We start from the raw sequence: 57,496 nt of genomic DNA on the forward strand, positions 1-57,496 counted from the left end.
CGCTGCGCCGGAGTATTCAGCAGGCCCGCCAGGCGCTTATTCATCTTCATCGGCAGCCGCCTCGGCAGTGCCACTGTCTGCCGCGCCAGCGGCCGGCGCTGGCGGCGCTTCCATGGCGCGCACCTGCCAGCCCTTGTCGGAGGCATCGGCCTGCAACCCGTGCTTGCCCAACTCGCCCTGCCAGGCAGCGGCATCGCCGCCTGGCGGTCCCGGCAGCAGCTCCAGGTCCAGTTCGCCGGCGTGGTAGTCCAGTCGTTGCAGGCGCCCGGCGAGGAACGGCATCGCCTCGCCGGCGCCATGCAGCAGCGCGGCCAGTCCCGGTGCGGCATCGCCATCGGCCTTGCCGGCCAGATAGGCGTCGCGTCGCTCGCGAGCCTGGCGCAGCGGATCGAGCACCACCGGCAGTTCCGGGAAGGCCTGCTGCACGCGTTGACTGCTCTGCCGTTGCAAGGACTGGCCCTGCTCGGCCAGTTGCCCGGCGTACAGGTTCAGACCGGCGACCCACACCAGCAAGGCCAGGGCAGCGCAGAACAGGGGCATCTTCCAGGTGCCGTTGCCGGCGCTCGTCGCCGGCGCTTTCAGCGCCAATCCCCACGGACTGGCGGGCCCGCTCCAGCGCAGCGCTTCGTCCAGCGCCTCGGCCCGCTCCAGGGCTGCGGAGCGCCACGCCGGTCGCTCGCCCAGCCAGAACAGCCGCAACTCCTGCGGGACCTCAGCGAGGCCCTGCTCCGGCAAGGGATGGACCACAGCGTCGCTCAGCGAGCGGCGCAACAGCAGATGGCCGTCCCACTCGCCGGCCACCCAAGCGTCATCGCGCAACGGCAGGAGGAACGGCGCGGCCTGCACCTCCCGCACGTCGAGCCGCAGCCGCTGTACGGCCTGCTCCAGCGAGGCCAGCGCCGACGCCTCCAGCCACCCCAAGGTCAGGCGCCCGTCGGCGCCGCGCGGGCCGTGGGCCAGGCGTAGCTGCGCCGGATCGCCGAGGACCAGCGCCTCGGCCGCACAGTTCACCGCGGCGGCAAGCTTCGCCGCAGGCAGCGCCGGCAGTTCGAGACTGACCAGGCGGCAATCGCGCGGATGCAGGAACAGCGCCACCGGCAACCCCTGGCGCCGCCGCGCCAGTTCCGCGAGCGAGACCTCGATTCGTTCCTGCACCGCGCCGCGCGCATCCAGGCGCAAACAATGCAGCGGCGCCGCCTCGGCGAACTCGCTCAGCGGCGGCAGCAGGCAACGCCAGGCGGCCTTCATGAGCCCACCCTCATCCAGTTGACCGCCGTGCTTTCACCGGCCTTGCGCTGCACCAGGGCTTGCAGGCGCACCTCTTGCCGGTCGCGCCGAGCATAGGCGGTGAGCAGGAACCAGTCGCTGGTGATCCCGACCTTCACCGACTGCGCCTGCAATTGCGGCATGTTCAGGCGGTTGACGAAGTCGCCGCGATTGAGGAACCAGCGGCCCCGGTCGCGCTCGCCGAGCACCCGCCGCGCCTGGTCCAGCCCGAGGCCGGGGACACAGGCGGCGAGCACTTCGGCGCGCGCGGTGTTGCCGTTGATCCAGGTGGTTTCGGGCAGGATGGTGACGTAGGGTCGCAGGCGTTCCAGGGTCGCCGGCGGAATGCCCAGCCGCGCCAGGTCGTCGAGACGCCTGAGCGCCGGCATGCGCGCCGGAAGCGCACGCAACACGGCGCCCGGCGAAGTCTCGCGGCCGCTGTCGAAGCCTGCGGGTTGCGTCTCGGCCGGCGGCGCTTCGGCGGGCAGCCGTGCATAGGAGGCGAGTACCCGCTCGACGATCAGCCGCGCCTCCTTCGGGCGCACGTCGAGCAGACCGGCGAGGCGTTCGAAGTTCGCTCGCTCCTGGAGATCGGGGCGCTGGTCGACCAACAGGTTGCGCAGGTTGAACTTGCCCTGCTCGTCTTCCAGTTGGCCGTTGAACGGCAATTCGGCGCTGCTCAGACGCAAGCCACGCATCGGTTGCGCCCAGCGCTGGTCAAGGCGGGTCAGCGGGTCGCGGCGGCTGTCCTCGAGCAGCAATTGGCGGCTCCATTCCAGGCCGCCGCGCAGCATCCAGCCGGCCTGGATGCGTAGCTGCTCGCTTTCCAGGGCGCGGATGAATGCGCTCTGGCGGGCGATCAGGCCGGCGGCTATGACCGCGACCACGGTGACGATCAGCAGCGCGCTGATGATCGCCATGCCGCGCTGGCGATGACCGTTCATGGCGCGCTCAGAGCTGCCAGGAGCCGATGTCGGCGTTGATGCCCTCGCCGCCCGGCTGCCCGTCGGCGCCGAGGGAGAACACGTCGATCTCGCCGTTCACGCCGGGATTCAGGTACTGGTAGGGCTTGCCCCAGGGGTCGTTGGGCAGGCGCTCCAGGTACGAGCGCCAGTTGCTTGCCGAGGCATCGGCAGGGCGCTCCGCGAGCACCTTCAAGCCCTGCGCCTGGCTCGGATAGCGGCCCTGGTCGAGGCGGTAGAGCTTGAGCGCCTGCATCAGCCCGGAGATGTCCTGGCGCGCCGCGGTAGCGCGGGCCTGGTCGGGACGGTCGAGCACCTTGGGCACCACCATCGCGGCGAGGATGCCGAGGATCACCACCACCACCATGATCTCGATCAGGGTGAAGCCCCGCTGTCCCCGATGTCCTTTCGGGCTGGAGCTGAACTGCACGACATCCATCTCGACACTCCTCGGCATGGTTCGATTCGCCGCGGATTGTTTCAGGAAGATATGTCAACGATATTGAAAATCCTCGGGTGCGCCGCTCTTCCGGAGGCGCCCGCAAGGCCCTGGAGCCGGGCTTTCCGGCAGGCGCCGGGGATGGCTCGCGGGAGCGCCCTCCCGAGCTTTTGTCAGGGATCGGTCAGATTTCCCGGCTAGCCTGGAAGTCCCCTTTCGCCGACCTTTCCGCGATGTCCACGCGCCTGTCTTCCCGCGGTTTCACCCTGATCGAAGTGCTGGTCGCGCTGGCCATCGTCGCCATCGCCCTGGCCGCGGCGATCCGCGCGGTGGGCCTGATGACCGACGGCAATGGTCTGTTGCGCGACAAGTCGCTGGCCCTGCTGGCAGCGGAGAGCCGGCTCGCCGAGCTACGCCTGGGCGTCGGCACGGCTCCGGGAAACAGTGATTTCGAATGCTCCCAGGGCCGCCTGCGGTTGTACTGCGAACAACGCGTCGAGGCCACCGACGACCCCGCGCTACTGTGGGTGGAAATCCGTGTGCGCACGCAGCGCGAACAGGCGGTGCCGCTGGCGCGCCTGAACACCCTGCTGAGCCGCTCCCGGTGATCTCAACCGCGCTTGAGGGTAGCCAGCGGCGGCGGTTCGGCGAGCCGCTGCATGGCCACCCGGCGAACCTCGCCGTTCTGCTCGATGAGCACCGCGTCGGCCTCGATCCGCCGCACCTTCGCCGCACGTGCCAGGACCTCGCCCTCGCGATAGGCCTGGGCCGGCGCGCCGTTCACCGAGAGGATGGCGATCGCCGCGGGACCACCGCTGATCAATCCCGCCAGTTGCACCTCGACCTCACTGGAAGGCGTCGCGAACCAGCGTTGAGCGGCGCCCTCGCCGCTGGGCGGCGGAACGTCGGCGACCTCGGCCTGGACCACGCCGGGAATCGGCGCCAGCAACAGATAGCCCCAGAACAGCAGGCCGGCGAGGATCGCCAGCACGGCGGCGAACTGGACCAGGCGGGGCGGATCGATACGGGGCATGGCCGGCATGGCGGGCTCTCCTGGCGTCTGGGCGACGGGCGCCACGAACGGCGCCCCGGCACCAGCCTAGCGCGGAATTCTCTCCGTTATGTTTCACACGCCGATCATCTTCGTCGGGCACTCTGGAAACCTCTCTCTTCGCGGAGCGGCATCCGGTGAGGCGACCCCGGCAAGGCGGTTTCACCCTGATCGAACTGATGGTGGTGCTGGTAATCGTCGGCATCGCCACGGCGGCCATCAGCCTGAGCGCCCGCCCCGACCCGACGGGCCTGCTGCGCCAGGATGCCGCGCGCCTGGCGCGGTTGCTGGAAATAGCCCAGGGCGAAGCGCGGGTACGCGGTACGCCGATCCTCTGGCAGCCCAGCGCCAAGGGCTATCGCTTCAGCCCGCAGGCCTATCGCGGCAAGACCGACGCCTTCGCCGCCGACACCGAATTGCGCGCGCGCGACTGGCAGGCCGCGCCGCTGCGGGTCAGCGTGCGCCCGCCGCGACCGGTGTTGCTGGACGCCGAATGGATCGGCGCGCCGTTGCGGATAACGCTCTCCGACGGCCAACACAGCGTCACCGTGCTGCGCGAGGCGAACGGCCATGTCCGGGTACGCTGAACGCGCGACGACGCGGCGCCGGCAAGCCGGCTTCACCCTGATCGAGGTGATGGTCGCGATCATGCTCATGGCCATCGTCAGCCTGATGGCCTGGCGCGGCCTGGACAGCATCGCCCGGGCCAGCGCGCACCTGGAGGACAGCACCGAGCAGGGCGCCGCGCTACTGCGCGCGCTGAACCAACTGGAGCGCGACATCGCCCTGCACAGCGCCATCCGGGAGGAGACCGGCCTGCCCAGCGGCGACGAGCCGATCCGGGCCGGCGACAGCCTGCCGCCCGGACTCGCACTGAAGCGCCTGAGCGAGATCCCATTGCGCCTGGACATCGTCCGCGCCAGTACCGAGCCAGGCGCGCCGCTGCAGCGCGTGCGCTGGTGGCGACAGGGCAAGGTCCTCTACCGCGCCGCCTCGCCCAGCGGCGACCGCCTGCCGTTGCCGCCGCTGGCGGAGCGGGTGGCTGTGCTGGACGACGTGAGTCGGTTCGAGATCCGTGCCTGGGTGCCGGGAAAGGGCTGGACGCGCCTGCCGGCACGCAGCAAAGTCCGCGCCAGCGGACTGGAGATCAGCCTGGCACGGGTCACCCGCAACGGCGTGGAGCGCTATCGACGGGTGGTGGCCCTGCAATGAAGCGGTGGCTCAGCCGAGCAGCACCACCCCGCCCGGCAGGCGGGTGACCTCGATGCCATAGGCATCGCGGATCAGGGTCGCCACGTCGGCCAGTTGATCGAGGCTGAAACGGGCCTGGACCCGGCGTCGGCCAAGGGCCTTGTCCAGCAGCAGGAGCATGCCGGGACGGTAGCGGTTGATTTCGTCGATCACCGTGGCCAACGGTACGTCGTTGAACACCAGCATGCGCTCGCGCCAGGCCATCACCTCGGCAACGTCGAAAGGCACCGGCGGACCGTTGCGTCGCTCGTCGAAGGTCAGCTGCTGGCCGGCCTGGAGGTCCAGGCGCTGGCCGAGGTGTTCGAGCCGCACGCTGCCCTCCAGGCAGGTCACCACGCAGACGTCACCGCTGCTGCGCACGTTGAAGCGGGCCCGGCTGGCGCTCAGCCAGGCGCTCCCGGCCATCACCCGCAGGCTGCTCTGCGGCGGGTGGCTGGCGATGATCTCGGCCTCGCCGCCGAGCAGTTCGATGGTTTCCTGCTGCTCTTGATTGCGCCGCACGTTCAGGCGGGTGCGGGTGTTCATCTCGATCCGCGTCTCGCCGCTCACCTGCACCTGGCGTTGCTCGCCGACCGCCGTGACGTAGTCGGCGCCGCCCAGGCCATGGTCGAGCAGCGACGGGCGCAAGACGAACAACGCCACCGAGGCGGCCAGCGCACCGCCGACGAACCAGCGACGACCGAAACGCCTCGGCGCGATCTGCGCCACGGCCGGCGGCTCCAGCGGCAGAGCGGCGGCACTGCCGAGTGCCTGCCAGAGATCGCGCGCCTCGACGAACGCTCGCAGGTGTTGCGGGCTGCGCGCACACCACTGGCGGAAGGCCCGCGCGTCGCCCTGGGTGACGCGTCCGGAGGTCAGGCTGATCACCCAGGCGTGCGCTTCGTGGCGAAGGTCGCCGGTTTCATCGGCGGCGGAGTCTGAGGCTGTCATGACTGTGCTGTACGGACACCGGAATGGCTCATGGGAGGGATATGGCGGCGGTTTTCCACCTGCTTATGCTTATGACGGTTTTCCGGCCCCGGGACCGAACCTCTGGATGACTTTTCTTTCCAGGCGCTCCGCGCAGAACCACAGGGCGGCCTTGAGTTCCTTCTCCACGGTGCGGGTGGAAATGCCGAAGCGACGGGAGATTTCCGCATGCGGCGTCTCTTCCAGGCGCGAGGCGATGAGAATCTGCCGACGCCGCGCCGGCAGTTCGCAGAGCGCCTCCAGCAGGCGACGGATCTCGGCGTGACCGCCGACGATGCGCTCCGGGTCGAGGCCTTCGTCGGCCACCTGCAACAGCTCCGCCACCTCCTCCCCGGTGAGCAGGCGGGCGTCGCCCTCGCGGCGGTCGGCGGCAATGTTCAGGGCAATACGGAACAGGTAGGCCTGGGGCTTCTTGACCTCCAGGGCATCATCCAGCCGGTCGACTCTCAGGTAGGTTTCGTGCAGCACGTCGCACGCCAGGTCCTCGGAGCCCAGGCGCCGTTTCAGGCGCGCCTTGAAGTCGTCGTAGGAGGCGAGGAACAGCTTCACCATCGCGCTTTGCCGCGAATCGCTCATGACCCTCCCACTCCCTCCGTCAGCTTGCATTCCATGGCCTTGCCCGTCGTCTTCGGCAGCAACAGGATGGTCAGCGGCTGGGCCAGCGTAGCGGGCGTCGCCTGCATCACCCGCACGCCGCGCAGGCTTTCCACCAGGGCGCTGTCCCGCTGCGGGTCGCCGGTCGAACCGAGCAGGCGACTGTGGCGAACCTCGCCGAAGCGACCGATCCAGAGTTGCAGCACCGCGCGATAGGTACCCGGACGAGTGCGCGGCGAGCGGCACAACTGTTCTTCCAGCGCCGCCTGGACCGCTCCCGCGTAGCGCCGATCCAGCGGCTGCTCGACCTTCGGCATCTCTGCCGGCAGCGGCGCAGCGTTCCTGACGGCCTGCGCCGGCAGCAGGGTGAACGCTTCCTGGCTGGTGTAGCGCGCCATCAGGCCGGTTCCGCCGAGCAGTCGGGTCAGGGCGTCGCTGGCGGTGAAGCGCCCCTGCAAGCGGGCCGAGCGCCGTCCACGGGCCAGCTCGCCATCCACCAGAACCGCCATTCCCGTCACCCCGCTGTAGGTCACCAGCGCCGATGCCAGGCTCTGCGGAGGAATATCGAACGCGTGCACCGCCAGGCGCAACGGCGGCCTGCCGCCATCGCCCGGCACGGCGCCGGACGCCGGCAGCAGCATGCCGAGACCGAGCAACGACACTGCGCACGACCTTGCCACCCCGAGGATCGACATCAACGGATTCCAGTCCGAACTACCCGGTTCAGGCCAGATGGCCATCACCCAGGAGGGACATCCTGATGGCACTGTGTGACTGTGGTGTGACGGTACCTGCGGTGACATGTTTTCACCGATTGCCGTATAAGCGGGAAACCACCATCCCAGCGCGGGAGAATCGCCATGCACCGTTCATCGCAGGTTCTGCCGGCCCTGATCCTGGGCCTGGCCATGAACGCCACCCTGGCCGACGAGCCGACGCCGCCGGCGAACTGCATCAACACCGAGGTCAACGGCTACCAGGCTTTGTCCTATGAATGCCTGAGCCAGCAGATGACCGATCCTGACAGCGCGGCCAGGACCCGCCGCGAACAGGAGCTGGATTCCGCCGCCATCGTCCGGCGTCCGCCAAACCAGCTCGGCCTGTACAACCAATCGGCGACGCGCATTCGCCTGGGCACCTCGTTCGGCAACTCAGTGGAAGCGCAGCGGCCGCCTCGCTAAGGGTCTCCGCAGGTCCGCGCTCCTGGCCGGCGGCGCAAGACAGAAAACCCCGGCAACCAGGCCGGGGCAATCGTCGTCGGCGAGGTTGGCCGCCGATCAAAGGACAAGGAACGCCCCTCAGGCGAAGGTACGCTCCAGCAGGTCGCCGAAACGATTGAAGGCATCGCTGGCGCCCTTGGCGGCCAGGCGCTCTTCTTCCTCGTTCAGCTCGATGCCGTCGAGGATCGCCACGAAGCTCTTCCAGCCTTGCGCGCGGCCGCCTTCCGGTTCGGCCAGATGGCGGGCGCCGAAGTTCTCGTCGAGTTCGAGCGCGGCGGCTTTCTTGAACAGGAACGCAGCGCCCAGCTTCGAACCTTCGGAAACGAACAGCCAGCCCAGTGCCTCGGCCAGGCTCAGGTCGGCCTCGCGCACGCTCTGGTCGCCCTCCGGCACCGGATGGCCGAGGTCCGCCAGGTCTGCACGAGCGGCGTCGTCGCGGGCGCGGGAAGCCAGGCCGGGGAACAGGCGGGCCAGCGCTTCGTTGCGATAAAGCGGCTCCAGGTCATGCTGGAAGAGGTACTGGGCGGCGACGAAGCGGGCGAAATTGTCCCGGCTGGCGAAGGGTTCCTTGCTTTTCACCAGGCTCTCCAGGCGCTGGTGCGGCTCGTTGGTCAGCAGGTTGAGGCGTTGCGAACGCAGGTTTTGCCGAGTGGATTCAGGGGCCAGGGTATCCATAGGGGAATTCCTTTCGAGGGACGGAACGCACTGGGCCGACATAGCGCGCCCAGGATCAATAACGATTCTCAATTATATTCGTTATTGAATCTCAGTGTCACATGAAAGGATGCCGACCGACTGCCATTGACCAGAAAAGGACTACAGCAAATACTGTATTTACATACAGCATTCGAGTTATTTCCTTGGCCTCCCTTTCATCCGTAGCCGACATCACCCCACCCGCAGCCGTCGCCGGACGAGGCAATGGCATAGCGCTGAGTGCGCTGCTCGACGCGCGTAGGATCTGGAAAGGCCAGTCCGCCGTACCGGCCGGCGCTTCCCTGCCCACCGGGCATGCGCGCCTGGACGCACTGCTGCCCGGCGGCGGTTGGCCGGAGCATGCCCTGAGCGAAATCCTCCATGCCCGCGACGGTGTCGGCGAACTGCAACTACTGATGCCGACCCTCGCTCGCCTGACCCAGGCGCAACGTCGTGTCGTCCTGGTCGGCGCCCCCTACGTACCTTATCCGCAGGCCTGGCTGGCCGCCGCGGTCGACCTGCGCCACCTGGTCCTGCTGCAGGCCAGCGGACGCGACGCCTTGTGGGCTGCCGAACAGTGCCTGCGCTCGGGCAGTTGCGCCGCAGTGCTGTGCTGGCCGCAGCAGGCCGACGACCGCGCCCTGCGCCGCCTCCAGGTCGCCGCCGAAAGCGGTCAGGCCCTGGGTTTCGCCTATCGCCCCCTGCGCGAAGCGGTCAATCCTTCGCCGGCAGCGCTACGCCTGTGCATCGAAACCCGCCCCCCACGCCTGCGCATCCTCAAGTGCCGGGGCGGCCTCGCGCCGGCGACCGCCCTGCCGGCCAGCGCCTGGCAATGAGGCGGCCATGCTCTGGGCTTGCATTCTCCTGCCGCAACTGGCCATGGACAGCGCGCTGCGTCAACGGAGCAATCCCGACGCACCGCTGGCGCTGCTCGGCGGCCCAGCGCAGCGCCGGCAGTTGCAGGCGGTCAACCCTGCGGCACGCGCGCTCGGCCTGAAGCCCGGTCAATCGCTGATCGCCGCCCAGGCCCTGAGCCGGGACTTCGCCACGGCGGAATACGACCTCGCCGCCGTGGAGCGCTGGCAGGCCTTCCTCGCCGCCTGGGCCTACGGTTTCAGCTCGCAGGTCAGCCTGCACTATCCGCGTGCGCTGCTGCTGGAAGTGCAGTCCAGCCTTGCCCTGTTCGGCCCCTGGCCACGCTTCGAGGCCCGCTTGCGCAAGGAACTCACGGCGCTGGGCTTCCGCCATCGCCTGTGCCTGGCGCCGAACCCGGTGGCGGCGAGGGTCCTGGCGAACAGCCACGACGGCCTGGCCATCGAGGACGAGACAGCGCTGCAACGCCAGTTGTCCGCCCTTCCGCTGGACCGCCTGGGACTCTCGCGGGAGCTGGCCGTCGCCCTCGGACGCATGGGACTGCGCCATCTGCGCCAGGTCCTCGAGTTGCCGCGCGCCGCCCTGGCCCGTCGCTTCCCGGCCGAACTGCTGTTGCACATCGACCGCCTCTGCGGCCGCAGCCCGCTGGCGCTGGAGCACTACCGGCCGCCGGACACCTTCGACCTGCGCATCGAACTCAATTTCGACGTGGAGTCGCACCAGGCCCTGCTCTTCCCCCTGCGACGGCTGAGCGCCGATCTCGCCGCCTTTCTCGCCGGACGCGACAGCGGCGTGCAGCGCTTCACCCTGCATCTGGAGCATCACGGGCGCGCCGACAGCCAGGTCACGGTCGGCCTGCTCAGCGCCGAACGCGAGGCGGCCATGCTCTTCGAACTGACCCGCGGCCGTCTCGAACAGCTGCAACTGCCCGCCCCCGTGCATGCCGTGCGCCTGGAGGCCCGCGAGCTGCCTCCTTTCACGCCGCAGCACCGCGAACTGTTCGACGAGCGCCCACAGCAGTATCTCGGCTGGGAACAGTTGCGGGAACGCCTGCGCGCGCGGCTGGGCGACGAGGCGGTACAGGGCCTGAGCGCCGTCGCCGAACACCGTCCGGAGCGAAGCTGGCGGCCGCACAGCTGCGACAGGGCGCAATCGCCGGCAGCCTGCGGCCTCCGCCCCGGCTGGCTGCTGGCGGAGCCACGCCCCCTCGGCGAGGCCTTGCCCACCGTGCTGGCCGGCCCGGAGCGGATCGAGTCGGGCTGGTGGGATGGCGAAGACATCCGCCGCGACTATTACCTGGTGGAAACCCGCAGCGGACAACGTGCCTGGGTCTATCGCGAGGTCGGCAGCGAAGGGCCGCTGTGGCTGCATGGCTGGTTCGCATGAGCGCCTACGCCGAACTGCATTGCCTGTCCAACTTCAGTTTCCAGCGCGGCGCCTCCAGCGCCGCGGAACTCTTCGCCCGTGCAGCACGCCTGGGCTATCGGGCCCTGGCGATCACCGACGAATGCAGCCTGGCCGGTATCGTGCGGGCCTGGCAGGCGGCGCGGGAGCATCAGGTACAACTGATCATCGGCAGCGAAATCCGCCTCGAACAGGGGCCCAAGCTGGTCCTCCTGGCGGAGGACCTGAAGGGCTACCAGAACCTCTGTCGCCTCATCACCCGCGGCCGGCGACAAGCCGACAAGGGCCACTACCGGCTGCTGCGCGAAGATCTGCAACAGCCGCTCGCCGGCCTGTTGGCGATCTGGTTGCCGAACGACCATGGGGACGAGCAGGCTGCCTGGCTCCGCGAACGCTTCCCCCAGCGCCTTTGGCTGGGCGTCGAGTTGCATCGCGGCGCCGATGACGATGCCCGCCTGGACAAACTGCTCGCGCTCGCCTCGCATCTCCGGCTACCGCCCGTGGCCTGCGGCGACGTCCACATGCACGCCCGCGGCAGGCGAGCCCTGCAGGACTGCATGACAGCGATCCGCAACCATCTGCCGGTCAGCGAGGCCGGCGCCTATCTCTTCCCCAACGGGGAACGCCACCTGCGTACCCTGGAGGCCCTGCAGGGGATCTACCCGCAAGCCCTGCTGGCGGAAACCCTGAAGATCGCCGAACGCTGCCGGTTCGATCTGGAACAGCTGAAATACCAGTACCCACGCGAATTGGTACCGGCCGGACACGACCCGGCGTCATGGCTCCGCCATCTCACCGAACAGGGCATCGCCAGGCGCTGGCCGAACGGCGCGAGCGCCAAGGTCCGCAAGCAGATCGAGAGAGAACTCGAGCTGATCGCCGAACTGGGCTATGAAAGCTATTTCCTCACCGTGCAGGACATCGTCGCCTTCGCCCGGGGCCGGAAAATCCTTTGCCAGGGCCGCGGCTCGGCGGCCAACTCGGCAGTGTGCTTCGCCCTCGGCATCACCGAGTTGGACCCGGACCGGACCAACCTGCTGTTCGAGCGCTTCCTTTCCCGCGAGCGCAACGAACCACCGGACATCGACGTGGATTTCGAACACGAGCGCCGCGAGGAGGTCATCCAGTACGTTTTCACACGCTACGGACGCCAGCGCGCGGCGCTGACCGCGGTGGTCAGCACCTACCACGGCGCCGGCGCGGTGCGCGACGTAGCCAAGGCCCTGGGTCTGCCGCCCGAGCAGGTCGACGTCCTGGCCAACTGCTGCGGCCGCTGGAGCGACCAGGCCCCCAGCGCCGAACGCCTGGAAGAGGCCGGCTTCGATCCGCAGAGTCCGATCCTGCGCCGGGTGCTGGCCCTGACCGACGAGTTGATCGGTTTTCCGCGCCACCTCTCGCAGCACCCCGGCGGCTTCGTCATCTCCGAACAGCCATTGGACACCCTGGTCCCGGTGGAGAATGCCAGCATGGCCGAACGCACGGTGATCCAGTGGGACAAGGACGATCTCGACGCGGTCGGCCTGCTCAAGGTCGACGTCCTCGCCCTGGGCATGCTCAGCGCCCTGCGCCGCAGCTTCGACCTGATCCACGCGCTGCGCGGCGGCAAGCGGTTGAGCATCGCCAGTATCCCGAGCGAAGACCCGGCCACCTACGAAATGATCAGCCGCGCCGATACCATCGGTGTGTTCCAGATCGAATCGCGCGCCCAGATGGCCATGCTGCCACGCCTGCGCCCGCAGAAGTTCTACGATCTGGTGATCCAGGTCGCCATCGTCCGGCCGGGGCCGATCCAGGGCGACATGGTGCATCCTTACCTGCGCCGGCGAAACGGTGAAGAGCCGGTGGCCTATCCATCGGCCGAACTGGAGAAGGTCTTCGAACGTACCCTGGGCGTCCCGTTGTTCCAGGAACAGGTCATGGAACTGGCGATCGTCGCCGCCGACTACACGCCGGGCGAGGCGGACGAACTGCGTCGTTCGATGGCCGCCTGGAAGCGTCATGGCGGCCTGGAACACCACCGCGAGCGGCTGACCCGGGGCATGCTCGCCAACGGCTACGAGGCCGACTTCGCAGCGCGCATCTTCGAGCAGATCAAAGGCTTCGGCAGCTACGGTTTCCCTGAATCCCACGCCGCCAGCTTCGCCCTGCTCACCTACGCCAGCAGTTGGCTGAAACGTCACGAGCCGGCGGCCTTCGCCTGCGCCTTGATCAACAGTTGGCCGATGGGCTTCTACAGCCCCGACCAGTTGCTCCAGGACGCCCGCCGCCACACCCTGCAGACACGCCCGGTGGATGTCCGCCACAGCGGTTGGGATTGCAGCCTGGAGCCGTTCGGCCAGGCGCAACCGGCCATACGCCTCGGCCTGCGGATGATCCGAGGCTTTCGCGAGGAGGATGCCAGGCGTATCGAGCAGGTCCGGGAGGCCCAGCCGTTCCTCGACGTGCACGATCTTGGCCGACGCGCCAGGCTCGACGCCCGGGCCCTGGAGTTGCTGGCCGATGCCGGCGCCCTGCGCGGTCTCGCCGGACACCGGCACAAGGCGCGCTGGGCCGTCGCCAGCGTCGAGCCGCAATTGCCGCTGTTCGCCGAAGGGACCGTCATCGAAGAGAGCACGGTCAGCCTGCCACTGCCTTCGCGCGGCGAGGAACTGCTGAGCGATTACGCTCTCCTCGGCACCACCCTCGGCCCGCATCCGCTGAAACTCTTGCGTGGACAGCTCAAGGCCCGCCGCTGCCGCGACTCCCGCGAACTGGCGAAACTGGGACATGGGCGACCGATACGGGTCGCCGGCCTGGTGGTCGGCCGGCAGCGCCCACAGACCGCCAGCGGCATCACCTTCATCACCCTGGAAGACGAGTTCGGCATGGTCAACGTGGTGGTCCGACACGACCTTGCCGAACGGCAGAGGCGGCCATTCCTCGAGTCCCGGCTGCTACAGGTGGAAGGCATCCTGGAGTCCTCCGGCGAGGTGCGCCACGTCATCGCCGGGCGCCTGCATGACCTGACCCCTCTACTCACCGGCCTGGACGTCCGCAGCCGGGATTTCCATTGAGACAAAGAAAAAGGCAGCTCGAGAGACGAGCTGCCTTGGGATGGCCAACAGGGATGGCCACGAAGGGGGGAGCGCTCAAGATACTGTTTATTCATACAGTAAATCAAGCGATTCCCTTCACCGGAAGCCATCTTTTGTCTTTCTCCTCGAAGCGAGGCTCTAACTCGCGGATCGGGATCGGTACGGCGAACGCAAGAGCGCCAGCGTCATGCGGATCCGCCCGGACTCTCGCTACGCTAGACGCGAAAGAGGACATGCCAGGAGGGGTTCGGCAAGGTGAACAGGAAGCACGCCTTTTTCCGCGCGCAAAAGCAAAACCCCCGGTCATCGCTGACCAGGGGTTTTGGGATAGGAGCTTGACGATGACCTACTCTCACATGGGGAGACCCCACACTACCATCGGCGATGCGTCGTTTCACTTCTGAGTTCGGGAAGGGATCAGGTGGTTCCAACGCTCTATGATCGTCAAGCAATTCGGTTGGATATCCGTTCGCTTGGGCTTACGTCTATCCGGATTCAGGTATGTGATTTCAAGGTGTTTTGCGGTTCATGCGAACTTTCGGTTCGTCGACTTCACCTTACAACACACAATCATCAGATTGTTTGGGTGTTATATGGTCAAGCCTCACGGGCAATTAGTACTGGTTAGCTCAACGCCTCACAACGCTTACACACCCAGCCTATCAACGTCGTAGTCTTCGACGGCCCTTCAGGGGAATCAAGTTCCCAGTGAGATCTCATCTTGAGGCAAGTTTCCCGCTTAGATGCTTTCAGCGGTTATCTTTTCCGAACATAGCTACCCGGCAATGCCACTGGCGTGACAACCGGAACACCAGAGGTTCGTCCACTCCGGTCCTCTCGTACTAGGAGCAGCCCCTCTCAAATCTCAAACGTCCACGGCAGATAGGGACCGAACTGTCTCACGACGTTCTAAACCCAGCTCGCGTACCACTTTAAATGGCGAACAGCCATACCCTTGGGACCGGCTTCAGCCCCAGGATGTGATGAGCCGACATCGAGGTGCCAAACACCGCCGTCGATATGAACTCTTGGGCGGTATCAGCCTGTTATCCCCGGAGTACCTTTTATCCGTTGAGCGATGGCCCTTCCATACAGAACCACCGGATCACTAAGACCTACTTTCGTACCTGCTCGACGTGTCTGTCTCGCAGTCAAGCGCGCTTTTGCCTTTATACTCTGCGACCGATTTCCGACCGGTCTGAGCGCACCTTCGTACTCCTCCGTTACTCTTTAGGAGGAGACCGCCCCAGTCAAACTGCCCACCATACACTGTCCTCGATCCGGATCACGGACCAGAGTTAGAACCTCAAGCATGCCAGGGTGGTATTTCAAGGATGGCTCCACGCGAACTGGCGTCCACGCTTCAAAGCCTCCCACCTATCCTACACAAGCAGGCTCAAAGTCCAGTGCAAAGCTACAGTAAAGGTTCACGGGGTCTTTCCGTCTAGCCGCGGATACACTGCATCTTCACAGCGATTTCAATTTCACTGAGTCTCGGGTGGAGACAGCGCCGCCATCGTTACGCCATTCGTGCAGGTCGGAACTTACCCGACAAGGAATTTCGCTACCTTAGGACCGTTATAGTTACGGCCGCCGTTTACCGGGGCTTCGATCAAGAGCTTCGCTTGCGCTAACCCCATCAATTAACCTTCCGGCACCGGGCAGGCGTCACACCCTATACGTCCACTTTCGTGTTTGCAGAGTGCTGTGTTTTTAATAAACAGTCGCAGCGGCCTGGTATCTTCGACCAGCCAGGGCTTACGGAGTAAATCCTTCACCCTAGCCGGCGCACCTTCTCCCGAAGTTACGGTGCCATTTTGCCTAGTTCCTTCACCCGAGTTCTCTCAAGCGCCTTGGTATTCTCTACCCGACCACCTGTGTCGGTTTGGGGTACGGTTCCTGGTTACCTGAAGCTTAGAAGCTTTTCTTGGAAGCATGGCATCAACCACTTCGTCATCTAAAAGACGACTCGTCATCAGCTCTCGGCCTTGAAACCCCGGATTTACCTAAGATTTCAGCCTACCACCTTAAACTTGGACAACCAACGCCAAGCTGGCCTAGCCTTCTCCGTCCCTCCATCGCAGTAACCAGAAGTACAGGAATATTAACCTGTTTCCCATCGACTACGCTTTTCAGCCTCGCCTTAGGAACCGACTAACCCTGCGTCGATTAACGTTGCGCAGGAACCCTTGGTCTTTCGGCGTGGGTGTTTTTCACACCCATTGTCGTTACTCATGTCAGCATTCGCACTTCTGATACCTCCAGCAAGCTTCTCAACTCACCTTCACAGGCTTACAGAACGCTCCTCTACCGCGTCACTTACGTGACACCCGCAGCTTCGGTGTGTGGTTTGAGCCCCGTTACATCTTCCGCGCAGGCCGACTCGACTAGTGAGCTATTACGCTTTCTTTAAAGGATGGCTGCTTCTAAGCCAACCTCCTAGCTGTCTAAGCCTTCCCACATCGTTTACCACTTAACCACAACTTTGGGACCTTAGCTGGCGGTCTGGGTTGTTTCCCTTTTCACGACGGACGTTAGCACCCGCCGTGTGTCTCCCATGCTCGGCACTTCTGGGTATTCGGAGTTTGCATCGGTTTGGTAAGTCGGGATGACCCCCTAGCCGAAACAGTGCTCTACCCCCCAGAGTGATACATGAGGCGCTACCTAAATAGCTTTCGAGGAGAACCAGCTATCTCCGAGCTTGATTAGCCTTTCACTCCGATCCACAAGTCATCCCCTACCTTTTCAACGGGAGTGGGTTCGGTCCTCCAGTCAGTGTTACCTAACCTTCAACCTGCTCATGGATAGATCGCCCGGTTTCGGGTCTATACCCAGCGACTAAACGCCCTATTAAGACTCGCTTTCGCTACGCCTACCCTATACGGTTAAGCTTGCCACTGAATATAAGTCGCTGACCCATTATACAAAAGGTACGCAGTCACCTAACAAGTAGGCTCCCACTGCTTGTACGCATACGGTTTCAGGTTCTATTTCACTCCCCTCTCCGGGGTTCTTTTCGCCTTTCCCTCACGGTACTGGTTCACTATCGGTCAGTCAGTAGTATTTAGCCTTGGAGGATGGTCCCCCCATGTTCAGACAAAGTTTCTCGTGCTCCGTCCTACTCGATTTCACTTCAAAGATCCTTTCGCGTACGGGGCTATCACCCACTATGGCCGCACTTTCCAGAGCGTTCCGCTAAAATCAATGAAGCTTAAGGGCTAATCCCCGTTCGCTCGCCACTACTAAGGGAATCTCGGTTGATTTCTTTTCCTCAGGGTACTTAGATGTTTCAGTTCCCCTGGTTCGCCTCTTGCACCTATGGATTCAGTACAAGATACCTAGGTTATCCTAGGTGGGTTCCCCCATTCAGAGATCTCCGGATCAAAGTCTGTTTGCCGACTCCCCGAAGCTTTTCGCAGGCTACCACGTCTTTCATCGCCTCTGACTGCCAAGGCATCCACCGTATGCGCTTCTTCACTTGACCATATAACCCCAAGCAATCTGGTTATACTGTGAAGACGACATTCGCCGAAAATTCGCGCTTGAACTCGCAAATTTTACCTTGACTTGAATGATCACCAGTGAAAGAGATCATTCAGTCTTACTTCTATCACATACCCGAATTTTTAAAGAACAGTTCTGGTGCAAAGACCAGAAATCAATGTTCATCCACGAACATTCATTTCTGAGCTTTCGACGATTGTTTGGATGGTGGAGCCAAGGAGGATCGAACTCCTGACCTCCTGCGTGCAAAGCAGGCGCTCTCCCAGCTGAGCTATGGCCCCGTATCGGATCACGCAGCACACCAACAATTGGTGGGTCTGGGCAGATTCGAACTGCCGACCTCACCCTTATCAGGGGTGCGCTCTAACCAACTGAGCTACAGACCCAATCGTCTAACCAGTGAATCAAGCAATTCGTGTGGGAGCTTATGAAGAAGCTGAGATCTTCGATTAAGGAGGTGATCCAGCCGCAGGTTCCCCTACGGCTACCTTGTTACGACTTCACCCCAGTCATGAATCACTCCGTGGTAACCGTCCCCCTTGCGGTTAGACTAGCTACTTCTGGAGCAACCCACTCCCATGGTGTGACGGGCGGTGTGTACAAGGCCCGGGAACGTATTCACCGTGACATTCTGATTCACGATTACTAGCGATTCCGACTTCACGCAGTCGAGTTGCAGACTGCGATCCGGACTACGATCGGTTTTATGGGATTAGCTCCACCTCGCGGCTTGGCAACCCTTTGTACCGACCATTGTAGCACGTGTGTAGCCCTGGCCGTAAGGGCCATGATGACTTGACGTCATCCCCACCTTCCTCCGGTTTGTCACCGGCAGTCTCCTTAGAGTGCCCACCCGAGGTGCTGGTAACTAAGGACAAGGGTTGCGCTCGTTACGGGACTTAACCCAACATCTCACGACACGAGCTGACGACAGCCATGCAGCACCTGTGTCTGAGTTCCCGAAGGCACCAATCCATCTCTGGAAAGTTCTCAGCATGTCAAGGCCAGGTAAGGTTCTTCGCGTTGCTTCGAATTAAACCACATGCTCCACCGCTTGTGCGGGCCCCCGTCAATTCATTTGAGTTTTAACCTTGCGGCCGTACTCCCCAGGCGGTCGACTTATCGCGTTAGCTGCGCCACTAAGATCTCAAGGATCCCAACGGCTAGTCGACATCGTTTACGGCGTGGACTACCAGGGTATCTAATCCTGTTTGCTCCCCACGCTTTCGCACCTCAGTGTCAGTATCAGTCCAGGTGGTCGCCTTCGCCACTGGTGTTCCTTCCTATATCTACGCATTTCACCGCTACACAGGAAATTCCACCACCCTCTACCGTACTCTAGCTCAGTAGTTTTGGATGCAGTTCCCAGGTTGAGCCCGGGGATTTCACATCCAACTTGCTGAACCACCTACGCGCGCTTTACGCCCAGTAATTCCGATTAACGCTTGCACCCTTCGTATTACCGCGGCTGCTGGCACGAAGTTAGCCGGTGCTTATTCTGTTGGTAACGTCAAAACAGCAAGGTATTAACTTACTGCCCTTCCTCCCAACTTAAAGTGCTTTACAATCCGAAGACCTTCTTCACACACGCGGCATGGCTGGATCAGGCTTTCGCCCATTGTCCAATATTCCCCACTGCTGCCTCCCGTAGGAGTCTGGACCGTGTCTCAGTTCCAGTGTGACTGATCATCCTCTCAGACCAGTTACGGATCGTCGCCTTGGTAGGCCTTTACCCCACCAACTAGCTAATCCGACCTAGGCTCATCTGATAGCGTGAGGTCCGAAGATCCCCCACTTTCTCCCTCAGGACGTATGCGGTATTAGCGCCCGTTTCCGGACGTTATCCCCCACTACCAGGCAGATTCCTAGGCATTACTCACCCGTCCGCCGCTGAATCCAGGAGCAAGCTCCCTTCATCCGCTCGACTTGCATGTGTTAGGCCTGCCGCCAGCGTTCAATCTGAGCCATGATCAAACTCTTCAGTTCAATACTGCTTGGGTTTTGAGAAAACCCTAAACTTGGCTCAGCAATCGCATTCTCTTAAAAAGAGATAAAACTCTCGAATTCACGAGTGTTACTTGCGTTGCTGATAATCTTGCGATCACCAGTCTTACATCACAAGCACCCACACGAATTGCTTGATTCGACTTGTTAAAGAGCAGTTGGTCAAGGCTTTCGTCTCAACCGAGGCCGCGCATTCTACAGCAACCTCTCGTTCCGTCAAGCGTTATTTTCGAAAATTTTCTTTTCTACTCAACCGCTTGCGCCGACCTTCAAACTATCTTCCGATCAGCGGGAGGCGCATTCTACAGCGTTCAAATTCGCTGTCAAGCACCTCGATGAAGCTTCGTTTCGAGCCCCTTTCGGGACCGAACCGCTGCGGCGAACAACCTGCCGGAGCGCTTCACCACCCCTGGGAGAGAATCCGTAAATCCTTGATTTTCAAGCATTTACTCTTCGTCGTCGCCGGGAGTGGTGCGCATTATAGGGAGATAGAAACTGGCGTCAACACTTATTTGAAACTTTTTAACCCAAAGGTCAGGAAGCCCAGAGGACGCCCCATTCCTCCTTTATAGGCTGGCTTGCCCCGCCCTCTCCTTCTGTTGCCTCATATAAGGAATGCGAGCCACGGCTCCGCCGCTTTCGACGAGTGTTCCATGCGCCTCATACATACCTCCGACTGGCACCTGGGCCAGACCCTGCACGGCCAGGACCGCGATCATGAGCATGCGCGCTTCCTCGACTGGCTGCTGCGCCAGCTGGAAGAGCAGCGCGCCGATGTCCTGCTGATCGCGGGCGATATCTTCGACACGATCAATCCACCGCTCAAAGCCCAGGAGCGCCTCTACGACTTCATCGTCAGCGCCCATCGACGGCTGCCGCGGCTGGAGATCGTGATGATCGCAGGCAACCACGACTCCGGCGCGCGCATCGAACTGCCCGCTCCGCTGATGAAACGACTGAACGCCCATGCCATCGGCCGAATCGGCTGGATAGACGAAAGCCTCGATAGCGATCGCCTGCTGCTGCCCCTGCACGACGCGGATGGCCAGGTCGCCGCCTGGTGCCTGGCCCTGCCCTTCCTGCGTCCCGCCGAAGTCACCGGAGGCGGGCTCGGCGACGATTACCTGGCCGGTATCCGCCAGGTGCACGAACGCCTGGTTGCCGCCGCGCACGCCCGTCGCACGCCGGGACAGGCACTGGTCGCCGTCAGCCACGCACACATGGCCGGCGGCTCGGTTTCCGAAGACTCCGAGCGAAACCTGATCATCGGCAACGTCGAAGCGCTGCCCGCCAGCCTGTTTCCGGAGCAGATCGCCTACGTAGCCCTCGGTCATCTGCACAAGCCACAGAAAGTCGCCGGACAGGAGCGCATTCGCTATAGCGGCTCGCCGCTGCCGCTGTCCTTCGCCGAAGTGAACTATCGCCACCAGGTCCTCCTCGTCACCCTGGAAGGTGAGCGCCTGAAGGATGTACAGAGTCTTCCGGTGCCACGCGCGGTGGAACTGTTGCGCATCGGCCCCGCGCCTCTTGGCGAGGTGCTCGATCGAATCGGCGAACTGGCCGAGGCCGACCTGCTGAACGAACAGCGGCCCTGGCTGGAAGTCCGCGTCATGCTGGATCAGCCGCAACCGGACCTGCGCCAGCAGGTCGAGAGCGCCCTGCTGGGCAAGGCTTGCCGTCTGGTGCGCATCGCCAGCGAGTACCAGCGCCGCGACGAAGAGCAGGCGCCGCTGCTCGGGCTCGACCAACTCAACCCCCAGGAACTGTTCAGCCGCGCCTGGGAAAGCGCCTATGGCTCCGGCCCGGATGCGCAGGCGCTGGATGACTTCGCCAGCCTGCTGCAAAGCGTCGAACTGGCCACCGAAGAGCCCCCGGGGAAATAAGCCGTTCCATGAAGATTCTCGCCATCCGCCTGAAGAACCTCGCCTCCCTCGCTGGCGAGCAGGAAATCGACTTCACCCGCGAACCGCTGTCCAGCGCCGGCCTGTTCGCCATCACCGGTCCGACCGGCGCCGGCAAGAGCACCGTGCTGGACGCCCTGTGCCTGGCCCTGTTCGGCAGCACGCCGCGGCTGGAAAGCACTTCGGCCAGCAGCAAGGTTCCCGATGGCCGGAACGAGCTGTCCAGCAACGACGAACGCAACCTGCTGCGCCGCGGTTGCGCCAGCGGCTACGCCGAAGTGGATTTCGTCGGCATCGACGGCCACCGCTATCGCGCCCGCTGGGAAACCCGGCGCTCCCGGGACAAGGCGGACGGCGCCTTGCAAAAGAGCCAGCAGAGCCTCCAGGACCTGGAGACCCAGCAAATGCTGGCAGCGAACAAGAAAAGCGAGTTCCGCGAACAGCTGGAGCAGAAGCTCGGCCTCAATTTCGCCCAGTTCACTCGCGCCGTGCTGCTGGCCCAGAGCGAATTCAGCGCCTTCCTCAAGGCCAGCGACAACGACCGCGGCGCATTGCTGGAGAAACTCACCGACACCGGCCTGTACAGCCAATTGAGCAAAGCCGCCTATCAGCGCGCCAGCCAGGCCGACGAGCAGCGCAAGCAACTCGAGCAACGCCTGGAAGGCAGCCTGCCCCTGGCCGAGCAGGCCCGGGCCGGGCTCGAGGCGGCGCTGGAATCCCACGCCCAGGCGCGTCTCCAGGAACAACAGGCACTGCAACGTCTGGAAGGCCAGCAACAATGGTTCACCGAGGAGCAGCGGCTGCTGCAATCCTGCGAGCACGCACAAGGCCAACTGGCCGAGGCCAGGCAGGCCTGGGACGCCCTGGCGACGGAGCGGGAAACCCTGCAATGGCTGGAGCGCCTGGCTCCGGTTCGCGGACTGATCGAACGCCTGAAGCAACTCGAGCAGGAACTCCGGCACTCCGAGCAGCAGCAGCGGCAGCGCACCGAGCAGCAAGCCGCGGGCGCCGAGCGCTTGCAAGGATTGCGGGCCCGCTTGCAGGAGGCGCGCGAGCGCCAGGCCCAGGCCGACAACCATCTGCGTCAGGCCCAGGCGCCGTTGCGCGAGGCTTTCCAGCTGGAGAGCGAGGCCAGGCGCCTGGAGCGAACGCTGGCCGAGCGACAGGAACTCCATCGGCAATCGAACCAGCGCCACGCCCAGCAAAGCGATGCCGCTCGGCAACTGGATATGGAGCAGCAGCGCCATGTCGCGGAACAGGCGCAACTGCAGGCGGCATTGCGCGACAGCCAGGCTCTCGCCGCGCTCGGCGACGCCTGGGCGACCCACCAGGGCCAGCTCGCCGCCTTCGTGCAACGTCGCCAGCGCGCGCTCGAAAGCCAGGCGCAGCTCCCCGAGCTGGAAAAATCCCTGGCCCACGCCGGGGAACCGCTCGAACGCTTGCAGGCGCAATGGACCGCCCTCCATGGCAGCGAGCCGGACGACCTGGCGGCACGCCTGGACGAATTGCGCCGGCAGACCGATAGCCTGGAACGACAACAAGCGCTCCACAAGGAATGGCAACAGGTCCTCGACCAACGCGCCGGTCTGGCTCGACGCCTGGGCGAACTCGACCAGCGTATGGTCGAGCAGGAGCAGGCATTGCTCGACCTGAAACGACAAGGCAGCCAATGCGCCGAGGAGGTGAAGGCGGCGGAGCAGGCCCTGCAGGTCACCCGCGAGTTGCTCCAGCGCCAACGTCTGGCCCGCAGCGCCAGCGTCGAGCAACTGCGCGCCGGCCTGGTGGACGGCGAGGCCTGCCCGGTCTGCGGCAGCCAGGAGCATCCCTATCACCATTCCGAGCAACTGCTCGCCGCCCTCGGTGAACACGACGACCAGGAGCAGGTCCGCGCCGAGCAGTCCCTCGAGCGGCTGCGACAGACCCTGGTCGGTCTGCGCGAGGGCTATTCCAGCCAGCGGGAAAGACTCAACCAGAGTCGCCAGGAGCAGCAGGAACTGACTGGCCAACTGGCCGCGCTCGATCGGCAACTGGACCAATGGACGCTGCCGGAAGAACTGCGACTCCTGCAGCCGTCCGCGCAGTTGGAGTGGCTGGCACAACGCCTGGACGACCTGGCAGGGCAGCGCCAGCAGTGCCAACGAGACTTCGACCGGCTGATCGCCCGCCAGCGCCAGACCCAGCAATTGCAGCAGGAACTGCGGGCCGCCGAGACGATCCTGCAACAGCGCCAGCAGGCGCTGACGGAACAACGGCAGCGCTACGAACATTTGCAGCAGCAGGTCGAGGAGGACAGCCAGCAATTGCGTCCATTGCTCTCCGACGAGCACTGGCAGCACTGGCAGACAGATCCGCTGCGGACTTTCCAGGCCCTCGGCGAGTCCATCGAGCAACGCCGGCAGCAACAGGCGCGGCTTCAGCAGATCGAACAGCATCTGCAGGAGCTCAAGCAGCGCTGCGATGAAACGAGCTGGCAACTGAAGCAAAGCGACGAGCAACGCAACGAAGCCCGCCAGGCAGAGGAAAGGGCCCAGGCGGAACTCGCCGAGCTGAACGGACGCCTCGGCGCTCACCTGGGCCAACACGCCTGCGCCCAGGATTGGCAACTATCGCTGGAACACGCCGCGCAAGCGGCGCAGAGCGCCGTCGAGACGCTCCAGGCGCCCCTGGATTCGCTGCGCGAGGAACAACTGCGACTCGCCGAAGCCCTGGAACACCTGCAGCAGCAACGGCAGCGCCAACAGGATGAGTTCCAGCGCCTTCAGGCCGACTGGCAGGCCTGGCGCGAACGCCAGGACAACCTCGACGACAGCCGCCTCGACGCCCTGCTCGGCCTTTCCGAGGAACAGGCGACGCAATGGCGGGAGCAATTGCAGCGACTGCAAGAGGAGATCACCCGCCAGCAGACACTGGAAGCAGAGCGCCAGGCGCAACTGCTCCAGCATCGCCGGCAGCGGCCGGAAACCGACCGCGAGGTGCTGGAAGACAACCTGCGGCAACAGCGCGAACGCCTGGCCGCCAGCGAACAGGCCTACCTGGATACCTACAGCCAGTTGCAGGCCGACAACCAGCGCCGCGAGCAGAGCCAGGCGCTGCTTGCCGAACTGGAGCGAGCCCGCGCCGAGTTCCGCAGATGGGGCCGCCTGAACGAACTGATCGGTTCGTCCAGCGGCGACAAGTTCCGCCGCATCGCCCAGGGCTACAACCTCGACCTGCTGGTGCAGCACAGCAACGTGCAGTTGCGCCAGTTGGCGCGGCGCTACCGCCTGCAGCGCGGCGGCAGCGAACTGGGCCTGCTGGTGGTGGACACCGAGATGGGCGACGAACTGCGCTCGGTGTATTCGCTCTCCGGCGGCGAGACCTTCCTGATTTCCCTGGCCCTGGCGCTCGGCCTGGCCTCTATGGCATCGAGCAAGCTGCGCATCGAGTCGCTGTTCATCGACGAAGGCTTCGGCAGCCTCGACCCGGAATCCCTGCAACTGGCGATGGATGCCCTGGACAACCTGCAGGCCCAGGGGCGCAAGGTGGCGGTGATTTCCCACGTCCAGGAAATGCACGAACGGATCCCGGTCCAGGTGCGGGTCCAGCGCGAGGGCAACGGCATGAGCAGCCTGAAGGTGGTCGGCTGAGCCGACCGCCCAGGCGGTACGTCAGAACGGCAGCTCGGTCTGTTCACCCGGAGCATGCGGCGGCTGCTCTTCCCTTTCCGGCCGCAGATGCAGCATCAGCCCGCTGAGCCGGCGCACCTTGCGCCGCACTGCTTCCTCGAACACCCCGGGCAGGCTTTCCACCAGGCTGAACCAGTCGCGGGCGCGGGTGATACCGGTGTACACCAGCTCCTTGGTCAGCACCGGGTTCAGCGCGTCCGGCAGGACCAGCGCGGTATGGGCGAACTCCGAACCCTGCGACTTGTGCACGGTCATGGCGAACACGGTGTCCACCTCGACCAGGCGGCTCGGCAGGACGAAGCGCACGCCGCCGCTACCGTCGTTGCGCGGGAAGGCCACGCGCAGCGCGAAGCGCAGGCTGCCGTCGTCGTTGCGCTCGGGCAGGCGCAGGGCGATGCCGATATCGCCGTTCATCAGCCCCAGGCTGTAGTCGTTGCGCGTCACCAGTACCGGCCGCCCCTCGTACCAGCCGTGATCGGCCTCGATCAGGCCAAGGCGCAGCAGTTCTGCCGCTACCCGCTGGTTCAGTCCTTCCACGCCCCATGGGCCGCGGCGCAGCGCGCAGAGCAGGCGGAAGGCGTCGAAAGCCGTCAGTACCGACTGCGCCCAGCGCTCCCAGGCGCCATCCTCCAGCGCCAGTCCGGCGGCCGGGCGGCCCTCGGCCAGGCGTTGCAGGTAGTGCCGGTAGCCGTACGGCGCGCCCGGCGCCTGCGGATGACCGTCGACGAACAGCCGGGCGAAGGCTGCATCGCGCTCCCCGCGCAGGCGCAGGTCGAAGAGGTCGGCGGGCGGACTGTCCAGCAGCGCGCGCGCGTCGCCGGCCTGTTGCCGGTTGACCAACCGCGCCAGGCGCCCGATCCCGCTGCTCGCGCCGAAGCGCCGGGAATGCCGCAGCATGACGGTCTGTTGCGCCAGCGGATGCGCCTGCGCCGAACCTTCGCGCAAGCCCTGCCAGGTTTCGCCGCTGACCCGCTGCAACCAGGCGCGGGTCTCGGTGCTGTACCAGCCCTCCTCGGCATCCCGGCAGAGATCGCCGAGCACCGCGCCGGCCTCTACCGAGGCCAACTGGTCCTTGTCGCCGAGCAGGATCAGGCGCGCCTGCGGCGGTAGCGCATCGAGCAGGCTGGCCATCATTTCCAGGTCGATCATCGAGGCCTCATCCACCACCAGCACGTCCAGCGCCAAAGGGTTGTCCCGGTGGTGGCGGAAGTGCCGGGTATCCGGACGGCTGCCAAGCAGACGGTGCAGGGTAGTGACCTCGGCGGGGATCGCCTGCAACACGTCTTCCGCCAGCGGCAGGGCCCGGACCTGCTGGCCGATGGATTCGGAGAGACGCGCCGCGGCCTTGCCGGTGGGCGCCGCGAGGCGGATGCGCAGCGGCTGGCCGGCGGCTGCCGCCGGTGCCTGGAGCAGACCGAGCAGGCGCACCACGGTGGTGGTCTTGCCGGTACCGGGACCGCCGGTGATCAGGCTGAAATAGCCGCGGGCCGCCAGGGCGCAGGCCAGCTTCTGCCAGTCGGTGACGCGCTGGCCGTCTTCCGTAGGCGCCTGCGCGAACAGCGCGGCCAGGCGCGGCGCCAGGTCTGCGGCCAGGGGCGCCTGCCGACCCAGGCGCTCGCGCAGGGCCAGGGCGATCTCCAACTCGTGCCGCCAATAACGACGCAGGTAGAGACGCTGGGCGCAAAGCACCAGCGGCGAGGTCGCCGTCTCGCTCGGCTCGGGATCGCCTGGGCGCTCGTCGACCACCTCCACCAGCGGTGACGCCGCCAGGGCCTCGCGCCAGGCGTCGAGGCGCACGCCGTGCAGCAGTTGCGACGGCAACAGCACATCGCGGCCTTCGTCGCCTTCCGGCGGCAGCGACAGTGCCGCGTCGGGCGCGCCGAGGGTCGCCTCCAGGTCCAGGCAGACGTGACCGTGGCCCAGTTGGTGGCTGGTCAGCGCCGCCGCCAGCAGCACCCGGGGATCGGCCTGCGGCTGCAACTCGACGAGGAAGGCGACGAACGCCCGGTCCAGCGCCCGTAGCCAGCCGCGCGCCACCCACAGGTCGAGCTGGCGCAGCAGGTCGTGGCGTGCCGCCAGCGGTTGCGCTACCTGGTCGTCGCGGCCATCGCGGACTTCGCCGGCCAGTTGCTTGAGGGTCGGATTCATCGCTCGGCTCCCGGCTGGCCGCTGAACAGCGCGTCCAGGCGTTCGATCAGTTCCCGCGGCGGGCGCTCGAAGTGCAGGCCCTGGGTCGCCGCGCGGGCGCCGCGGAGGAACAGGTACACGGCGCCGCCCATGTGGCGGTCGTAGTCGTAGTCGGGCAGGCGCGCCTTCAACTGCCGGTGCAGGGCCAGCAGGTACAACACGTACTGCAGGTCATAACGGTTCTCCAGCACCGCGGCGGTCATCGCTTCCGGGCTGTAGGCGCCATCGTCGGCGCCCAGCCAGTTGGACTTGTAGTCGGCCACGTAGAAACGCCCCTGGTGCTCGAAGACCAGGTCGACGAAGCCCTTGAACATGCCGTTCAGCAGGGTCGGCGCCAGCGCCGGACGCGCCGCGCCGCCGAGGGTATGGCGCCGGACCAGGGCGTCGATCGCCTCGGCCTGGACCTGGTGGGTGGCGAACCAGAACTCCATTTCCACCTGGTAGGCGACCAGCCCGGCCAGGCTGGTTTCGCCACCGGGCCAGCGCAGCGGTTCGGCGAGATACTGTTCCAGCCACAGGTCGAGCGGTTCGGCCCAGTCCTTCCAGCCCCGCAGGTCGCAGCGTCGCGCGAGCAGTTCGCGGCGCCGCTGGGCATCGGCGCGCGCCACCTCGAAGCCTTCGCGGCCGGCCCATTCGAGCAGCCCGTGGAGGAAGGTGCCGGGAGCCGGTCCGCGCGGGAAGCGATGCAGGTCGTCGCGCATCTCGCTGGCGTGCGCGACCGGCGGCTGTTCGGCGGAACGGCCTTCTTCGTGGAAGGTGGCTTCCTCGGCGCTGATCGGCTCCTGCGATTCGTCGCTCTCCAACGCCTCGTCATCGTCCAGCCCGGCGGAGGCCTGCAATTGCAGGCCGGAATAGCTGGCGACCCACCACTTCTCGCGGCTGCTGCGGCGGGTTTCGCGGGCCTGCCCAAGGCCCTGGCCGCGCCCTGCGACATAGCGTTCGGCGTCCGCCTCGGGGGCCGGCTCGACGACAATCTCCCGGCTCTCGCCGCGCAACGCGGCGAGGCATTGTCCGAGGCCATCGCTGCCGATGGTCGCGCCGCCGGCAAGCAGGTAGCCCAGGGCCCCCTTGTGCAACTCCGGCGACTTGCTGTTGCTCGCCACCAGCGGCGCGATGCCCAGCCACACCGAATGGCGGGCGCGGGTCAGGGCCACGTAGAGCAGGCGCATGTCTTCGCCGAGGCGCTCGTCGTTGGCCTGCTCGTAGGCCCGCGCAGCCTGCTCCTTGCGCCGCGCCAGCTCGATGACCCGCCCTGCAGCGCCATCCTCGTGGAAACTCGCCGGCGCGCCGCTGTTGCCGTCCAGCTCCCTCCAGCTGCAGATGAAGGGCAGCAGCACCAAGGGGTATTCCAGCCCCTTGGACTTGTGGATGGTCACCACCTTGATCAGGTCGGCGTCGCTTTCCAGGCGGAGGATCTCTTCGCTCCCCGGACTCTGCACCTGCTCGGCCAGATGGCGGATCAGCGCGTGCTCACCGTCCAGCTCCACCGCCGCGCGCTGCAGCCACTCGGCCAGGTGCAGCAGGTTGGTCAGGCTGCGCTCGCCATCGGCATGCCGCAGCAGGCGCGCCGGCAGTTCGAAGTCGGCGAGCAGGCGCCGCAGCATCGGCAATACGCCCTGGGCCTGCCAGGACCGGCGATAGTCGCGGAAGCGCAGGACCATCCGTTCCCAGAACAGTTCGTCCTGGTTCAATCGTTCCAGGGTCGCCCAGTCCAGGTGCAGGCTGCGGGTAGCCAGGGCGACCCGCAGCAGCGTATCGGCACCGGGGTCGGCGCAGGCGCGCAGCCAATGCAGCAGGTCGGCGGCTTCCTGGCTGTCGAACACCGAGTCGCGGTCGGACAGGTAGACGCTGGCCAGTCGTCGCGCCGCCAACGCGCTGCGGATCGCCTCGGCCTCGGCGCGACCGCGGACGAGGATGGCAATATCCGCCGGGCGCAACGCCCGCCAGCCGCCCTGCTCGTCGGCGAAGCCGGCGCGGCCCAGGTCGGCCAGGCTCAGCCAGCGGCGGATGGCGCTGGCGCTGCGCTCGGCCATTTCCTGGCGATACGCCGCGGAGCCAAGCACGCCGGCTTCGACATCAAGGTTCCAGAACGTCATCGCTGGCGCCTCGGCACCGTCGATCAACAAACGTTCGGCGCGCCCCTGGGCGTCCACCGCATGGAACGGCACCGGGTTTTCCAGCCCCTCGCGGGCGAAACGGAAGGCGCCGCGCGGGTGCTCTTCGGCGAAGGCGAAGCAGCGGTTGGCGGCCGCCACCATGGCGGCGGTCGAGCGGAAGTTCTTGCCAAGGGTGTAATGCCGCCCGCGAGTGGCCTCGCGGGCGCGCAGGTAGGTATGGATGTCGGCACCGCGGAAGGCGTAGATCGCCTGCTTGGGGTCGCCGATCATGAACAGGCCGGTTTCCCGCGCCTGGGGCTCGTCGGGATCGGCGGCGATCCGGTAGATGCGCTCGAAGATCCGGTACTGCACCGGGTCGGTATCCTGGAACTCGTCGATCAGCGCCACCGGGAACTGCTCGCGGATCAATTGCGCCAGGCGCTCGCCACCAGGCCCCTGCAAGGCGCGGTCGAGGCGGCTGAGCAGGTCGTCGAAGCCGATCTCGGCACGCCGCTGCTTCTCGATCTCCAGTTCGTGCCCGACTTCGCCCAACGCGTGCAACAACAGGTGGGGAGCGAGATCGGGACGCTCTTCCTGATGCGCGGCCCAGGCGTCGATGGCCCTTAGCGCGGCATGCTCGGGCGCCACGCGCTTGGCGGTGAGCTTGATCCGGGTCTGGCCGAACTTGCCGAGGTTGGCCGGCTGCTCGCCGCCCTCGCTCCAGTCCGCCAACGCTTGCAGCCAGGCGTCGAAGGTCTCGTCGCTGTCCTTGCCGCGATAGCTGTTGCCGTTCAGGTAGGGACGCAGGTCGCGCAGCAGCGCTTCCAGTTCGACGCGCGCTGCGCGCCAGGCGGCGCGGGCCTGCGCGTCCAGTTGGTCGAGCTGGCGATACCAGTCGCCGCCCTGCTCCAGCAAGGCTGTCAGTGACTCGGGCGCACTCAGCGCCTGGTCGGCGTAGCGGAAGTCGGCGTCCTGCCGCGCCAGCAGCGGCTGCAAGGCCTTGCCCAGCGCCTCCGGCCCGCTGTAGCAACTGGCCACGGCTTGCGCCGCCGGAGCCGTCAGGCCGTAGAAGTTACGCCGCCAGTAGTCCCGTACCACTTCGGCGAGCAATTCGCTCTGGTCGGTTTCCAGGTTCTGGGTGAACAGGCTGCCGCTGTCGAAGGCGTGCTCGCGCAGCATCCGGTAGCACCAACTGTGGATGGTCGATACCGCGGCCTCGTCCATCCACTCCGCGGCCAGGCGCAGCAGGCGCGCGCAGCCCGGCCAGCGCTCGGCGGGATACTGCTGGCGCAACGCGACCAGCAGGCCGTCGTGGCGCTCCTGCGGCTCGGCGAAACAACGCGCCGCTTCGCCCAGGCGGCTGCGGATACGCTCGCGGAGTTCCTGGGTCGCCGCATCGGTGAAGGTCACCACGAGGATTTCCGGCGGGCTCAGCGGCCGGCCGAAAGCGTTCTCGCCGCCATGGTCGAGGACCAGGCGTACGTATAGCAGGGCGATGGTGAACGTCTTGCCGGTACCGGCGCTGGCCTCGATCAGGCGGCTGCCGTGCAACGGGAAGTCCAGCGGATCGAGGGCCACGGGCATCTGCTGCTGGCTCATGCCTGCTCCTCCGCGCCACGTCCCAGGGCAGCCAGCAGCGGCGCGTAGAGCTGCTCGGCCCAGTGCGCGAACTCACCGCTGGCGAGCAGCCGGTCGAAGTCCGGATAGACCCGAGCCAGCGCCGGCGAGGCGTCCACCTCGCCCCCCATGCCGAACCCTCCCTCGTAGCGCTTGCGCGCCTCGCGCATGGCTTTCTCGGGCTCTGCGCCACCACCACTGGCGAGCCAGGCGAAAGCGGTCCGGCAGGCCACCGGCAACGGCTGGCGCATGCCCTGGCGCCAGGCGTCGATCAACTGGTCGAGGTACTCGCCGGCGCGCTCGCTCGGCAACGGCGGAATCTCCAGGGTGCCGGTCTGGCTCACCAGCACGCTGCTCACCGGCTGGCCTAGACGTTGCAGGGCGAGGTGCTGCAACCAGTGGCGCACCAGGCTGTGCCACTTGAAGCCGCGCCCTTCATGGAGCTTGCCGCTGAGCAACTGCAGGCGCGCCAGGCGCCCGGAAGCGTCGCGACGCAAGCCGCCGAGCCAGTCCTCCAGCTCCAGCCCGGACGGATGGCGATGGCGCAACTCCTGCTGCTGCTCGACCGCCTCCGGCCAGCGCTCGATTTCCTGGCGGTAGCGCCAGAGCAGGTCGGGCAGCGGTTGCAGCAAATGGCGCGCGGAGAACTCGCCGAACGCCGCCAGCGGCAGGCGACCCTGTCGCCGCAGTCGCTCGACCTGGGCCTGCAACTGCGCCGGCAGGCCCTCGGCATCCCAGTCCCGCTCGACCCAGCGCTTCATGCGTTCGGTCAGCTCGAATTGCAGCTTCCAGTTGTCCAGCGCGTCCAGTTCGAAAGGCTCTTCGTCGTTGCCGGTCAATTGCTCGTCGTCGAAACGCACCTTGAGCCGCTGCTGGAAGAACGCATTCACCGGGTTGGCGAGGAACTCCGCCAGCGCTCGCAGCCCCAGTGCGCCCTCCAGTTCAAGCGGCGGCAGGGGCGCTTCGGCGTCGGGAACGGCGATGTCGTCCTCGCTATGGACCTCGCGCCACTCGCGGGCGTAGGTGAACAGGCCATCGACGCCCTGCTCCGGCGCATCGTGAAAATACCGACGGCTGAACGGCTGCAGCGGATGCTCCTGGGTCAGGGCACGCAGCAGCGCCTCGCCGTCGCCGTCCGGGTCCAGGCGCCAGCCGGCCGCCAGGTGATCGCGCAACTGGCCGATCAGCACCGAGGGCGGCCGCTCGCCATTGTCGCGGATACTCCGCCCCACCCAGCTCACGTAGAGCTGCTCGCGCGCCGAGAGCAGCGCCTCGAGCAGCAGGTAGCGGTCGTCCTCGCGCCGCGAGCGGTCGCCGGGGCGGTAGTCGTTGCGCATCAGGTCGAAATCCAGCGGCGACTGCTGGCGGGGGTAGTCGCCATCGTTCATGCCAAGCAGGCAGACCAGCCGGAACGGGATCGCGCGCATCGGCATCAACGTGCAGAAACTCACCGCGCCAGCCAGGAAGCGCTGGTTCAGGCCGCCCTGGTCCAGGCCGCCGAGCCAGGCCTCGCGTATCACGCTGATCGGCAGCGGCTCGGCGAAGGCCGCACAGGCGCAGTGTTCCTGCCAGCGCTCGAGCAGTTGCAGGAGCTGGGTGAGGAGCAGTTCGTCGCGCTCGTCGTGGGCCTCGAAGAACACCGTGAGCAGGGCTTGCAGGCGCTCGCCCCACTGCGCCGGGGTGGCCGGTTCGGCCAGCTCGGCGTAGGCCACCTCGAGGCGCTCCAGCAGCACAGCCAGCGGGCCTGCCAGGGCGGCGTCCAGGCCACCGACCTCATCGTAGGGCTGGATGCCTTGCAGGGCCGCGCCTTCGCCGACCGCGTAGCCGAGCAGCATGCGCCGCAGACCGAAGCGCCAACTGTTGCCCTCCAGTCCCGCTGGCAGGCCGAGACGCTCGCGCTGCGCGGCATCCAGCCCCCAGCGCACGCCGGCGCCTTCGATCCAGCGGTGCAGGGTCGCCAGGTCGGCCTCGTCGACGCCGAAACGCCGGCGCAATGCCGGGACGTCCAGCAGGTCGAGGATCTCGCTCACGGCGAAACGGCTGTCGGGCAGTTTCAGCAGGTGCTCCAGGGCGATCAGCAGCGGCTCGCGACCGCGCTGTCCCTGGTCGGCCAGGGTATAGGGAATGAAGCGCTGGTCGTCGCGCGGCACCTGGCCGAACACCGCCTCGATGTGCGGTGCGTAGGCGTTGATGTCGGGGACCATGACGATCACGTCGCGCGGCTTCAGGCTCGGATCGGCGTTGAAGCGGGCGAGCAACTGGTCGTGGAGGATCTCCACTTCGCGCTGCGCGCTGTGGGCCACATGGAAGCGGATCGAGGCGTCGCTCCGCGGCGCCACCGGCGGCCAGTGCTCGCGGGTTTCCGCCAACGGGCGCAGTTCGAGGATATCGTCCTGCAACTGGCCGAGCAGCCCGTGCGGGGCCTCCTCGCTGAACAGGTCGATGCGCCCGCCGTTGACCTCGCCGAACAGGTTCCGATAGCTGTCCGGGTCGTCGTAGCTGTCGAGCAGGTTGATGTAGTCGCGGCCCTGCTTGCCCCAGGCCGCCAGCAACGGCTGGGCATGCTGGTGCTGGCGGTCCTCGTCGAGGTCGGCGGGGACGCCGGCGCGGCGCTGCTGGCGGCGGTACTCGTGGCGCAACAGGTCCTTGTCGGCGACGATGTCGGCCCAGTGGTGGCGACAGGGGTTGTGCACGCAGAGCAGCACCTGGCTGAACCTGGCCAGGGCGGCCAGCGCCTCGAGGGTCTGCGCCGGCATCGAGGAAATCCCGAACACCACCACTCGTCGCGGCAACGCGCGCGGCGCCGCGCTGGCGGAGCGCAGCGCCTCGATGAAGCGCCGGTGCACGCCGGAGCGGCTGCGGGCCAGGCTATCGGCACCGACGTCGGCGAGCAGCGCGCGCCACAATTCGGCCTGCCAGCGCTCGTCGGCACCGAGCGGGCGCGCCTGCCCGTTCGCCGTGCGCAACTGGTCGCGGCCCTGGCTCCAGTCGTCGAGCCAGTCGCCGCGATAGACCTGGTACTGGTCGAACAGGTCGGCCAGGCGCTCGGCCAGTTGATGACGCTTGCGCAGGTCGGCATCGTCGGCGAGGAAACGTTGCAGGGTGCGGAACTCGGGACGCTCCAGCAATCCGGGAAGCAGACGCATCAGGCGCCAGGTCAGCGGCGCCTTGTCCAGTTCGGAAACCTCGGGAATGCTTTCGCGGCCCAGCACCGCGCGATAGGCCTGCCAGAGGAACTGCGCCGGCAACTGCACCTCCAGCGCCGCGGCGATGCCGCCACCGCCGCCGCCGTCCTCGCGGGGATCTTCGGCCAATGCCAGCTTCAACCATTGGGCGATGCCGTTGCTGTGCACCAGGACCCGCTCGCTTTCCAGCGGCGCCAGCGGATAGCGGCGCATCCAGGAAACGGCGAGGTCGCGCAGGTCGTCCAGGCGATTGCCGTGGACGATCATGAATCCGGGCGTGAGGGCGGTGGTTCCCAAGGGTTCTGGCATCGGTACGGCTATTCCTGGCGCAAGGCTCTGGCGAAAGAGGTCAGGATCGGGCGGCGACGAAGCGTCGTTCCAGTTCGAGGCTGTCGGCCATGCGGAAATCGCTCCAGCGCTCGCTCAGGCCGAGATGGCTGTCCGCCTGGCAATCCGGGGCACTGCCGCAACGGCGGGTGAAGGTGTTGACCACCTCGACCATCTCCTCGCGCTCGGCGCCGACCAGCAGCGCCGCGTGCGCCAGCACCACCGGCCGGCCGGCGCCGTTGCGCCGCCAGCGTTGCGCGGTCCCGGCGAGCTTGCGCCCATCCAGGGTGACATTGTAGCGGCCGTCGCAGAAGGAACCGGCCACGGCGCCCACGCCGGCGTCCAGGCCGCGCTCGCGGAGCCAGTCGCAGATCGGCTGGCACAGCCGCAGGTAGGCGGTTTCGATACGGGTCTGCTCGTTGTCGCCGGGCCCCAGCGCATAGGACAGGGCGATGTTCAGCACGCCCGGCGATTGCGGCACCGGCTCGCCGCCGGTATCGCGCAGCAGCACCGGCCAGCCGCGTTCGGCGACCGCTGCGCTGGCCGGCGCGAATCCTTCCAGGCGCTCCATCCGGCGCGGCATGACCAGCGCCCGATCGCAGGGCTGCCAGAGCAACAGGCCATGCTCGCGGGCACCGCCACACACCTCGTCGAGCAGGGCGCGCTCGGCGTCCAGCCCATCCTGCACGGAAAACACTTCGACCACGATTCTTCCTCTTCCAGGCTGGTACGGCTCGGCTCCCACGCGGGGAGCGCTGCCTATGATAGCCAGTGGCGGCGCCTCCGTGCGCCGTAATCGCGAGGAAGTTGCCGGGAAATCAGCAGGTTGCCGAGCGCAGACGGGCCGGGCGGCGCTGCCAGAACTCGGCCAGCAGGACCCCGGCCAGGGTCAGCGCGCCGCCGACCAGGTGATGGACGGTCAGGCGCTCGCCGAGCACCAGGGTGGCGATGCAGGCGGTGATGATCGGCAGCAGGTTGAAGAACAGCGCCATCCGGCTCGGCCCGAGACGGGCGACACCGTGCATCCAGGCCAGCGCGGCGACGATCGAGGCGAACAGCGCGGCGTACAGCACCAGCGGCAGGTTGGCGGCGTTCAGGCCGGTGCGCGGCGACAGCAGGTACAGCGGCAGCAGGGCGAGGATCGCCACCAGCACCTGCAGGTAGAGCAGTTGCATGGCCGGCAGCTTCAGGCTCCATTTCTTCAGCAGCACGCTGTACACCGCATAGGCCAGGGTGGCGACGATCATCATCACGTCACCGAGGTTCACTCCATGCTCCAGCAAAGCGCCGAGATGGCCCTGGGAGATCACCAGCACCACGCCGGCCAGCGACACCAGCGCGCCGAGCAGCGCCCCGGCGTTCAGCCGGTGGGCCAGGATGCTGCTGGCCAGGCCCAGCGACATCAGGGGCATCAGCGACAGGATGATGCCCATGTTGGTGGCGCTGGTCAGCGCCGCCGCGTAGTAGGCCAGGCTCTGGTAGACGGCCATGCCGAGCAGGCCGAGGACCACGAACTTGCCGAGGTTGGCGAGGATGTAGCGGCGGTTGCGCAGCACCGGGCCGAGCATGAAGGGCGTCAGCGCCAGGCCGACCAGCAGCCAGCGGAAGAAACCGATCTCGGCGGGCTGGATGATCCCCACGGCGAGCTTGTTGACGACGGTGTTGCCGGCCCAGATGAACACGGCCAGCAGGGGAAACAGGTATTGCATGGGAGGTTCCGCACTATGAAAAAGGAATACGCGGCCATTCTGAGCCAGTCCGAATACAGACGTATAATGAATTCCAGACAAACCACCCGTAGGTTCGGACATGTCGACCACCACCTTGCTGCGCCTTCCCGATCTCCAGGGGCAGTCTTTCGACGTCTATTTCCGCTATGACGAGTTCGGCGCCGACACCCATTCGCCGCCGCACACCCACGCCTGGGGCCAGCTCAACTATGCAGCCCATGGCGTGATGCAGCTGGAGATCGACGGCCAGCGCTTCCTCTCACCTCCGCAATACGCGGTATGGATACCACCGGAGCGGGTGCACAGCTGCTACAACAGCCAGGCCATCGTCTACCGCTCGCTGTACCTCTCCGCCGAACTGTCACGACGCCTGCCGGCGACACCTTGCACCCTGGCGATCAGCGCGATCCTCAAGGCGATCCTCTCGGACTTCGCCGAGCGCGGGGTCAACCTGCCGACCTCGGCGCAGGACCTGCGCCTGGCCCGGGTCGTCATGGACCAGCTGGAATGCGCCCAGCCCCACGACGACTACCTGCCCTACGGCCGTACCCCGGCGCTGCGCGAGGTGCTCGACGCACTGCAGGCCGAGCCGGGCGACAACCGCTCGCTGGCGCAATGGGCGCAGCAGGTGCACAGCACCGAGCGAACCCTGGCCCGGCACTGCCAGCGCGAACTGGGCATGACCTTCGGCGAATGGCGCCAACGCCTGCGCTTCCTCGCGGCCATCGAGGCGCTGGAAGCCGGCAGGGGGATCCAGCAGATCGCCTTCGACCTCGGCTACAGCAGCCCCTCGGCGTTCATCTCGATGTTCCGCCGGCTGGCCGGCACCACACCGGAACAATACCGCCTGGCCAGCCGCGCCCAGGACATGCCGATGCTGTAACCCGCCGTGCATGCGTTGCGGCTATGCTCGCAGCAGCCACCATCCGGAGTTCGCATGCCAACCGCCAGCCGCCATCCCGACACCGCCCTCGCGGTGTTCCTCGCCTTCCTCAAGCTGGGCTGCAGCGCCTTCGGCGGGCCCATCGCCCACCTCGGCTATTTCCGCGACGAGTTCGTCCGCCGCCGCGGCTGGCTGAGCGAAAGCAGCTACGCCGACCTGGTCGCCCTCTGCCAGTTCCTTCCCGGCCCCGCCAGCAGCCAGGTCGGCATGGCCCTCGGCCTGGCCCGCGCCGGCTATCCCGGCGCCCTCGCCGCCTGGCTCGGTTTCACCCTGCCCTCGGCGTTGCTGCTGGTGCTCTTCGCTCTCGGCCTGGGACGCTGGGGCACGCTGTTGCCCGAGGGCGTGCTGCATGGCCTGAAGATCGCCGCGGTGGCGGTGGTGGCCCAGGCGGTCTGGGGCATGGGCCGCAGCCTGTGTCCGGATCGCCCGCGCCTGGCGCTGATGGCGCTGTCCTGCGCGAGCGTGCTGGCCTGGCCCACGGCCTGGGCCCAGGTCGCGGTGATCGCCGGTGCCGGCCTGGCCGGCCTCGCCCTGTTGAAAACGGAAGCCGGGGAAGGCCACGAGCGGCTGCCGATCGCCATTGGCTACCGCGGCGCGCTGCTGCTCCTCGCCCTGTTCGCCGTGCTGCTGGTCTGCCTGCCGCTGGCCGCGCGCCTCTGGCCGGAACACTGGCTGCGCCTGTTCGATGCGTTCTACCGGGCCGGCTCGCTGGTGTTCGGCGGCGGCCATGTGGTGCTGCCGCTGCTGCAGGCGGAAGTGGTACCCAAGGGCTGGGTCGACGGCGATACCTTCCTCGCCGGCTACGCGGCCGCCCAGGCGGTGCCGGGCCCGCTCTTCACCTTCGCCGGGTTCCTCGGCGCAGCCTCGGGCCCGGCGCCGAACGGCTGGAGCGGCGCGCTGCTGTGCCTGCTGGCGATCTTCCTGCCATCGTTCCTGCTGGTCGCCGGTGCCTTGCCATTCTGGGAACGCCTGCGCCACGAACGCCGGGTACGGGCAACGCTGGCCGGGGTCAACGCGGCGGTGGTCGGCCTGCTGCTGGCGGCGCTGTACCAGCCGCTCTGGACCGAAGGCATCCTGCGCCCGGCCGACTTCGCCCTGCTGCTCTTCGCCCTGCTGGCCCTGCTCGCCTGGAAGACGCCGCCCTGGCAAGTGGTGCTCGCCTGCGCCGTGGCCGGCGGCCTGATCGCCACAGCCGGCTAGCCGTTCAAGGCCAGGCTCAGCCCCTGCGCCGCCGGCGCGGCCGCCTTGCCCGGCTCCGCGCCCTCCGGCCGGTAGCCGAGGCGCAGGCCGCCCCAGTGCTTGCCGTGGATGAAGATCGGCACCGAAAGATCGTGCATCAGCTCGCCGGTGTCACGGGTGTAGGTCTGTAGCAACAGCGGCTGCTGGTGGCTGCCGCAGCGAATCCCGGTGCGGTCGTTGAACAGGCGCTTGCTGCGGCTGCGCAACGCGTCCGTCTGCGGGTCGCCGCTGGGCGGATGGGCGAAGGCGCGATTGTGGGTGGGCACGTAGCCTTCGGGGGTACAGGCGATGGCGAATACCAGGTTGCGGTTGCGCTCCAGCAACTGCTCCTGGATGCCCGGCAGGACCTGGTCGGTGTAGCTGTCGAAGCGGGTCCGGTACTTGGTCGGCTGGGTATTGGGCAACGGCTGGTAGCTGCGGTCGAACAGGTCGTCGAGGTCGATGCGCCCGCTGCGCACGTCCTCCTCGAAGCGAGCGGCGATAGCCGCCGCGCCCTCCCGGGCGAGGTCGTAGACCGACTGGTGGTAGGCGTCCAGGCTGACCTCGGCGAGGCGCTCGCTGATCACCTCGGCCTGGTTCTCCAACTGGCTGGCAGCTTCGCCGAGGCGCAGGGTCTGTTCCTCGCTGGCGCTGAGGTCGCCGCGCACCTGCTCGACCGCGGCGAACAGGCTGGCGAGTTGGCTGCGGTTGATCTCGGCGCCCTGGGCGATCTCGGTAATCTGGCTTTCCACCCCGGCCGCCAGTTCGGCAATGCCTTCCAGTTGCCGACCGGTCAGCTCGACCTGGCCGACCCCTTCCCCCAACTCTTCGGAAAGCTGGCGGATCTGCTCGACCACCTCGCTGGTCTGGCGCTGGATCTCGGCGACCATCTGGCCGACTTCCTCGGTGGCCTCGGCGGTACGTCCGGCCAGGCCGCGCACCTCTTCGGCAACCACCGCGAAGCCGCGCCCATGCTCGCCGGCGCGGGCCGCCTCGATGGCCGCGTTGAGGGCCAGCAGGTTGGTCTGGCTGGCGATGCCCTGGATCACCAGGGTGACCCGCTGGATGTCCTCGCTGCGCTGGTTCAGCGCCTCGATCGCCTCGCGGCTGGCGCCCATCCGCTCGCTGAGCCGATGCATGCGCTCGATGGTCGAGGCCAGCAGCACCTGGCCTTCGTCGCTGCCGGCGCGCGCCCGGGTGGCGGCGTCCATGGCCTGGCGCGCCAGATTGGAGGTGGCGCGCTCGGTGTGGATCATCACTTCGGCGCTGCCGACGATCTGTTCGGCGGCGTCGAGCTGGGATTGCAGCTTCTCCGCCAGGCGCTTCACCGAGAACGCCACGCCGGCGGCCGACAAGGCGTTCTGGCTGGTGTTATGGGACAGGTCGCGAGCCAGCCGGGCGATGTCGGGCTCGCCGACGGTCGCCACCGCTGTGCGGTTGCCGGGAAGCAGCCAGGGCAACCAGAGCAGCGCCACGCCGAGCGGCAGGGCCAGGTACAGCGGCAGCCAGCCATGCCGGGCGCCGACCAGCAGGAGAACCAGGGCCAGGCTCTGCAACAGGCAGACGAAGAGGATGCGGGAACGAGCGGGCTGCATGAGTAAATCTCCGGCCTCCGGGGCGTTGCGTCATGACCCTGGGGTCGGACGGGCGACGGCGGGGCTTCTTTATTTGACTTGTAGTCCGGTTTGTAGCCCGCCCCCGGAAGCGCCGCCATCGTTCCTTAGTGGTATGGCCAATGGCTGGCATTCGACTAGCGCAGGCCGCGACGAAAGGCGGAGAACACCCCGGACGCGTCGGCCAGGCCTTGATCCATGGGGGCTTCGCCGCATTTCCAGGGGACGCTCGAAGAACTTCCGTCCTGCCGTCCGTCGGCCGACACCGTATGACAAGCCCGGAGCCCACGTTATAATTCCGCGCCCATTTACAGCCGGTAGCGGTCGACTAGACTCCCAACCGGCGCTGGCCGGACCCCGCTTCCGCCCAGCCTGGTCGCTATCGGGCCCGCTCTTTTTGGACTCAGGACCACCCGTGACGAAAGACGAATTGCGTGCCGCGCTGGCGCGCGAGGAACAGCGTTACAAGGACGTGTACGGCGGCGAAGTGACGCTTTATGCCGCCCAGCCGGAACCCGACCGCAAGCCCTGGCGCAAACGCCCAACCGTTCAGGAGCAGGCGTTCGACAGAGAACTGCAGAAGATCGAAGAAGAGCGTCTCAAGGCCGGGCAGGAAGCAGCGAACCCCATTCCATTTACCTCCAACCGACAGGAGAGCGACGGATAACGAAGCGTTTCAATCTGTTTCGTTTTTCCCGCAAAGCCCGATGCGACGGGGCGTTGCCCGCGACAATGGCAACCTTCCGGAGTTCCAGACGGATAAAAACGCATCTGGCATAATCGCCGCCCCGTCTCTGACCGGTTTCTCACATGTTCGATCTTTTCAGCGGGCTCGATGCCTGGGTGGGTATCAGCCTGGTGCTGGCCCTGGCCTTCGTCCTCACCTTCGAGTTCATCAACGGCTTCCACGACACTGCCAACGCGGTGGCCACCGTCATCTACACCAAAGCGATGTCCCCCTACCGGGCGGTGATGCTCTCCGGTGTGTTCAACTTCCTCGGCGTGCTGCTCGGCGGTGTCGGCGTAGCCTACGCCATCGTTCACCTGCTGCCGGTGGAGCTGCTGATCAACGTGAACACCGGCCATGGCCTGGCGATGGTCTTCTCCCTGCTCGCCGCCGCCATCGCCTGGAACCTCGGCACCTGGTACTTCGGCATCCCGGCCTCCAGCTCGCACACCCTGATCGGCTCGATCCTCGGCGTCGGCCTGGCCAATGCGCTGATCACCGACGTGCCGCTGGCCGAAGGGATCAACTGGCAGAAGGCGATCGACATCGGCCTGTCGCTGATCTTCTCGCCGCTGGCCGGCTTCATGGTCGCCGCGTTGGTCCTGCTCGGACTGAAATGGTGGCGTCCGCTGTCGAAGATGCACAAGACCCCGGAAACCCGTCGCGAACTCGACGAGAAGAAGCACCCGCCGTTCTGGAACCGCCTGGTGCTGGTGCTTTCCGCCATGGCGGTAAGCTTCGTCCATGGCTCCAACGACGGCCAGAAGGGTATCGGCCTGATCATGCTGGTACTGATCGGCATCGTCCCGGCCAAGTTCGTCCTCGACCTGAACAGCACCACCTACCAGATCGAGCGCACCCGCGACGCCGCCCTGCACCTCAGTCAGTTCTACCAGCGCCACACCGATACCCTCGGCGACATGCTGGCCCTGGGCAAGAGCAATGGCAGCGAGATGCCGCAGTTCTACCGCTGCGATCCGAAACAGACCGAGCCGACCATCAACGCGCTGCTCCGCGACCTGCGCGGCGTGCCCAGCTACAACGACCTGGACGCCGACGAGCGCGTGCAGGTGCGTCGCTACCTGCTGTGCCTGGACGACACCGCGAAGAAGGTCGGCAAGCTGTCCGACCTGCCGGCGCGGGAGAAGGCCGACCTCGAGAAGCTACGCAAGGACCTGACCGCGACCACCGAATACGCGCCGTTCTGGGTCATCATCGCGGTGGCCCTGGCTCTCGGCATCGGCACCATGGTCGGCTGGAAGCGCGTAGTGCTCACCGTCGGCGAGAAGATCGGCAAGCAGGGCATGACCTACGCCCAGGGCATGAGCGCGCAGATCACCGCCGCCGCCGCCATCGGCATGGCCAACATCTACAGCTTGCCGGTGTCCACCACCCATGTACTGTCCTCCGGCGTGGCCGGGACCATGGTGGCGAACAAAAGCGGCCTGCACGGCGGCACCGTGCGCAACATCCTGATGGCCTGGGTGCTCACCCTGCCGACTTCGATGGCGCTGTCCGCCGGCCTGTTCTGGCTGGCCTCGCAATTCATCTGAGCCGCCTCGCCGGTTGAAAAAAACGCCTGCTTGTCCGCAGGCGTTTTTTTTGCCGCGCTCCCACCGACGTCATCCGCCCGCCTCGGCGGGCAGCGCCGCCAGCGGCAAGCGAACCACGAACAACGCGCCCTCCCCCTGGTTGGCCGCCGTCAGGCTACCGCCCATGTTGCGCACCAGATCGTGGCTGACCGAGAGACCCAGGCCGGTACCCTTGCCCTCCACCTTGGTGGTGAAGAAGGGTTCGAATATCCGCTCCAGCAGGAGCGGTTCGATCCCGCCGCCGTTGTCGTGCACGTGCAATTCGACCCAGCCCGGTTCGCGGCAGGCCACCTGCTCCAGGCGAATGCGCCGGCTGGCCAGGCCAAGATTGCCGAGCAGGGCATCGCGGGCGTTGGCGAGCAGGTTGATGATCACCTGTTCCAGCTGGTCCGCCTGCCCTCGTACCACCATCCGCTGCGTCGGCGCCGGGCACTCCACCTCGATGGCGTGCTGACGCAGCCCCTCGCCGAGCAGGCCCAGGGCGCCTTCGAAGGCGGTATAGGGGTCGAACGGCAGCGCCTCCAGCGCCGACTTGCGGCTGAACACGCCGAGGTGGCTGACCAGGCGGTCGACGCGCAGGACCTGGGCATCCATGCGCTCCAGTTTCTCGCCAAGGTAGTCGCCGTCGAGGCCGACGCTGTTCATCCGCTGGCGCATGTTGAAGAGGGTCATGCGCAGCACGTGCAGCGGCTGCTTCACCTCGTGGGCGAGGCCGCTGACCATCTCCCCCAGGCTGGCCATCTTGGCGCCTTGCGCCAGTTGCTGCTGGGCCCGACGCACCGGCGTGTTGTCGCGTCCCACCGCCTGTACCTCGCACAATTCGCCCCGGGCGTCGAACAACGGTCGCTCGGCCCACACCAGCCAGAGAAAACGTTGCCCCGGCAGGTTGAAGCGCAGTTCCGGCACCTCGCTGGCGCCCTCCCGCGGCGAACCCAGCAGACGCGCGCGCAAGGCGCTGGCGTCTTCCGCCGCCAGCCACTCGTCGAGCCGGCGACCGACCAGGCGCTCCGGGCTGGTCGCGAGGCTATCGGCGAAGGTCCGGTTCACGTAGGTCAGCACCAGGTCGGCGGTATAGCGACAGATCAGCGCCGGCGAATCCTCCACCAGGACCCGGTAGCGTTCCTCGCTCTCGGCGATACGCTGTGCCGCCAGGTGCTGCTCGGTCACGTCCAGCCACAGGCCCACCGCTTCGCTGGGCAGGCCCTGGGCATCGCGCAGCAGCTTGGCTTCGTCGTAGAGCCAGTGCCAGTTGCCCTGGCCATCGGCGAGGCGATAGCGGGTCTTCACCCGGCCCTCGCGAAGCAACTCGCGGCCACGGGCGAAAAAGGCCTCCAGGTCGTCCGGATGCACCCGTTCGGCGAGCGCCTGCCAACTCTGTCCCTGCAAGTCGAGGCCGAGCAGGTTGCTCGCGCTTTCGCTGTAGAACTCCGGCACCAGGTGCCCCTGCTCGACCCGCTGGACGTAGATCACCACCGGCGCGCTGTCGATCAGGCTGCGCAGCCGCGCGTGGGCCGCCTGTGCCCGTTCCTCCTGGCGCCGGCCTTCGCTGATGTCGAGCAGCACGCCGGACAGCCCCAGCGCGCTGCCGCGCCCCAGCGGTCGACCCTCGATGCGCAGCCAGCGGCGCTCGCCGCGGCTATCCGGCTGACGCAGGCAAAGGTCCTGGGCCAGCGCCTGGCCGCTGCGCAGGCTGGCACGCAGGCGCAGGCCGAGTTCGTCGGCGTCCGCCGGTTGCAGCAGGCCCTGCAGGTGTTCCAGCGGCACCCGACGATACTCGCCGGTCAACCCCAGGCTGTCGTGCAAGGCCGGCGCCAGTTCGAAGAGTTCCTGCTCCGCCCAGTAACGCCACCAGCCGCCGCCGATCATCTCCTGCAACAGCCCCAGCTTGCGCGAACTGTCGTGCTGCTCGTGGAGTTCGCAGCGGTCCGCCACCTGGTTCGCCAGCAGTTCCGCGAGGTATTGCCAGTCCTGCGGCGCGGGCCCCTGGGCGAGCTGCTCCAGCGACATCGGCCGCACCAGCAATGCCCCCAGGCGGCCACCGCGCATCGCCGCCGGCACCAGGTAGAGCGCGTCCTCGCCGATCTGCCGGAGCAGCGTCGAGGCGCCTTCGCCACGGCGTAGCAAGCGCGCGCCCGCCCCTTCGCGCAGGTCGTCGTCGGCGAGTTGCAGGGTCGGTCGCAGCAAACTGTCGCTGCCAGGCCGCACATGACTGGCGAAGACCGTGCAGAAACCCTTGCCGTCGCCCAGCAGCAGGGCGATAGCCTGCATCTGGAACGCGCCGGAGAGCGATTCGAGAATCTCCTGGACCGCCTCCGCCAGGTGTCCGTGGGAGACATGGCGCAGACGCGAAAGGATCAGCTTGCCCAGGCTCAGGCTCTGCAACTGGTGCTGCTGGTTGTCGGACTGCCAGTTGAGGTCGGAGATGTCCATGCCCAGCAGCAGCGAGCGTCCCAGGCCGTCGAGCGGCTGCATCGGCTGGAAACGACAGGTCAATGGCGCGGCGGCATCGCTGCGCAGCGTCAGGTCGAGACGCTCGCCCCGGCGCAGGCCGGCCAGCGTCGGCGCACCGGGGGCGCGCCGCTCCAGATACTCGGCGAAAGGCCGCGGCTGTTCGCCAAGCCCATGGGCGCACTGCAGACGATACGCCTGCCGCCCGCCGACCCGGATCACGCGGTCCTGTTCGTCCATCTCGAAACACAGGTCCCAACTCCTCAGCGAAGCGCTCCAGAGGGCGGGGCCTTCCTGCGAAAAGGGTTCCGGCCTCTCGGCCTCGGCGGACGACGAGCGGGAAAATTCGAACATGCGACCACCTCACAGCAACAGGTTGGCACTCGCCTTCAGCGTCTGCGGCAGGTTGGGAATCGCGCCGATGCCGGGGAAGCTCAGCACGGGGATGATCGCCTTGCCCGGATCGCCGTACGGGTACTGCACGCAGACCTCGATCCGCGACGTGGCGCTGACGTAGTCGGCGTACTGGCCATTGCCGGCACAGGGCTGGAGGTTCGCCCGCCAGGCCGCCGGCATCCAGTCCAGGCGCGCGAGCAACTCGTCCCTGGCACGGGCTTCGGCGAGGCTCTCGTAGCCCGCATCGGAGGGATCGACAGCGATCGCCGCACGGGCCCCCACGGCAGCGGCATCGTTGAACGACTGCAACATGAGCAAAGGAATGCTGTAGCTGATCAGACCGTAGACCAGCGCGAAAAACAGCAGGAAGATCGCTGTGAATTCGATGGCGACGGCGCCGTGCTGGCGTCGCCGGGAAGCTTTTCCGAGCATGAGCTGACATCCCCGATCCGCATCCTTAATACTAGTCGTCATTCGCTCCGCCAACGTTACTGAAAAGGTATTAATCCAGATGTCGAAAAAAGGCTGAAGAACAGGATGGAGCAATTAGCACTGGCCTTGTGGGCAAGCGTTTGCGGATATCAGGACATCAAACGTTTGCGCGTCTCCAACTGGCTTATCCTGGGCGGATTTCTTATTTCCTTTGTTTATTTATATGTGAAAGAGTCAAGCCTGACCGGTGCTACGGTTAATATGGCAATGACCGCACTTTTTATAGGCGTCTGCCTCAGCCTTCCCGGCTACCTTCTCGGCAGGCTCGGCGCTGCCGACGTCAAGTACCTGGCCGCACTGGGGCTGGCCAGCGACCCACTTACGGTGCTCTATAGCCTGGCCTTCGGCTGCCTGCTGTGCATCGCGCTATTCATCCTCGTAAAGTTATTCAAACGTTCGGTAGAAAAGTCCGCAATGAATGAAGAAGTTCGCCTTCGAAGGGCACCGTCAAAAAACAAGTCATTCCCTTTTATATTCGCCATGAGCGCCGGCCTTTTGGCACACCTGATTATCAGTAAAATTATCTGAGTAAACTTGCGGAAGACCTCACTTAGCGACTATATGCTTATGGCTAATACCATTCGGTATGGCTGCATTCCAATGCACGTCCCCTGTTAAAAACAAAATAAGCAAATGGAGCGTATGACCATGGACAAACCGGCCTCGCGGCATTTCAGCGTCTTGATCATCGATGATGAACCCCAGGTGACCTCGGAACTCCGCGAACTGCTGGAAAACAGTGGCTACCGTTGCGTAACCAGCACCCACCGGGAGTCGGCGATCGCCAGCTTCCAGGCCGACCCGAACATCGGCCTGGTCATCTGCGACCTCTACCTGGGGCAGGACAACGGTATCCGCCTGATCGAGAGCCTCAAGGAAGTCGCCGGCAACGGCAGGTTCTTCGAATCGATCATCCTCACCGGTCACGATGGCCGCCAGGAAGTGATCGAGGCCATGCGGGTCGGCGCCGCCGACTACTACCAGAAACCGGTGGCGCCGCAGGAACTGCTGCATGGCCTCGAACGCCTGGAGAACCGCCTGCACGAGCGCGTCCGCAGCCAGTTGAGCCTGAGCCACGTCAACCAGCGCCTGGAATACCTCGCCGAATCGCTGAACTCGATCTACCGCGACATCCACAAGATCAAGTACGAGGTACACGGCAACAGCCAGCCGAGTGCCCTCAAGAGCGAAGACAGCCAGCCGTCCGCGCCGCCGGCGTCGGTCGCGGAAAGCCAGGTGTCCCCGAGCAATCCGCTGTTCGGCAAGCTGTCGCCCCGCCAGCAGGCGGTGGCGCGGCTGGTGAGCAAGGGCCTGACCAACTACCAGATCGCCTACGAACTGGGCATCACCGAGAACACGGTGAAGCTGTACGTCTCCCAGGTGCTGCGCCTGATGCATATGCACAACCGCACACAGCTGGCGCTGGCCCTGTCGCCTGCGGCGATGCAGCAGGGCAGCGGAGCGGTGGTGCACTGACAGGCGCGATGGCCCGGCGGACCTGCTAGATCAGCAGTTCCGCCCTGCCGACATCGACCTTCAGAATCTCCGCGTCGATGTATCCAAGTTGTACCCCCAGCAAGGGCAGGACCAGATTCAGGATCGGCGTCAGCAGCCCATCGACCAGAGGTGCCACCACGGAATTCACGATGAGGTCGGTGAGCGCCGTCGAGCCGCACAGCAAAGGCAAGCACAGTCCGAGCACCACGGGATTGACGTTGATGCTGGTTTTCAGGGTACTGGCGAGAAAGCCGCTTTCCGGCAACCTGCGGCTCTGGACGAGATCGGAACCGTCGGCTTTCACGTTGAATCGCGTATCGCCCGAGCTGCCGGCGATCGAGGTATCGAGCTTGAGATCCAATCGCACCAAGCCGCCAAGCACCAGAATCGAGCCGACCTGATCGATGTTGGCCGGACTGCCGATCTTTATCGTCGCTCCGCTGCTTCTCCAACCGAAGTCCAACGCGGTATCCGGGCGGGTACAGGCCATGCTTTTCAGCCAGACGGCTCCCGACGCGCCTTCGATGGCCAGTTGCAGTTTCGTGGTGGCGAGAATGGACAGGAACCCGGAATCGATGTCCGCCGTAAGTCGTACCTGGGACTGGCGCACCTCCGTGCGCCAGGCACCGCTCTCATCCTGCCCTGGCGGCCCGGAGACGATCCTCTTCGGCTCTACGACCGTGAGCCGTGCATTGGCCAATCCGGGGATGCCCAGGTTCACGGCGACCGCGGAATTCTTGTTGGCGACCTGGGCAACCGCCATGATGAGATCCAGCGCATTGATCGCCGTATCCAGCTGCGACATGCTGTTCACCTCGCCAGCGCTCAGCCCCAGCAAGTCTCCCAGTTTCAACGTGGCCGACTTTACCCCCACCAATTGCGTTCTCAGGGCCTCGACCGAGGCTACGCCGTTCTTCGCCAGGACGTTCACGCTGGCGGCGAGTACCTGCTGCAAGCCGACGTTGGTATTCAACAACTGTTCGATGGTCCCCAGGCTGGTATCGACCCCGATCAAGCCCATTCCATCCGCGCCGAGAATGTCCAGCACACTGAGCTTCGCCTCGGCGATACCGTTGTAGGCCGCCGCCGAGAGATCGATCTGGGTGCCCAGCAATCCGCTCAGGATGGGGTTGAGCAACGCCGATTGACCACTGTTCACGCTGGCCAGCCCCGTGCCTGCGGAAATCGTGGCGTTCGGCAGGCGTCGCGCCACGGCCTCTGCGCGGAGATCGACGTTGGCATTGCCGCCGCCGAACAGTCCCCCGAGGTTGGCGACCAGGCTGCCGGGAACGCTCTTGGTCACCTCGACATGCACCGCCTCGTTGGCGGCAGCCGCGTTCGACGCGCTGGCTATGAAACTGCGCAGGCCGCCGGCACTCAGCACGCCGCCGACCTCCGCCGACAGGCTGGAGCCGGCGGCGTCCGCATCGAACCCGTTGAGCATCGCGCTGGCCTTGGCGAAAGACGTCGCCTGGGCAGAACTCTGGTCGCCGCACAAGGCTCCCTGGGAGGCACTCTCCAGCGCCGCCACGTCCGCCACTCGCTGCAGGTTGCGCTGCTCCAGGTAGAGCCGCCCGGTATCCACCACCAGCAACAGGCAGATCAAGGCCAGCAGCAGAGTGGTCGCCGCCAGGATGCCGATCGCCCCGCGCTGTCTTGCAGGCCATCCGTTCATGCCCTGCCCCTCCGCCAGGAACCGTCAGTTCTTGCTCTCGCCGAAGCCACGATCTTCCAGCAGGTACTCGGGAATCTCGTGCTCATAGCTTTTCAGGTAGCGCTGGTAGGCCCGCTGGCGCTCGGCGGCGGTCGCGCTTTGCCGAACCGGGCTGGCGGCCCGGCCGCTCGCCTGGATGGCCAGCCAGGCGCGGGTGGCGGTCTGCGGTTCGGCCGTCGCTGGCGCGGCGGGACGGACCGCCGGCGTGTCCGCGGCCCAGGCCGGGCCGGACAGGAGCAGCAAGACGCCGAACAGGATTCGCTCGTGCATGGTTCACCTCTCCGGCGCCGGCTCAGGACGCCTCGTTGGCCATCGCGGTATGCATATTCGCCTCCGCCGGCAGTTCCGCCAGCGGGTCGTCGCTTGCCGGCGCCGCGCCGGGTGTCGGTACGGCACCCCAGCTGCGCGCCCGCGCCTCGGCCGCGCGGATGTCCCGGGCATCCAGCTGCAAACGCTCGATCAGGCGCTGCGCATCTTCCCGGTCGCCTTGCAGGTACAGCAGGCCGAGCAGGTTGGTCGCCGGTAGCTTGCCGCCCTGCTGCAACTCCAGCGCAGTGATGAATTCGAAGCGCGCGCCGACACGGTCGCCGCGCTTGAGCAGGGCGACCCCCAGGTCGTTGCGGAAGCGGCTCTCGGTCGGCCGCAGGCGCGCCGCCTCGCGCAGCTCGAGGACCGCCCGGGCGCTGTCGCCATTGCGCAGGGCGAGCAGGCCGAGGCCGTGGTGCGCCTCGGCTGCCTTGCAGGTTTCCAGTAGGGCCTGGTACTCGGCCCTGGCCCGCGGGTCGCCGATCCGGCGCAGGATCAGCGCCCTTTCCTCGCGCACGTCGAGCAACCCCGGCGGCATGCTTTCCAGGTTGGCCAGGGCCGCATGCAGGCGGCCCTCGCGGATCATGTCGCGGACCATGTTCATCTGCAGTTCCTGCTCCTGGCCGAGCTGCTGCGAACACTCCCGTGGGCCGTCCCGCCCCGGCAGCGCGGCGCAACCGCCGAGCAGGGCGGCGCACAGGCCGATACCGATCAGTGCTTTCATCCCAGTCCTCCCAAGGCCTTGGTGATGGCGATGACGCCCGGACCGGCGAGGACGATCAGCAGCGCCGGGAACAGCAGCACCATCATCACCAGGCTCATCTTCGCCGACAGCTTGCCGATGCGTTCCTGCAAGGCGGTCAGGCGCCGGTCTTCGAACAGTTGCTTGAGCGTCAGCAGGGTGCTGCGCGCACTGCCGCCCTGACGCAACATCTGCCGTAGCACGCCGCAGCAGTCGTTCAGCGGGTCCACCTGCAGGCGCCGGGCAAGCGCCTCCAGCTCTTCCGCCAGGTCGATGCCGTTGTCGGCACGGGTCAGCGCCAGGTCCAGCTCGCGGGCCAGTTGCGGGGTGATCCCGCGGCCTTCCAGGCAGACCACGCGCAGCGTCTGCTCCACGGTCAGGCCGGCGTCGAAGAGGATGCGGATCAGTTGCACGAACAGGATCATCTCGTCGGCGATCAGCGCCCGGCGCGCCTTGGCGAAGTGCTTGAGCACCTGCTTGGGCAGGAGGAAACCGATGCCGGCGGCGAACAGCAGCGGCACCGCGTAGGACGCCTCGCTCTCGGCGCGCAGCAGCTTGACCAGCAAGACCAGGAGAACGAACAGCAGCGGCGTGAGGAACACCGAGATCAGGTACAGGGTCCGGTAGCGACTCTCGTGCCAGCCGGCCTGTTGCAGCAACTGGCGGGCCTCGCTGTCCATCAGTTGCAGGCGCCGCACCCAGAAGCTGTCGTCCATCCGCTCGGTCATGCCGGCCAGCCACCTGGTCGAGCCGCCAGGGTTGGCCAGCGCTCCCAGGCGCCTCTCGATCAGGCGCTGCTCGCGGCTGCCGTTGCGCGCCTGGAGCAACAGCAACAAGGCACCGCCGACCGCCATCAGGAGCGCCGCGAAAATCAGCCACTGTGCCTGCATGGCCACCTCCTAGACGCTCTTGAGCATGCGCCACAGCGCATAGCAGCCGAGCAGTTGCAGCCCGAGCGAGGCCAGGAGCAGGAAACGCCCGGTGCCGTCGGCCCACATGTTCAGCAGATAGCCCGGGTTGCTCGCCAGGATGTAGCCGCCCAGGGCGCTCGGCACGCCGGCCAGGACATAGGCGCTGATCCGTGTCTCGCCGGTCATCGCGTGCAACTGCCGGCTGAGCTTCTCGCGCTCGTGGATGAGCTTGACGATGCTGTCCAGCAGGTCGCTGGTATTGCCGCCATAACGGTGGTTGACCGAGACGCCCAGGGCGAGGATGCGCAGCTCCTCAACCTCGTAGAGTTCGGCGACTTCCTGCAACGCCTCCGGCAGGTGGATGCCGAGAAGCACGTGGTTGCGCGCCAGGGTGAAGATGTCGCGCAGCGGCTCCTCGGCATTCTCCACTGCCTGCATCAGCGCGTCGCCCAGCGTGCGCCCGGCGTGCAGGCTGCGCACTACCTGGTCGAGGAAACGCGGCATCTGCCGGATCATTCGCTTCAGGCGGCGCTGGTAGAGCATGCCCAGGGCGACGCGGCAGGACAGCGCCGCCAGTAGCAGGCCGCCTAGCGCGCCGATGGTGCCGAACAGGCCCAATCCGCTCCAGACCAGCAGCAGCGCGAGCACTGCCGCCCCGAACAACCACGGGCGCGGGCGCTGGATACCGGCGCGACGCATCTGGCGAGCCAGCCAGTGACTGCTGCGCGGCCGCACCGCGACCGCCTCCTGGCGTCCCAGCAGCCGTTCAACCACCAGTTCGTTGCGCCCGGCGCGCCAGCCCATGAACGCCAGGGCCAGCGCGGCGAAAGCCAGCACGCCGCTGAACAGCACCAGCAGTTGCGCGCCGTTCACAGCAGCGCCTGGCGGAATTTCTGCCCGACCGGCGCGGCCTGGCGGACGAACTGCCCGCTACCGCGCCGGTCGAGACTGAACAGGGTATTGGTGACGTACACGCCGTCGCGCACCTCCAGCACCTCCAGCACTTCGCTGATGCAACGCCGACCGCTGGCCAGGCGGGTGATCTGCACCACCACGTCCAGCGCGGCGCAGATCATCAGGCGCAAGGTCTGCTCCGGCAGCCTGTTGCCGGTCAGGCCGACCAGCATCTCCATGCGCAGCAGCGAATCCATCGCCGAGTTGGCGTGCACCGTGCTCATCGAGCCGTCGTGGCCGGTGTTCATCGCCTGCAGCACGTCGAGTACCTCGACGCCGCGGATCTCGCCGAGGATGATCCGGTCCGGGCGCATCCGCAGGGCGTTGCGGATCAGGTCGCGGGCGGTCACCTCGCCGTAGCCCTCGGCGTTCGGCGGACGGGTCTCCAGGCGCACCACGTGGTCGTGGCCGAGTTGCAGCTCGGCGGTGTCCTCGATGGTGACGATCCGCTCGCGTTCGTCGATGAAGCCGCTGATGACGTTGAGCAAGGTGGTCTTGCCGGTGCCGGTGCCGCCGCTGATGAGGATGTTGCAGCGGCGCGAGACCGCCTGGCGGAGGAACTCGAGCAAGGCTTCGTCGACGCTCTGGTAGGCCAGCAGGTCGGCACTGCGCAGCAGCTCCTGGCTGAACTTGCGGATCGAGATGCACGGCCCGTCCAGCGCCACCGGGGGAATGATCGCGTTGACCCGGCTGCCGTCCGGCAGGCGCGCGTCGACCATCGGGCTGGACTCGTCCAGGCGTCGGCCGAGGGGCGCGAGGATACGCTGGATCACCCGCAGCACATGGTGGTCGTCGATGAAGCGCAGGTCGCTCTGGTAGAGCCGCCCTTCCCGCTCGACGAACACCCGGCCCGGCCCGTTGACGAGGATTTCCGAGACGCTGGGATCGCGCAGGAGGATCTCCAGCGGGCCGAAGCCGGTGAGTTCGTCGACCACCTCTTCGGCCAGGCGGTCCAGTTCGTAGCGGGAGATCGCCAGTTGATGGCGCGAGCCGTATTCGCAGACCTTTTCCGAGACGTACTGGACCACGGCGGAGCGCGCGCCCTCCAGCAGGTTCATGCCGTCTTCGTCGATCTCGTCGATGATGTAGCGGTGCAGGCGCAGCTTCAGCGCCTGGATGTCCTGCTCCTGGCGGGAGTGGAAGGCACCGCCGTCAGGACGCGCGCCGAATCCCGTGCTCATAGCAGCGCCGCCTTGGCCCGGCCGAGCCAGGACAGCAGCGAACGGCGCTCGCCGCGTGTCACGCACAGGCTGTCCGCCAGTTGCCGCAGCTTGGCCGCCAATGGGTCGCGCGGCGCCACCTCGAACAGGCTCTTGCCGAGGTTCTTCGCGCGCAGGCGCGATTCCGGGGACAACGGCAGGACACCGAACAGATCGAGGTCGAACATCCGGCTGAGGGCCTGCTGGTCCGGCGCCACATTGGGCAGGTAGCGCTCGATCAGCAACTCGATGGAGGGCAACGGCAGGTTGCGCTCGCGCAGGCGGCGCAGGCGCTCCAGGCCCTTCTTGCAGGACGGCACGCTCTGGTCGACCATCCACAGCACGCGGTTGGCCTGCACCAGCAACTGGTTGCTCAGCTCGCCCTCGGGCAGCCCGGTGAGGTTGACCACCACATGGCTGAACGCCCCGCGCAGGTTGCCCAGCAACAGATAGAGTTCGGCGGTGGTGACTCGCTCCAGCACGCCGGGCTCGTCGGTCAGGCTGAGTATCCGCAGGCCGCTGTCGAGGCGGGTGAAGGCGCTGTCGATCAGGGTCTGGTCGAGGCGCCGCAGGTTGCGCAAGGCATCGCTGAAGGTGAAGGCCGAGTCCAGGCCGAGGATCGCCAGCGCCTCGCCGGTGGGCTGGCCGACGTCCAGCAGCAGGACCTGGTTCGGCGTCTGCTCCTGCAACGCCTTGGCCAGGTGCAAGGCGACGAAGGCGCCGTCGGCGTCCGGTCGGGCGCTGACCAGGGTCAGCAGCTCGCCCTGGCGCGCCGCGCTCACCGGCACGCTGGGCAGGCGTCCGCCGAGGCGCCGGATCAGCCCGGTCAGCTCGCTGGCGCGGGCGCCGTAGGTGATGAAGTCGCGCGCGCCGGCGCGCATCGCCGCCAGCACCAACTGGTTGTCCAGGCCGTCGCCGATGGCCACCACCGAGAGCATCGGCCGCGCCGATACCAATCCCTCGACCAGCGCGCCCTGGGACACCAGGTTGCTCTTGCCGAGGCTGATGAACAGCACCCCGGCGGCGGTGACGTCGAGCAGCGCCAGCAACTCCTCCAGGCTGGCGCTGCCTGCCGGTACCACCTGGCCGGCGGACGCCAGGCTGTTCTGCAACCAGTCGAGTTCGCCGGGATGCTGGGTCAGCGCCACGAAGTTCTGGTTCATGCGCGCCTCCTAATCCGACAGGCCGGTGTCGTTCTGCTGGCCGTCGTACTCGCCGCGCTCGAGGAAGTACAGGCGCGAGAACCCCGGATCGTAGTGCCGCAAGCCCTCGCCGGGCAGGTCCGGCAACTGTGCGTCGGCGGCCAGCGGCTGGACCAGGTGCGGGGTGACGATCATCAGCAGCTCGCGGTCGTCCTTGTCCAGCTTGGTCGAGCGGAAGAACGCACCGAGGATCGGGATGTCGCCCAGCCAGGGAAACTTGTCGACGTTGCTCACCGAGTTGCTGCTGGTCAGCCCGCTGATCACGAAGCTCTCGCCGTCGGCCAGCATCACGCTGGTGTCGGTGCGCCGGACGCGCAGCGCCGGCACCGCCACCCCGCCGCTCTGGATGCCGGCGCTGTAGTCCAGTTCGCTGACCTCCGGCGCCACCTTGAGAGCAATGCGGCGGTTGTTCATCACCGTCGGGGTGAGGGTCAGGCGGATGCCGAACTCCTTGTATTCGATGGTGACGTTGTCGTTGGTGCCGTTCGGCACCGGGATCGGAAACTCGCCGCCGGCGAGGAACGACGCGCTCTGCCCGCTCATCGCCACCAGGCTCGGGCGCGCCAGGGTATAGGCGAAGCCGCTGCCCTCCAGGGCATTCATGAAGCTCAACCACTTGCCACCGCCGAAGATCAGGTTGAATCCCGAGCTGCCGGTGCCGAAGGTGCCGCCCAGGCCGCTGCCGTCGGCATTGACCTTGATATCGCCGAGGCTGCCCGGCGCACCGAGCACCCAGAGGTTGCCGCCGCGGCGGACGAACGAGGTGCTGGCCTGCTTCAGCTTGCTGCGGCTGACCTCGACGAAGCGGATATCGGTCTGCACCTGGTTCGGCAGCTCCTCTGCGGCGCCGACGGTGAACGCTGGAGCACCGCGGGTATCGACGCTACCGCGTCCCTCGACCTCCACCAGGCTGCGCAACGGCTCGGGACTGCAGCCGGTCCAGATCAGCAGGCTGGTGGAGCCCTGTTCCTTACCGGTGACCAGGAAGCCGCGACGATCCAGCAACTGTACGTCGGCGATCTTCGGATCGCCGATGGCCAGCCGTTCGATCGGCACCGCCAGGCGCAGGTCACGCTGTTGTCCCTGGACGACGTCGACCCGCGGCGCCTGCGCCAGCAACTCGATGCAGCCCTGCGGCAAAGCCAGTGCCGGCAGCGCCAACGCCACCCCCAGCAGCCCTCCCAGCCAGCGCGACACGCCTATCCCGGTGCTCCGATGCATATGCCGGCTCCCCTCAAGGCACTTCATGGGTCATGGCGCTGCCACGGTAGACCGTGACCCCGTTGGCCACCGGCACGCGCGGAGCCGCGCTGCGCACGCTCGGCGCCGTCGGTTTGCGGCGCTCCAGCAGTTGGTCGAGACTCAGCGCCGCGCTCGGCGCGCCCAGCGACGCTTGCAGCAGCGCGCCTTCCTGCTCCCTGCGGTAGAGTTCTTCGTCCTTGCTGCGGATGGCCAGGCGCAGCGAACCGGCCTGGCTCGCCAGCATCAGCCGCGCCACGCCGTCCTCCGGTACCGCCAGCACCGCGGTACGCGGCGGACGCGGGTCCTTTTCCTGGTTCGAGCGGTCCTGTCCATCGCTGCCCACGGCGATCCGCTCGCCGTAGGTCAGTACCCGGACGCCGGGCAACACCAGTTGCGCCAGCGGGGTCGATTCGCCGTCCCGCTCGTCACGCACGAAGAGCATCACGTCGACATAGTCGCCGGGCAGGACGAAGCCGCCGCCGCCGACCACTTCGTCCACAGCGATCGCCATCGCCCGCTCGTCCGGACGGATGGTCCGGGCCAGCGGACCGCCGGGTTCGAGGGTCGCGGCGGAAAGAATGCTGCCGGCCGGCACCGCGACCCAGACCCGCTTGCCGAGCAACGCCTCGGGCCTGTCGTAGCTACCGACCGGTGCGGTCCGCAACAGCTCGACGCTCAGGTCGTCCTTGCCGATCACCGCCAGCGCCGGGAGATCGCGACTGGCCACCAGCACCGGCTTGCGTTCGAGCTTTTCCAGCGAAGCGTCCACCGTCGCCGAAGCCGGCGCCACGGATGGAGCGTGCGCGTTCGATGGCGCGCGGCCGATGGATACGCCGAGGTATCCGAGCAACACCGCACCGAGCAGCAGCAGGCCGGCCAGGGCCATCAGCACCTTGCTATTCATGGGCAGACCCCTGCTATGCGTCCGGACAGGTCGATGAACGGAAAATCACCGGCGATCGCCGATGAACGAAAAAGAAAAAGTGGCGTCTTGCTGTCCGTGTCATGGCCATACTCCGGGACTGGCTTTCCATGGCAGGTACATTGGGTTATCGACTGGAGACAGTCGTTATTCAAGAACCAAAGTTCATAACTTCGACCATGCGGCGATAGGCCTGAATCTAGACTTGGGATAATCAATGTCAATTTGTCATTAGATGTAGTCCAAGCCTTGTAACTCGCCATATAACCTTGCGACTAATCCACTCCTACTAATGCCATTTAGTTGTTGCAAAACGCCATCATCGGCCTAGCCTCAGCGTGGAGGCAGGGCTCTGTCTCGGTGATTGCCGCGTTCGAGGAGCAAACAAGAATGAAGAACCTGACTCTGCTCGTGTATTGCAAACTTCGCGCATTCCTGGCGGACGAAGAAGGGGCAAATGCCATCGAATACGCGGTTATCGCAGGTTTGATCGCGGTGGCTCTGATTGCCGTATTGAGTCCCACGGACAGTGGTATCGTCGGCGGGCTGAAAGCCTTCTTCGACGGAGTCGGCGAAAAAGTCGGCGGGCTGGCTCCGACAGCGAACTGACGCGAGCGCTTTCCCGGTCGCTTCCCATAGTGACGCCATTTTCATGGCGCCACTATTTTGCCTTTGTAATGGCACTGTGCTACAAAGCCTGCCGTTCAGGCGCTGGATCATGGCTTTCCCCCGCAAGCTCCCTACCTGGTGGCCTGGGCTCCCCGCCCTTCTTGAGGCTTTTGCCAGGACGCATCGCTCATGCTTCGCTCGCTGTCGTTTGCCAAGAAAATCCTTCTCGCCGCCGCGCTGGTGGTGGTTTTCGCCTTCAGCTGCTTCATCCTCTACAACGATTACCGACAGCGCGAGGCCGTGCGCACGGACACGGAAAACTACCTCGGGGAAATCGGCACCCTGACCGCCAGCAACATCCAGAGCTGGCTGGAAGGCCGCATGCACCTGGTGGAAGGCCTGGCCTCGCAACTGGCGCTGCTCGACCAGCCCGACGAGGCGAATATCGCAAGGCAACTGGAACAGCCCGTCTTCAGCCGCAATTTCGCGTCGGTCTATCTTGGCGAGGCGGCCAGCGGCACCTTCACCATGCGCCCCTACGACGCCATGCCGGAAGGTTACGACCCACGTACCCGCGCCTGGTACAAGGACGCGCTGGCGGCCGACCGGCTGATCGTCACCGAACCTTTCGTCGATGCCGGCACCGGCGAGCAGATCCTCGCCATGTCGCTGCCGGTGCGGCACGCCGGTCAACTGCTGGGCGTCGCCGCCGGCGACATGAAGCTGGAGACCCTGACCGCGATCCTCAATTCCC

General features: G+C 66.3%; 43 protein-coding genes, 2 tRNA genes and 3 rRNA genes (2 of these 48 cut by a window edge). 17 read left to right on the forward strand and 31 right to left on the reverse strand.

Features of this window, described 5'->3' with window-relative positions:
• The 4 genes in view from ACYAF3_RS04445 to gspG are tightly spaced (at most 7 nt apart) and all read right to left on the reverse strand, a layout consistent with a single transcriptional unit that may run on beyond the window.
• Positions 1–50 carry the 5' portion of a type II secretion system protein M gene (locus ACYAF3_RS04445; protein WP_003112724.1) on the reverse strand. Its footprint begins 544 nt before the window's first position, so 50 of the gene's 594 nt are visible here — the first part of the coding sequence; the start codon lies at positions 48–50; the stop codon falls past the left edge of the window.
• Positions 37–1,248, reverse strand: coding sequence for a type II secretion system protein GspL (gspL, locus tag ACYAF3_RS04450; protein WP_016253830.1), 1,212 nt, complete (start codon positions 1,246–1,248; stop codon positions 37–39). Before gspL ends, ACYAF3_RS04445 begins: the two co-directional genes overlap by 14 nt.
• On the reverse strand, positions 1,245–2,210 hold the full coding sequence (gspK, locus tag ACYAF3_RS04455) for a type II secretion system minor pseudopilin GspK (protein WP_105579215.1): 966 nt from the start codon (positions 2,208–2,210) through the stop codon (positions 1,245–1,247). Before gspK ends, gspL begins: the two co-directional genes overlap by 4 nt.
• A 7-nt stretch (positions 2,211–2,217) precedes the next feature.
• A complete protein-coding gene (gene gspG / locus ACYAF3_RS04460) occupies positions 2,218–2,667 on the reverse strand; it encodes a type II secretion system major pseudopilin GspG (RefSeq protein WP_003085349.1) in 450 nt (149 codons plus the stop codon).
• A gap of 233 nt (positions 2,668–2,900) precedes the next feature.
• On the opposite strand from gspG, the gene gspI reads away from it, so the two are divergent.
• Positions 2,901–3,275, forward strand: a complete 375-nt coding sequence (gene gspI, locus ACYAF3_RS04465; protein WP_003455149.1) for a type II secretion system minor pseudopilin GspI — start codon at positions 2,901–2,903, stop codon at positions 3,273–3,275.
• A 2-nt stretch (positions 3,276–3,277) separates the two neighbouring features.
• Here the strand turns inward: gspI and ACYAF3_RS04470 are convergent, their stop codons facing one another.
• Positions 3,278–3,709, reverse strand: a complete 432-nt coding sequence (locus ACYAF3_RS04470; RefSeq protein ID WP_023088537.1) for a type II secretion system protein N — start codon at positions 3,707–3,709, stop codon at positions 3,278–3,280.
• 146 nt (positions 3,710–3,855) lie between these two features.
• Between ACYAF3_RS04470 and gspH the strand changes: the two genes are divergently transcribed.
• Entirely contained in the window at positions 3,856–4,305 is a 450-nt protein-coding gene (gene gspH / locus ACYAF3_RS04475; protein ID WP_003106853.1) for a type II secretion system minor pseudopilin GspH, read from the forward strand.
• Complete coding sequence (locus tag ACYAF3_RS04480; protein WP_003120814.1) at positions 4,289–4,930, forward strand: PulJ/GspJ family protein; 642 nt, start codon at positions 4,289–4,291, stop codon at positions 4,928–4,930. The genes gspH and ACYAF3_RS04480 overlap by 17 nt, the downstream gene beginning before the upstream one ends.
• A gap of 9 nt (positions 4,931–4,939) precedes the next feature.
• On the opposite strand, the gene vreR is transcribed toward ACYAF3_RS04480, so the two are convergent.
• The 3 genes from vreR to vreA form a co-directional block, all read right to left on the reverse strand.
• The gene (gene vreR / locus ACYAF3_RS04485) at positions 4,940–5,899 is read right to left on the reverse strand and encodes an anti-sigma factor VreR (RefSeq protein WP_003106396.1); all 960 of its coding nucleotides are present in this window, start codon (positions 5,897–5,899) and stop codon (positions 4,940–4,942) included.
• A 69-nt stretch (positions 5,900–5,968) separates the two neighbouring features.
• A complete protein-coding gene (gene vreI, locus ACYAF3_RS04490; RefSeq protein WP_003085329.1) occupies positions 5,969–6,514 on the reverse strand; it encodes an RNA polymerase sigma factor VreI in 546 nt (181 codons plus the stop codon).
• Positions 6,511–7,227, reverse strand: coding sequence for a TonB-dependent outer membrane receptor VreA (gene vreA / locus ACYAF3_RS04495; RefSeq protein ID WP_003120815.1), 717 nt, complete (start codon positions 7,225–7,227; stop codon positions 6,511–6,513). The genes vreI and vreA overlap by 4 nt, the downstream gene beginning before the upstream one ends.
• 165 nt (positions 7,228–7,392) lie before the next feature.
• On the opposite strand from vreA, the gene ACYAF3_RS04500 reads away from it, so the two are divergent.
• Positions 7,393–7,713, forward strand: coding sequence for a hypothetical protein (locus ACYAF3_RS04500; RefSeq protein ID WP_003455167.1), 321 nt, complete (start codon positions 7,393–7,395; stop codon positions 7,711–7,713).
• Between the two features lie 117 nt (positions 7,714–7,830).
• On the opposite strand, the gene pigA is transcribed toward ACYAF3_RS04500, so the two are convergent.
• Positions 7,831–8,427 (reverse strand): biliverdin-producing heme oxygenase PigA, encoded by a 597-nt coding sequence (pigA, locus tag ACYAF3_RS04505; RefSeq protein WP_003085321.1) that lies wholly within the window; start codon positions 8,425–8,427, stop codon positions 7,831–7,833.
• Positions 8,428–8,678: 251 nt separating this feature from the next.
• Here pigA and imuA point away from each other — a divergent pair, with 251 nt between their 5' ends.
• Genes imuA through dnaE2 form a run of 3 tightly spaced genes read left to right on the forward strand, consistent with a single transcriptional unit; the run spans position 8,679 to position 13,778 of the window.
• Complete coding sequence (gene imuA, locus ACYAF3_RS04510) at positions 8,679–9,284, forward strand: translesion DNA synthesis-associated protein ImuA (RefSeq protein ID WP_031627677.1); 606 nt, start codon at positions 8,679–8,681, stop codon at positions 9,282–9,284.
• Between the two features lie 7 nt (positions 9,285–9,291).
• Positions 9,292–10,707: a Y-family DNA polymerase gene (locus tag ACYAF3_RS04515; protein ID WP_003116540.1), complete on the forward strand. Its 1,416-nt coding sequence runs from the start codon at positions 9,292–9,294 to the stop codon at positions 10,705–10,707.
• Complete coding sequence (dnaE2, locus tag ACYAF3_RS04520) at positions 10,683–13,778, forward strand: error-prone DNA polymerase (protein ID WP_073658614.1); 3,096 nt, start codon at positions 10,683–10,685, stop codon at positions 13,776–13,778. Before ACYAF3_RS04515 ends, dnaE2 begins: the two co-directional genes overlap by 25 nt.
• A gap of 354 nt (positions 13,779–14,132) precedes the next feature.
• Here the strand turns inward: dnaE2 and rrf are convergent.
• The 5 genes from rrf to ACYAF3_RS04545 all read right to left on the reverse strand — a co-directional run bounded on the left by rrf (position 14,133) and on the right by ACYAF3_RS04545 (position 19,289).
• Positions 14,133–14,248 (reverse strand): 5S ribosomal RNA (rrf, locus tag ACYAF3_RS04525).
• 144 nt (positions 14,249–14,392) lie between these two features.
• Positions 14,393–17,283: ribosomal RNA gene (locus ACYAF3_RS04530) — 23S ribosomal RNA — on the reverse strand.
• Between the two features lie 225 nt (positions 17,284–17,508).
• Positions 17,509–17,584, reverse strand: a tRNA-Ala gene (locus ACYAF3_RS04535).
• Between the two features lie 28 nt (positions 17,585–17,612).
• Positions 17,613–17,689 (reverse strand) — tRNA-Ile (locus ACYAF3_RS04540).
• Positions 17,690–17,753: 64 nt separating this feature from the next.
• Positions 17,754–19,289 (reverse strand): 16S ribosomal RNA (locus ACYAF3_RS04545).
• Together the 16S, 23S and 5S rRNA genes with 2 tRNA genes alongside form the textbook arrangement of a ribosomal RNA operon.
• Before the next feature lie 671 nt (positions 19,290–19,960).
• Here ACYAF3_RS04545 and ACYAF3_RS04550 point away from each other — a divergent pair.
• Together ACYAF3_RS04550 and ACYAF3_RS04555 are read left to right on the forward strand one after the other, a co-directional pair.
• Positions 19,961–21,190 carry an exonuclease SbcCD subunit D C-terminal domain-containing protein gene (locus ACYAF3_RS04550; protein WP_003107018.1) on the forward strand — a complete coding sequence of 410 codons (1,230 nt, stop codon included), beginning with the start codon at positions 19,961–19,963 and terminating at the stop codon, positions 21,188–21,190.
• 8 nt (positions 21,191–21,198) lie between these two features.
• Positions 21,199–24,834 carry an AAA family ATPase gene (locus ACYAF3_RS04555; protein ID WP_116680134.1) on the forward strand — a complete coding sequence of 1,212 codons (3,636 nt, stop codon included), beginning with the start codon at positions 21,199–21,201 and terminating at the stop codon, positions 24,832–24,834.
• Positions 24,835–24,855: 21 nt separating this feature from the next.
• On the opposite strand, the gene recD is transcribed toward ACYAF3_RS04555, so the two are convergent.
• The 5 genes from recD to ACYAF3_RS04580 all read right to left on the reverse strand — a co-directional run bounded on the left by recD (position 24,856) and on the right by ACYAF3_RS04580 (position 35,994).
• Positions 24,856–27,021 carry an exodeoxyribonuclease V subunit alpha gene (gene recD, locus ACYAF3_RS04560; RefSeq protein ID WP_105579369.1) on the reverse strand — a complete coding sequence of 722 codons (2,166 nt, stop codon included), beginning with the start codon at positions 27,019–27,021 and terminating at the stop codon, positions 24,856–24,858.
• Entirely contained in the window at positions 27,018–30,755 is a 3,738-nt protein-coding gene (gene recB / locus ACYAF3_RS04565) for an exodeoxyribonuclease V subunit beta (RefSeq protein WP_073658364.1), read from the reverse strand. The genes recD and recB overlap by 4 nt, the downstream gene beginning before the upstream one ends.
• Positions 30,752–34,267 (reverse strand): exodeoxyribonuclease V subunit gamma, encoded by a 3,516-nt coding sequence (gene recC, locus ACYAF3_RS04570; RefSeq protein WP_031634660.1) that lies wholly within the window; start codon positions 34,265–34,267, stop codon positions 30,752–30,754. Before recC ends, recB begins: the two co-directional genes overlap by 4 nt.
• A 40-nt stretch (positions 34,268–34,307) precedes the next feature.
• Positions 34,308–34,991 (reverse strand): lipoate--protein ligase family protein, encoded by a 684-nt coding sequence (locus ACYAF3_RS04575; protein WP_003103977.1) that lies wholly within the window; start codon positions 34,989–34,991, stop codon positions 34,308–34,310.
• Between the two features lie 112 nt (positions 34,992–35,103).
• Positions 35,104–35,994 carry a DMT family transporter gene (locus tag ACYAF3_RS04580; protein ID WP_031756075.1) on the reverse strand — a complete coding sequence of 297 codons (891 nt, stop codon included), beginning with the start codon at positions 35,992–35,994 and terminating at the stop codon, positions 35,104–35,106.
• 100 nt (positions 35,995–36,094) lie between these two features.
• Between ACYAF3_RS04580 and ACYAF3_RS04585 the strand changes: the two genes are divergently transcribed.
• Both ACYAF3_RS04585 and chrA read left to right on the forward strand, forming a co-directional pair.
• The gene (locus ACYAF3_RS04585; RefSeq protein WP_003103975.1) at positions 36,095–36,898 is read left to right on the forward strand and encodes an AraC family transcriptional regulator; all 804 of its coding nucleotides are present in this window, start codon (positions 36,095–36,097) and stop codon (positions 36,896–36,898) included.
• A gap of 54 nt (positions 36,899–36,952) precedes the next feature.
• Positions 36,953–38,158: a chromate efflux transporter gene (gene chrA, locus ACYAF3_RS04590; protein WP_031756079.1), complete on the forward strand. Its 1,206-nt coding sequence runs from the start codon at positions 36,953–36,955 to the stop codon at positions 38,156–38,158.
• On the opposite strand, the gene ACYAF3_RS04595 is transcribed toward chrA, so the two are convergent.
• The gene (locus ACYAF3_RS04595; protein WP_003093807.1) at positions 38,155–39,771 is read right to left on the reverse strand and encodes a methyl-accepting chemotaxis protein; all 1,617 of its coding nucleotides are present in this window, start codon (positions 39,769–39,771) and stop codon (positions 38,155–38,157) included. The genes chrA and ACYAF3_RS04595 overlap by 4 nt on opposite strands.
• A gap of 433 nt (positions 39,772–40,204) precedes the next feature.
• On the opposite strand from ACYAF3_RS04595, the gene ACYAF3_RS04600 reads away from it, so the two are divergent.
• Together ACYAF3_RS04600 and ACYAF3_RS04605 are read left to right on the forward strand one after the other, a co-directional pair.
• Entirely contained in the window at positions 40,205–40,456 is a 252-nt protein-coding gene (locus tag ACYAF3_RS04600; RefSeq protein WP_003117142.1) for a hypothetical protein, read from the forward strand.
• 143 nt (positions 40,457–40,599) lie between these two features.
• Positions 40,600–42,069 carry an inorganic phosphate transporter gene (locus ACYAF3_RS04605; RefSeq protein WP_003093821.1) on the forward strand — a complete coding sequence of 490 codons (1,470 nt, stop codon included), beginning with the start codon at positions 40,600–40,602 and terminating at the stop codon, positions 42,067–42,069.
• 69 nt (positions 42,070–42,138) lie between these two features.
• Here the strand turns inward: ACYAF3_RS04605 and pprA are convergent, their stop codons facing one another.
• Both pprA and ACYAF3_RS04615 read right to left on the reverse strand, forming a co-directional pair.
• Positions 42,139–44,910 (reverse strand): two-component system sensor histidine kinase PprA, encoded by a 2,772-nt coding sequence (gene pprA / locus ACYAF3_RS04610; protein WP_010793826.1) that lies wholly within the window; start codon positions 44,908–44,910, stop codon positions 42,139–42,141.
• Positions 44,911–44,919: 9 nt separating this feature from the next.
• Positions 44,920–45,426 carry a TadE/TadG family type IV pilus assembly protein gene (locus ACYAF3_RS04615; protein ID WP_003120840.1) on the reverse strand — a complete coding sequence of 169 codons (507 nt, stop codon included), beginning with the start codon at positions 45,424–45,426 and terminating at the stop codon, positions 44,920–44,922.
• A gap of 63 nt (positions 45,427–45,489) precedes the next feature.
• On the opposite strand from ACYAF3_RS04615, the gene fppA reads away from it, so the two are divergent.
• Both fppA and pprB read left to right on the forward strand, forming a co-directional pair.
• Positions 45,490–45,972, forward strand: a complete 483-nt coding sequence (fppA, locus tag ACYAF3_RS04620; RefSeq protein WP_003110115.1) for a type 4b pilus Flp prepilin peptidase — start codon at positions 45,490–45,492, stop codon at positions 45,970–45,972.
• 120 nt (positions 45,973–46,092) lie between these two features.
• Entirely contained in the window at positions 46,093–46,920 is an 828-nt protein-coding gene (gene pprB / locus ACYAF3_RS04625; protein WP_003103959.1) for a two-component response regulator PprB, read from the forward strand.
• Between the two features lie 25 nt (positions 46,921–46,945).
• On the opposite strand, the gene tadG is transcribed toward pprB, so the two are convergent.
• The 9 genes from tadG to rcpC are packed head-to-tail and all read right to left on the reverse strand — an operon-like array spanning position 46,946 to position 56,115.
• Complete coding sequence (gene tadG, locus ACYAF3_RS04630) at positions 46,946–48,616, reverse strand: type 4b pilus Flp biogenesis protein TadG (protein WP_031756083.1); 1,671 nt, start codon at positions 48,614–48,616, stop codon at positions 46,946–46,948.
• Between the two features lie 24 nt (positions 48,617–48,640).
• A complete protein-coding gene (locus ACYAF3_RS04635) occupies positions 48,641–48,925 on the reverse strand; it encodes a DUF3613 domain-containing protein (RefSeq protein ID WP_003103957.1) in 285 nt (94 codons plus the stop codon).
• Positions 48,926–48,947: 22 nt separating this feature from the next.
• Complete coding sequence (gene tadD, locus ACYAF3_RS04640; protein WP_003134587.1) at positions 48,948–49,685, reverse strand: type 4b pilus Flp biogenesis protein TadD; 738 nt, start codon at positions 49,683–49,685, stop codon at positions 48,948–48,950.
• Complete coding sequence (gene tadC, locus ACYAF3_RS04645; RefSeq protein ID WP_019486235.1) at positions 49,682–50,593, reverse strand: type 4b pilus Flp biogenesis protein TadC; 912 nt, start codon at positions 50,591–50,593, stop codon at positions 49,682–49,684. Before tadC ends, tadD begins: the two co-directional genes overlap by 4 nt.
• A gap of 9 nt (positions 50,594–50,602) precedes the next feature.
• Positions 50,603–51,487, reverse strand: coding sequence for a type 4b pilus Flp biogenesis protein TadB (gene tadB / locus ACYAF3_RS04650; RefSeq protein ID WP_003114981.1), 885 nt, complete (start codon positions 51,485–51,487; stop codon positions 50,603–50,605).
• Positions 51,484–52,749, reverse strand: a complete 1,266-nt coding sequence (tadA, locus tag ACYAF3_RS04655; protein WP_121377703.1) for a type 4b pilus Flp biogenesis ATPase TadA — start codon at positions 52,747–52,749, stop codon at positions 51,484–51,486. The genes tadB and tadA overlap by 4 nt, the downstream gene beginning before the upstream one ends.
• A complete protein-coding gene (tadZ, locus tag ACYAF3_RS04660; RefSeq protein WP_003093855.1) occupies positions 52,746–53,930 on the reverse strand; it encodes a type 4b pilus Flp biogenesis protein TadZ in 1,185 nt (394 codons plus the stop codon). Before tadZ ends, tadA begins: the two co-directional genes overlap by 4 nt.
• Positions 53,931–53,939: 9 nt before the next feature.
• A complete protein-coding gene (gene rcpA, locus ACYAF3_RS04665; protein ID WP_003107384.1) occupies positions 53,940–55,190 on the reverse strand; it encodes a type 4b pilus Flp secretin RcpA in 1,251 nt (416 codons plus the stop codon).
• Positions 55,191–55,203: 13 nt separating this feature from the next.
• Positions 55,204–56,115, reverse strand: a complete 912-nt coding sequence (rcpC, locus tag ACYAF3_RS04670; protein ID WP_003107382.1) for a type 4b pilus Flp biogenesis protein RcpC — start codon at positions 56,113–56,115, stop codon at positions 55,204–55,206.
• Positions 56,116–56,523: 408 nt separating this feature from the next.
• On the opposite strand from rcpC, the gene flp reads away from it, so the two are divergent.
• Together flp and pctC are read left to right on the forward strand one after the other, a co-directional pair.
• On the forward strand, positions 56,524–56,742 hold the full coding sequence (flp, locus tag ACYAF3_RS04675; protein WP_003107380.1) for a type 4b pilus Flp major pilin: 219 nt from the start codon (positions 56,524–56,526) through the stop codon (positions 56,740–56,742).
• Between the two features lie 189 nt (positions 56,743–56,931).
• A protein-coding gene (gene pctC / locus ACYAF3_RS04680; RefSeq protein WP_003163018.1) for a methyl-accepting chemotaxis protein PctC crosses the window boundary here: on the forward strand, positions 56,932–57,496 show its start. It continues 1,334 nt past the right edge of the window; only the first 565 of its 1,899 coding nucleotides appear in the window; it begins with the start codon at positions 56,932–56,934; the stop codon falls past the right edge of the window.

Source organism: Pseudomonas sp. TZ252, assembly GCF_056110345.1.

What these genes read in the sequence shown, in the direction of transcription:
- gspL (WP_016253830.1), bottom strand. Translation starts at nt 1,248, where the DNA reads ATGAAGGCCGCCTGGCGTTGCCTGCTGCCGCCGCTGAGCGAGTTCGCC.
- gspK (WP_105579215.1), bottom strand. Translation starts at nt 2,210, where the DNA reads ATGAACGGTCATCGCCAGCGCGGCATGGCGATCATCAGCGCGCTGCTG.
- gspG (WP_003085349.1), bottom strand. Translation starts at nt 2,667, where the DNA reads ATGGATGTCGTGCAGTTCAGCTCCAGCCCGAAAGGACATCGGGGACAG.
- gspI (WP_003455149.1), top strand. Translation starts at nt 2,901, where the DNA reads ATGTCCACGCGCCTGTCTTCCCGCGGTTTCACCCTGATCGAAGTGCTG.
- ACYAF3_RS04470 (WP_023088537.1), bottom strand. Translation starts at nt 3,709, where the DNA reads ATGCCGGCCATGCCCCGTATCGATCCGCCCCGCCTGGTCCAGTTCGCC.
- ACYAF3_RS04480 (WP_003120814.1), top strand. Translation starts at nt 4,289, where the DNA reads ATGTCCGGGTACGCTGAACGCGCGACGACGCGGCGCCGGCAAGCCGGC.
- vreR (WP_003106396.1), bottom strand. Translation starts at nt 5,899, where the DNA reads ATGACAGCCTCAGACTCCGCCGCCGATGAAACCGGCGACCTTCGCCAC.
- vreI (WP_003085329.1), bottom strand. Translation starts at nt 6,514, where the DNA reads ATGAGCGATTCGCGGCAAAGCGCGATGGTGAAGCTGTTCCTCGCCTCC.
- vreA (WP_003120815.1), bottom strand. Translation starts at nt 7,227, where the DNA reads ATGTCGATCCTCGGGGTGGCAAGGTCGTGCGCAGTGTCGTTGCTCGGT.
- ACYAF3_RS04500 (WP_003455167.1), top strand. Translation starts at nt 7,393, where the DNA reads ATGCACCGTTCATCGCAGGTTCTGCCGGCCCTGATCCTGGGCCTGGCC.
- pigA (WP_003085321.1), bottom strand. Translation starts at nt 8,427, where the DNA reads ATGGATACCCTGGCCCCTGAATCCACTCGGCAAAACCTGCGTTCGCAA.
- ACYAF3_RS04515 (WP_003116540.1), top strand. Translation starts at nt 9,292, where the DNA reads ATGCTCTGGGCTTGCATTCTCCTGCCGCAACTGGCCATGGACAGCGCG.
- ACYAF3_RS04550 (WP_003107018.1), top strand. Translation starts at nt 19,961, where the DNA reads ATGCGCCTCATACATACCTCCGACTGGCACCTGGGCCAGACCCTGCAC.
- ACYAF3_RS04555 (WP_116680134.1), top strand. Translation starts at nt 21,199, where the DNA reads ATGAAGATTCTCGCCATCCGCCTGAAGAACCTCGCCTCCCTCGCTGGC.
- recD (WP_105579369.1), bottom strand. Translation starts at nt 27,021, where the DNA reads ATGAATCCGACCCTCAAGCAACTGGCCGGCGAAGTCCGCGATGGCCGC.
- recB (WP_073658364.1), bottom strand. Translation starts at nt 30,755, where the DNA reads ATGAGCCAGCAGCAGATGCCCGTGGCCCTCGATCCGCTGGACTTCCCG.
- recC (WP_031634660.1), bottom strand. Translation starts at nt 34,267, where the DNA reads ATGCCAGAACCCTTGGGAACCACCGCCCTCACGCCCGGATTCATGATC.
- ACYAF3_RS04580 (WP_031756075.1), bottom strand. Translation starts at nt 35,994, where the DNA reads ATGCAATACCTGTTTCCCCTGCTGGCCGTGTTCATCTGGGCCGGCAAC.
- ACYAF3_RS04585 (WP_003103975.1), top strand. Translation starts at nt 36,095, where the DNA reads ATGTCGACCACCACCTTGCTGCGCCTTCCCGATCTCCAGGGGCAGTCT.
- chrA (WP_031756079.1), top strand. Translation starts at nt 36,953, where the DNA reads ATGCCAACCGCCAGCCGCCATCCCGACACCGCCCTCGCGGTGTTCCTC.
- ACYAF3_RS04595 (WP_003093807.1), bottom strand. Translation starts at nt 39,771, where the DNA reads ATGCAGCCCGCTCGTTCCCGCATCCTCTTCGTCTGCCTGTTGCAGAGC.
- ACYAF3_RS04605 (WP_003093821.1), top strand. Translation starts at nt 40,600, where the DNA reads ATGTTCGATCTTTTCAGCGGGCTCGATGCCTGGGTGGGTATCAGCCTG.
- pprA (WP_010793826.1), bottom strand. Translation starts at nt 44,910, where the DNA reads ATGTTCGAATTTTCCCGCTCGTCGTCCGCCGAGGCCGAGAGGCCGGAA.
- ACYAF3_RS04615 (WP_003120840.1), bottom strand. Translation starts at nt 45,426, where the DNA reads ATGACGACTAGTATTAAGGATGCGGATCGGGGATGTCAGCTCATGCTC.
- fppA (WP_003110115.1), top strand. Translation starts at nt 45,490, where the DNA reads ATGGAGCAATTAGCACTGGCCTTGTGGGCAAGCGTTTGCGGATATCAG.
- pprB (WP_003103959.1), top strand. Translation starts at nt 46,093, where the DNA reads ATGGACAAACCGGCCTCGCGGCATTTCAGCGTCTTGATCATCGATGAT.
- tadG (WP_031756083.1), bottom strand. Translation starts at nt 48,616, where the DNA reads ATGAACGGATGGCCTGCAAGACAGCGCGGGGCGATCGGCATCCTGGCG.
- ACYAF3_RS04635 (WP_003103957.1), bottom strand. Translation starts at nt 48,925, where the DNA reads ATGCACGAGCGAATCCTGTTCGGCGTCTTGCTGCTCCTGTCCGGCCCG.
- tadD (WP_003134587.1), bottom strand. Translation starts at nt 49,685, where the DNA reads ATGAAAGCACTGATCGGTATCGGCCTGTGCGCCGCCCTGCTCGGCGGT.
- tadC (WP_019486235.1), bottom strand. Translation starts at nt 50,593, where the DNA reads ATGCAGGCACAGTGGCTGATTTTCGCGGCGCTCCTGATGGCGGTCGGC.
- tadA (WP_121377703.1), bottom strand. Translation starts at nt 52,749, where the DNA reads ATGAGCACGGGATTCGGCGCGCGTCCTGACGGCGGTGCCTTCCACTCC.
- tadZ (WP_003093855.1), bottom strand. Translation starts at nt 53,930, where the DNA reads ATGAACCAGAACTTCGTGGCGCTGACCCAGCATCCCGGCGAACTCGAC.
- rcpA (WP_003107384.1), bottom strand. Translation starts at nt 55,190, where the DNA reads ATGCATCGGAGCACCGGGATAGGCGTGTCGCGCTGGCTGGGAGGGCTG.
- rcpC (WP_003107382.1), bottom strand. Translation starts at nt 56,115, where the DNA reads ATGAATAGCAAGGTGCTGATGGCCCTGGCCGGCCTGCTGCTGCTCGGT.
- flp (WP_003107380.1), top strand. Translation starts at nt 56,524, where the DNA reads ATGAAGAACCTGACTCTGCTCGTGTATTGCAAACTTCGCGCATTCCTG.